The sequence below is a fragment of the Bacteroides salyersiae WAL 10018 = DSM 18765 = JCM 12988 genome, from assembly GCF_000381365.1.
GTDB classification, from domain to species: Bacteria; Bacteroidota; Bacteroidia; order Bacteroidales; family Bacteroidaceae; genus Bacteroides; species Bacteroides salyersiae.
Genome location: NZ_KB905466.1, coordinates 357,758 through 415,428 on the forward strand (window position 1 = coordinate 357,758; position 57,671 = coordinate 415,428).

54 protein-coding genes and 7 pseudogenes (2 of these 61 running past the window's edge) are annotated in these 57,671 nt (G+C 40.0%); 30 read left to right on the plus strand and 31 right to left on the minus strand.

Annotated elements, in window-relative coordinates; translation table 11 throughout:
* The 3 genes in view from HMPREF1532_RS01360 to HMPREF1532_RS01370 are tightly spaced (at most 52 nt apart) and all read left to right on the plus strand, a layout consistent with a single transcriptional unit that may run on beyond the window.
* Window positions 1-1,093, plus strand: partial view of an anaerobic sulfatase-maturation protein gene (locus tag HMPREF1532_RS01360; protein ID WP_005923804.1) — the 3' portion only. 158 nt of this gene lie to the left of the window's left edge; 1,093 of the gene's 1,251 nt are visible here — the last part of the coding sequence; its start codon lies off the left edge, out of view; it ends in the stop codon at window positions 1,091-1,093.
* A 52-nt stretch (window positions 1,094-1,145) separates the two neighbouring features.
* Window positions 1,146-3,311 carry a S46 family peptidase gene (locus tag HMPREF1532_RS01365; protein WP_005923807.1) on the plus strand — a complete coding sequence of 722 codons (2,166 nt, stop codon included), beginning with the start codon at window positions 1,146-1,148 and terminating at the stop codon, window positions 3,309-3,311.
* A 29-nt stretch (window positions 3,312-3,340) separates the two neighbouring features.
* Entirely contained in the window at window positions 3,341-5,503 is a 2,163-nt protein-coding gene (locus HMPREF1532_RS01370) for a S46 family peptidase (protein ID WP_025819164.1), read from the plus strand.
* Window positions 5,504-5,586: 83 nt separating this feature from the next.
* On the opposite strand, the gene HMPREF1532_RS01375 is transcribed toward HMPREF1532_RS01370, so the two are convergent.
* From HMPREF1532_RS01375 to HMPREF1532_RS01385, 3 genes are read right to left on the minus strand one after another with little or no spacing between them, the layout of a single operon-like run.
* Window positions 5,587-5,769, minus strand: a complete 183-nt coding sequence (locus HMPREF1532_RS01375) for a type II toxin-antitoxin system HicB family antitoxin (RefSeq protein WP_005923813.1) — start codon at window positions 5,767-5,769, stop codon at window positions 5,587-5,589.
* Window positions 5,766-6,890 carry a glycosyltransferase family protein gene (locus HMPREF1532_RS01380; protein WP_005923816.1) on the minus strand — a complete coding sequence of 375 codons (1,125 nt, stop codon included), beginning with the start codon at window positions 6,888-6,890 and terminating at the stop codon, window positions 5,766-5,768. Before HMPREF1532_RS01380 ends, HMPREF1532_RS01375 begins: the two co-directional genes overlap by 4 nt.
* Window positions 6,887-7,693 (minus strand): UDP-2,3-diacylglucosamine diphosphatase, encoded by an 807-nt coding sequence (locus HMPREF1532_RS01385; RefSeq protein ID WP_005923819.1) that lies wholly within the window; start codon window positions 7,691-7,693, stop codon window positions 6,887-6,889. Before HMPREF1532_RS01385 ends, HMPREF1532_RS01380 begins: the two co-directional genes overlap by 4 nt.
* 170 nt (window positions 7,694-7,863) lie before the next feature.
* On the opposite strand from HMPREF1532_RS01385, the gene trxA reads away from it, so the two are divergent.
* Both trxA and HMPREF1532_RS01395 read left to right on the plus strand, forming a co-directional pair.
* Window positions 7,864-8,169 (plus strand): thioredoxin, encoded by a 306-nt coding sequence (trxA, locus tag HMPREF1532_RS01390; protein WP_005923822.1) that lies wholly within the window; start codon window positions 7,864-7,866, stop codon window positions 8,167-8,169.
* A 2-nt stretch (window positions 8,170-8,171) separates the two neighbouring features.
* On the plus strand, window positions 8,172-8,642 hold the full coding sequence (locus tag HMPREF1532_RS01395) for a thioredoxin family protein (RefSeq protein ID WP_005923824.1): 471 nt from the start codon (window positions 8,172-8,174) through the stop codon (window positions 8,640-8,642).
* 81 nt (window positions 8,643-8,723) lie between these two features.
* Here HMPREF1532_RS01395 and HMPREF1532_RS01400 read toward each other — a convergent pair whose 3' ends face one another.
* The 3 genes from HMPREF1532_RS01400 to HMPREF1532_RS01410 all read right to left on the minus strand — a co-directional run bounded on the left by HMPREF1532_RS01400 (window position 8,724) and on the right by HMPREF1532_RS01410 (window position 10,496).
* Window positions 8,724-9,359: a SagB/ThcOx family dehydrogenase gene (locus HMPREF1532_RS01400; RefSeq protein ID WP_005923826.1), complete on the minus strand. Its 636-nt coding sequence runs from the start codon at window positions 9,357-9,359 to the stop codon at window positions 8,724-8,726.
* Window positions 9,360-9,496: 137 nt separating this feature from the next.
* On the minus strand, window positions 9,497-10,054 hold the full coding sequence (locus HMPREF1532_RS01405) for an NADH peroxidase (RefSeq protein ID WP_005923828.1): 558 nt from the start codon (window positions 10,052-10,054) through the stop codon (window positions 9,497-9,499).
* A gap of 25 nt (window positions 10,055-10,079) precedes the next feature.
* Window positions 10,080-10,496: a Fur family transcriptional regulator gene (locus HMPREF1532_RS01410; RefSeq protein WP_025819165.1), complete on the minus strand. Its 417-nt coding sequence runs from the start codon at window positions 10,494-10,496 to the stop codon at window positions 10,080-10,082.
* A gap of 354 nt (window positions 10,497-10,850) precedes the next feature.
* Here HMPREF1532_RS01410 and HMPREF1532_RS01415 point away from each other — a divergent pair, with 354 nt between their 5' ends.
* Window positions 10,851-12,779 carry an NAD(+) synthase gene (locus tag HMPREF1532_RS01415; RefSeq protein ID WP_005923833.1) on the plus strand — a complete coding sequence of 643 codons (1,929 nt, stop codon included), beginning with the start codon at window positions 10,851-10,853 and terminating at the stop codon, window positions 12,777-12,779.
* A gap of 211 nt (window positions 12,780-12,990) precedes the next feature.
* On the opposite strand, the gene hisB is transcribed toward HMPREF1532_RS01415, so the two are convergent.
* From hisB to HMPREF1532_RS01455, 8 genes are all read right to left on the minus strand, one after another.
* Window positions 12,991-14,115 carry a bifunctional histidinol-phosphatase/imidazoleglycerol-phosphate dehydratase HisB gene (gene hisB / locus HMPREF1532_RS01420; RefSeq protein WP_005923836.1) on the minus strand — a complete coding sequence of 375 codons (1,125 nt, stop codon included), beginning with the start codon at window positions 14,113-14,115 and terminating at the stop codon, window positions 12,991-12,993.
* 128 nt (window positions 14,116-14,243) lie between these two features.
* Window positions 14,244-15,314 carry a histidinol-phosphate transaminase gene (hisC, locus tag HMPREF1532_RS01425; protein WP_005923838.1) on the minus strand — a complete coding sequence of 357 codons (1,071 nt, stop codon included), beginning with the start codon at window positions 15,312-15,314 and terminating at the stop codon, window positions 14,244-14,246.
* Between the two features lie 8 nt (window positions 15,315-15,322).
* Entirely contained in the window at window positions 15,323-16,615 is a 1,293-nt protein-coding gene (gene hisD, locus HMPREF1532_RS01430) for a histidinol dehydrogenase (protein WP_005923841.1), read from the minus strand.
* A gap of 555 nt (window positions 16,616-17,170) precedes the next feature.
* The gene (hisG, locus tag HMPREF1532_RS01435) at window positions 17,171-18,028 is read right to left on the minus strand and encodes an ATP phosphoribosyltransferase (RefSeq protein WP_005923844.1); all 858 of its coding nucleotides are present in this window, start codon (window positions 18,026-18,028) and stop codon (window positions 17,171-17,173) included.
* A gap of 265 nt (window positions 18,029-18,293) precedes the next feature.
* The gene (locus HMPREF1532_RS01440) at window positions 18,294-18,785 is read right to left on the minus strand and encodes a PaaI family thioesterase (RefSeq protein ID WP_005923846.1); all 492 of its coding nucleotides are present in this window, start codon (window positions 18,783-18,785) and stop codon (window positions 18,294-18,296) included.
* A 71-nt stretch (window positions 18,786-18,856) separates the two neighbouring features.
* Window positions 18,857-19,054 carry a hypothetical protein gene (locus HMPREF1532_RS01445; RefSeq protein ID WP_005923849.1) on the minus strand — a complete coding sequence of 66 codons (198 nt, stop codon included), beginning with the start codon at window positions 19,052-19,054 and terminating at the stop codon, window positions 18,857-18,859.
* Window positions 19,044-19,322 (minus strand): hypothetical protein, encoded by a 279-nt coding sequence (locus tag HMPREF1532_RS01450; RefSeq protein WP_005923852.1) that lies wholly within the window; start codon window positions 19,320-19,322, stop codon window positions 19,044-19,046. Before HMPREF1532_RS01450 ends, HMPREF1532_RS01445 begins: the two co-directional genes overlap by 11 nt.
* A 106-nt stretch (window positions 19,323-19,428) precedes the next feature.
* Window positions 19,429-20,082, minus strand: coding sequence for a DUF2490 domain-containing protein (locus HMPREF1532_RS01455; RefSeq protein WP_005923855.1), 654 nt, complete (start codon window positions 20,080-20,082; stop codon window positions 19,429-19,431).
* Between the two features lie 173 nt (window positions 20,083-20,255).
* On the opposite strand from HMPREF1532_RS01455, the gene HMPREF1532_RS01460 reads away from it, so the two are divergent.
* Window positions 20,256-20,963, plus strand: coding sequence for a pirin family protein (locus tag HMPREF1532_RS01460; protein WP_025819386.1), 708 nt, complete (start codon window positions 20,256-20,258; stop codon window positions 20,961-20,963).
* Window positions 20,964-21,052: 89 nt separating this feature from the next.
* On the opposite strand, the pseudogene HMPREF1532_RS01465 reads toward HMPREF1532_RS01460, so the two are convergent.
* From HMPREF1532_RS01465 to HMPREF1532_RS01470, 3 genes and pseudogenes are all read right to left on the minus strand, one after another.
* Window positions 21,053-22,567: pseudogene (locus tag HMPREF1532_RS01465) on the minus strand (protein-disulfide reductase DsbD family protein); the annotation flags it as partial.
* A 68-nt stretch (window positions 22,568-22,635) separates the two neighbouring features.
* Window positions 22,636-23,089: pseudogene (locus HMPREF1532_RS21990) on the minus strand (protein-disulfide reductase DsbD domain-containing protein); the annotation flags it as partial.
* 49 nt (window positions 23,090-23,138) lie between these two features.
* On the minus strand, window positions 23,139-23,441 hold the full coding sequence (locus HMPREF1532_RS01470) for a Dabb family protein (RefSeq protein WP_005923862.1): 303 nt from the start codon (window positions 23,439-23,441) through the stop codon (window positions 23,139-23,141).
* 102 nt (window positions 23,442-23,543) lie between these two features.
* On the opposite strand from HMPREF1532_RS01470, the gene udk reads away from it, so the two are divergent.
* Window positions 23,544-24,152 carry a uridine kinase gene (gene udk / locus HMPREF1532_RS01475; RefSeq protein ID WP_005923864.1) on the plus strand — a complete coding sequence of 203 codons (609 nt, stop codon included), beginning with the start codon at window positions 23,544-23,546 and terminating at the stop codon, window positions 24,150-24,152.
* 2 nt (window positions 24,153-24,154) lie between these two features.
* Window positions 24,155-25,546, plus strand: coding sequence for an MltF family protein (locus HMPREF1532_RS01480; RefSeq protein WP_005923866.1), 1,392 nt, complete (start codon window positions 24,155-24,157; stop codon window positions 25,544-25,546).
* A gap of 11 nt (window positions 25,547-25,557) precedes the next feature.
* Here the strand turns inward: HMPREF1532_RS01480 and HMPREF1532_RS20665 are convergent.
* The 8 genes and pseudogenes from HMPREF1532_RS20665 to HMPREF1532_RS01515 all read right to left on the minus strand — a co-directional run.
* A pseudogene (locus HMPREF1532_RS20665) lies at window positions 25,558-25,820 on the minus strand (helix-turn-helix domain-containing protein); the annotation flags it as partial.
* Window positions 25,821-25,862: 42 nt separating this feature from the next.
* Window positions 25,863-26,194 (minus strand): annotated as a pseudogene (locus HMPREF1532_RS21660) (TolC family protein); the annotation flags it as partial.
* Window positions 26,195-26,284: 90 nt separating this feature from the next.
* Entirely contained in the window at window positions 26,285-26,878 is a 594-nt protein-coding gene (locus tag HMPREF1532_RS01490; RefSeq protein ID WP_005923868.1) for a nitroreductase family protein, read from the minus strand.
* Window positions 26,879-26,889: 11 nt separating this feature from the next.
* Window positions 26,890-29,655 (minus strand): methionine synthase, encoded by a 2,766-nt coding sequence (gene metH, locus HMPREF1532_RS01495; protein WP_148359700.1) that lies wholly within the window; start codon window positions 29,653-29,655, stop codon window positions 26,890-26,892.
* A gap of 83 nt (window positions 29,656-29,738) precedes the next feature.
* Window positions 29,739-30,191: an SsrA-binding protein gene (gene smpB, locus HMPREF1532_RS01500; RefSeq protein ID WP_005923872.1), complete on the minus strand. Its 453-nt coding sequence runs from the start codon at window positions 30,189-30,191 to the stop codon at window positions 29,739-29,741.
* A gap of 7 nt (window positions 30,192-30,198) precedes the next feature.
* Window positions 30,199-30,744: a Yip1 family protein gene (locus HMPREF1532_RS01505; protein ID WP_025819382.1), complete on the minus strand. Its 546-nt coding sequence runs from the start codon at window positions 30,742-30,744 to the stop codon at window positions 30,199-30,201.
* Window positions 30,745-30,776: 32 nt separating this feature from the next.
* Window positions 30,777-31,589: a hypothetical protein gene (locus HMPREF1532_RS01510; protein WP_005923876.1), complete on the minus strand. Its 813-nt coding sequence runs from the start codon at window positions 31,587-31,589 to the stop codon at window positions 30,777-30,779.
* A gap of 201 nt (window positions 31,590-31,790) precedes the next feature.
* A complete protein-coding gene (locus HMPREF1532_RS01515; protein WP_005923878.1) occupies window positions 31,791-32,291 on the minus strand; it encodes a DMP19 family protein in 501 nt (166 codons plus the stop codon).
* Window positions 32,292-32,695: 404 nt separating this feature from the next.
* On the opposite strand from HMPREF1532_RS01515, the gene HMPREF1532_RS01520 reads away from it, so the two are divergent.
* Complete coding sequence (locus HMPREF1532_RS01520; protein WP_005923880.1) at window positions 32,696-34,426, plus strand: hypothetical protein; 1,731 nt, start codon at window positions 32,696-32,698, stop codon at window positions 34,424-34,426.
* 18 nt (window positions 34,427-34,444) lie between these two features.
* Here HMPREF1532_RS01520 and HMPREF1532_RS01525 read toward each other — a convergent pair whose 3' ends face one another.
* A complete protein-coding gene (locus tag HMPREF1532_RS01525) occupies window positions 34,445-34,846 on the minus strand; it encodes an HsmA family protein (RefSeq protein WP_005923883.1) in 402 nt (133 codons plus the stop codon).
* 222 nt (window positions 34,847-35,068) lie between these two features.
* On the opposite strand from HMPREF1532_RS01525, the gene HMPREF1532_RS01530 reads away from it, so the two are divergent.
* The 16 genes and pseudogenes from HMPREF1532_RS01530 to HMPREF1532_RS20685 all read left to right on the plus strand — a co-directional run.
* Entirely contained in the window at window positions 35,069-35,770 is a 702-nt protein-coding gene (locus tag HMPREF1532_RS01530) for an iron-sulfur cluster assembly scaffold protein (RefSeq protein WP_002561828.1), read from the plus strand.
* A 20-nt stretch (window positions 35,771-35,790) separates the two neighbouring features.
* Window positions 35,791-36,801, plus strand: coding sequence for a GGGtGRT protein (locus tag HMPREF1532_RS01535; protein ID WP_005923886.1), 1,011 nt, complete (start codon window positions 35,791-35,793; stop codon window positions 36,799-36,801).
* 344 nt (window positions 36,802-37,145) lie between these two features.
* Complete coding sequence (locus tag HMPREF1532_RS01540; protein ID WP_004310792.1) at window positions 37,146-38,363, plus strand: site-specific integrase; 1,218 nt, start codon at window positions 37,146-37,148, stop codon at window positions 38,361-38,363.
* 80 nt (window positions 38,364-38,443) lie between these two features.
* The gene (locus HMPREF1532_RS01545) at window positions 38,444-39,286 is read left to right on the plus strand and encodes a hypothetical protein (RefSeq protein WP_004310791.1); all 843 of its coding nucleotides are present in this window, start codon (window positions 38,444-38,446) and stop codon (window positions 39,284-39,286) included.
* A 283-nt stretch (window positions 39,287-39,569) separates the two neighbouring features.
* Entirely contained in the window at window positions 39,570-40,637 is a 1,068-nt protein-coding gene (locus tag HMPREF1532_RS01550) for a hypothetical protein (protein WP_004310790.1), read from the plus strand.
* 400 nt (window positions 40,638-41,037) lie between these two features.
* Window positions 41,038-41,223, plus strand: a complete 186-nt coding sequence (locus HMPREF1532_RS21665) for a hypothetical protein (protein WP_004310789.1) — start codon at window positions 41,038-41,040, stop codon at window positions 41,221-41,223.
* Window positions 41,183-41,839, plus strand: a complete 657-nt coding sequence (locus HMPREF1532_RS01555; RefSeq protein ID WP_005923893.1) for a hypothetical protein — start codon at window positions 41,183-41,185, stop codon at window positions 41,837-41,839. The genes HMPREF1532_RS21665 and HMPREF1532_RS01555 overlap by 41 nt, the downstream gene beginning before the upstream one ends.
* 468 nt (window positions 41,840-42,307) lie before the next feature.
* Window positions 42,308-43,327 carry a DUF3871 family protein gene (locus HMPREF1532_RS01560; RefSeq protein WP_004310787.1) on the plus strand — a complete coding sequence of 340 codons (1,020 nt, stop codon included), beginning with the start codon at window positions 42,308-42,310 and terminating at the stop codon, window positions 43,325-43,327.
* A gap of 85 nt (window positions 43,328-43,412) precedes the next feature.
* On the plus strand, window positions 43,413-43,859 hold the full coding sequence (locus tag HMPREF1532_RS01565) for a JAB domain-containing protein (protein WP_004310786.1): 447 nt from the start codon (window positions 43,413-43,415) through the stop codon (window positions 43,857-43,859).
* A 150-nt stretch (window positions 43,860-44,009) separates the two neighbouring features.
* The gene (locus HMPREF1532_RS01570) at window positions 44,010-44,597 is read left to right on the plus strand and encodes a tyrosine-type recombinase/integrase (protein WP_004310785.1); all 588 of its coding nucleotides are present in this window, start codon (window positions 44,010-44,012) and stop codon (window positions 44,595-44,597) included.
* Window positions 44,598-45,468: 871 nt separating this feature from the next.
* Entirely contained in the window at window positions 45,469-45,717 is a 249-nt protein-coding gene (locus HMPREF1532_RS01575) for a hypothetical protein (RefSeq protein WP_004310784.1), read from the plus strand.
* A 1-nt stretch (window position 45,718) separates the two neighbouring features.
* The gene (locus tag HMPREF1532_RS01580; protein WP_004310783.1) at window positions 45,719-46,129 is read left to right on the plus strand and encodes a hypothetical protein; all 411 of its coding nucleotides are present in this window, start codon (window positions 45,719-45,721) and stop codon (window positions 46,127-46,129) included.
* Between the two features lie 6 nt (window positions 46,130-46,135).
* Entirely contained in the window at window positions 46,136-46,774 is a 639-nt protein-coding gene (locus HMPREF1532_RS01585) for a hypothetical protein (protein WP_004310782.1), read from the plus strand.
* Window positions 46,775-46,825: 51 nt separating this feature from the next.
* The gene (locus tag HMPREF1532_RS01590; protein ID WP_005923901.1) at window positions 46,826-47,281 is read left to right on the plus strand and encodes a lipocalin-like domain-containing protein; all 456 of its coding nucleotides are present in this window, start codon (window positions 46,826-46,828) and stop codon (window positions 47,279-47,281) included.
* Window positions 47,282-47,474: 193 nt separating this feature from the next.
* On the plus strand, window positions 47,475-48,065 hold the full coding sequence (locus HMPREF1532_RS01595; protein WP_005832800.1) for a putative polyvalent protein kinase domain-containing protein: 591 nt from the start codon (window positions 47,475-47,477) through the stop codon (window positions 48,063-48,065).
* 166 nt (window positions 48,066-48,231) lie between these two features.
* Window positions 48,232-48,408 (plus strand): annotated as a pseudogene (locus HMPREF1532_RS20685) (GGGtGRT protein); the annotation flags it as partial.
* Window positions 48,409-48,771: 363 nt separating this feature from the next.
* On the opposite strand, the gene HMPREF1532_RS01600 reads toward HMPREF1532_RS20685, so the two are convergent.
* The 5 genes from HMPREF1532_RS01600 to HMPREF1532_RS21455 form a co-directional block, all read right to left on the minus strand.
* On the minus strand, window positions 48,772-49,083 hold the full coding sequence (locus HMPREF1532_RS01600) for a hypothetical protein (RefSeq protein ID WP_005923904.1): 312 nt from the start codon (window positions 49,081-49,083) through the stop codon (window positions 48,772-48,774).
* A 136-nt stretch (window positions 49,084-49,219) separates the two neighbouring features.
* Entirely contained in the window at window positions 49,220-49,576 is a 357-nt protein-coding gene (locus HMPREF1532_RS01605) for a lipocalin family protein (RefSeq protein ID WP_005923906.1), read from the minus strand.
* 578 nt (window positions 49,577-50,154) lie between these two features.
* Window positions 50,155-50,790, minus strand: coding sequence for a recombinase family protein (locus HMPREF1532_RS01610; RefSeq protein ID WP_005923908.1), 636 nt, complete (start codon window positions 50,788-50,790; stop codon window positions 50,155-50,157).
* 142 nt (window positions 50,791-50,932) lie between these two features.
* Window positions 50,933-51,412: a DUF3871 family protein gene (locus HMPREF1532_RS01615; RefSeq protein WP_044094474.1), complete on the minus strand. Its 480-nt coding sequence runs from the start codon at window positions 51,410-51,412 to the stop codon at window positions 50,933-50,935.
* A gap of 37 nt (window positions 51,413-51,449) precedes the next feature.
* Window positions 51,450-51,596 (minus strand): hypothetical protein, encoded by a 147-nt coding sequence (locus HMPREF1532_RS21455; RefSeq protein ID WP_005923914.1) that lies wholly within the window; start codon window positions 51,594-51,596, stop codon window positions 51,450-51,452.
* A gap of 455 nt (window positions 51,597-52,051) precedes the next feature.
* Here HMPREF1532_RS21455 and HMPREF1532_RS01620 point away from each other — a divergent pair.
* From HMPREF1532_RS01620 to HMPREF1532_RS01635, 4 genes and pseudogenes are all read left to right on the plus strand, one after another.
* A pseudogene (locus HMPREF1532_RS01620) lies at window positions 52,052-52,648 on the plus strand (putative polyvalent protein kinase domain-containing protein).
* A gap of 180 nt (window positions 52,649-52,828) precedes the next feature.
* A pseudogene (locus tag HMPREF1532_RS01625) lies at window positions 52,829-53,005 on the plus strand (GGGtGRT protein); the annotation flags it as partial.
* Window positions 53,006-53,371: 366 nt separating this feature from the next.
* Entirely contained in the window at window positions 53,372-55,120 is a 1,749-nt protein-coding gene (locus HMPREF1532_RS01630) for a glycosyltransferase family 39 protein (RefSeq protein ID WP_005923923.1), read from the plus strand.
* A 116-nt stretch (window positions 55,121-55,236) separates the two neighbouring features.
* On the plus strand, window positions 55,237-57,671 hold the 5' end (the start) of the coding sequence (locus tag HMPREF1532_RS01635) for an alpha-2-macroglobulin family protein (RefSeq protein WP_005923926.1). 3,175 nt of this gene lie beyond the right edge of the window; only the first 2,435 of its 5,610 coding nucleotides appear in the window; the start codon lies at window positions 55,237-55,239; the stop codon falls past the right edge of the window.

Genomic DNA, 57,671 nt, shown 5'->3' on the forward strand with positions numbered 1-57,671 from the left:
ATTCATAGAGCAATACATTAACTCGCAAACAATGCCACAAATACTCTTCACATGGCATGGTGGAGAGACATTGATGCGCCCGCTTTCTTTCTATAAAAAAGCGATGGAACTGCAAAAGAAATACAGCCGGGGACGCACTATTGACAATTGCATACAAACCAACGGCACAATGCTGACGGATGAATGGTGTGAATTCTTTCGCGAAAACAATTGGCTGGTAGGCGTGTCTATCGACGGGCCACAAGAATTTCATGACGAATACCGGAAGAATAAACAAGGAAAACCTTCTTTCGTAAAAGTAATGCAGGGTATCAATCTACTCAAGAAACATGATGTACAATGGAATGCAATGGCGGTAGTCAACGATTATAATGCCGATTATCCATTAGATTTTTATCATTTTTTCAAAGAACTCGATTGTCACTATATACAATTTGCCCCTATCGTAGAACGTATTTTCGAACATGCCGACGGACGTCAACTGGCTTCACTTGCCGAACAGGAAGAAGGAAAGCTCGCTGATTTCTCAGTCACTCCGGAACAATGGGGAAACTTTCTTTGTACTTTGTTTGACGAATGGGTGAAAGAAGATGTAGGCAATTACTACATACAGTTATTCGACTCTACACTCGCCAACTGGGTCGGTGAGCAGCCGGGAGTGTGCTCTATGGCTAAAAACTGTGGTCATGCCGGTGTCATGGAGTTTAACGGGGATGTATATTCCTGTGATCATTTTGTATTTCCGGAATATAAATTAGGCAACATCTACAATAAAACTCTGGTAGAAATGATGTATAGCGAAAAACAAAATGCTTTCGGACAAATGAAACAAAATTCTCTGCCAACACAATGTAAAGAGTGCGAATTCTTATTTGCATGTAATGGAGAATGTCCTAAAAACCGCTTTATCCGAACTTCCAACGGAGAATCCGGATTGAATTACTTATGCAAAGGTTATTATCAATTCTTTAAGCACGTAGCCCCTTATATGGACTTCATGAAAAAAGAACTGATGAACCAACGCCCGCCGGCAAATATAATGGAGGCACTGAAAAAGGGAGAGGGGAAAATGGAGAAGGGAGAATTATTATAAATCATAAGTCGTAAATAGATTGTAAATCAATTATAAATCATAAATTAAAAAGATGAATAAACTAAAACTTTGGGGACTGGCGCTTATGACGCTGGTTGTTGGTTCCGCTAAAGCGGATGAAGGAATGTGGTTGTTACAATTAATGCAACAACAAAATTCCATCGACATGATGAAAAAACAAGGATTGAAACTGGAAGCAAACGACCTTTACAATCCAAACGGGATATCCCTAAAAGATGCAGTAGGTATCTTTGGCGGAGGCTGTACAGGAGAGATTATCTCTCCGGAAGGCCTTATTCTGACAAATCATCATTGCGGATATGCCTCTATCCAACAACATAGCTCGGTAGAACATGATTACCTGACAGATGGCTTTTGGGCTACTTCAAGAGACAAAGAATTACCTACTCCGGGCTTAAAATTCACATTTATCGAACGGATCGAGGACATTACCGATCTGGTAAATCAAAAAATAGAATCGAAAGAAATCACAGAAGCTCAATCATTTACAACAGCTTTCCTCAATAAGTTGGCAAAAGAGCTTTGTGAAAAAAGCGATCTGAACGGCAAACCGGGAATCGTGCCTCAAGCTCTGCCTTTCTATGCAGGCAATAAATTCTACATGTTTTACAAGAAAGTGTATCCGGACGTACGCATGGTAGCTGCTCCTCCCTCATCTGTCGGTAAATTCGGTGGTGAAACGGATAACTGGATGTGGCCACGCCACACCGGCGATTTCTCCATGTTCCGCATTTATGCCGATGCAAATGGTGAACCGGCCGAGTATAGCGCAAGTAATGTACCGTTAAAAACCAAAAAACATCTTGCCATCTCTCTCAAAGGGCTGAAAGAAGGAGACTATGCCATGATTATGGGGTTCCCGGGAAGTACCAGCCGTTACCTTACCGTATCGGAAGTAAAAGAACGAATGAACTCAACCAACGAACCGCGCATACGGATACGTACAGCCCGTCTCAACGTGTTGAAAGAAGTAATGAACGCCAGCGACAAAACACGTATCCAATACGCCAACAAATACGCAGGCTCCTCCAACTACTGGAAGAACTCTATCGGCATGAACAAAGCCATCATCGACAATGATGTATTGGGAACAAAAGAAGCGCAGGAAGAACGTTTCGCTAAGTTTGCCAAAGAGAAAAACAATCCGGCTTACATGAATGTAGTAAAAGAGATAGATGATGCGGTAGCCATCACTGCTCCTCTTGTATATCAGGCCACTTGCCTGACAGAATCATTCTTCTCCGCCATTGAGTTCGGCAGTCCTTACCAAATCATGGAGAAACTGGAAAAAGCATTGGAAGAGAAGAATGATTCGGCAGTCAATGCCAACATCAAAGTATTGGAAAACGTTTTTGCCAGTATACACAATAAGGATTATGACCATGAAGTAGACCGTAAAGTAGCCAAAGTTCTGTTCCCGCTTTATGCTGAAATGATTCCTGCAGAACAGCGTCCGGCTTTCTACAGTACGATTGAAAAAGAATATAAAGGAGATTACAATAAGTTCATCGACGCAATGTACGATTCGTCTATCATGGCTAATCAGGCCAATTTTGATAAATTCATCAAAAAACCGACTGTAAAAGCCATCAAAAAAGACTTGGCTACTCAATATTCGCGTGCAAAATATGAAAGTCTGATGTCACTCAGTTCTGCACTCAAAGCGGAAAACGAAAAATTGGCTTCTTTGCATAAAACCTATATCCGTGGTTTGGAGGAGATGAAACTTCCTGTTCCCTCTTATCCCGATGCAAACTTTACCATCCGTCTGACATACGGGAATGTAAAACCATACAGCCCGAGAGACGGTGTGTTCTATAAATTCTATACGACAACGGACGGTATCATTGAAAAAGAAGACCCCGAAAACCGGGAATTCAACGTACCTGCCAAATTAAAAGAATTAATCGAGAAAAAGGACTTCGGAAGATATGCCATGCCTAACGGTGACATGCCGGTTTGCTTCCTGTCCACTAATGACATTACCGGAGGTAATTCAGGAAGCCCGGTATTGAACGAAAACGGTGAGCTGATCGGTTGTGCATTTGATGGCAACTGGGAGTCGTTGAGTGGAGATATCAATTTCGATAATGACCTGCAGCGTTGTATCAACCTGGATATTCGTTATGTGCTCTTCATCCTCGAGAAACTGGGTGGTTGCGGACATTTGATTAACGAAATGACCATTGTAGAATAATTATTCAATATGTGAAACCGTTATTATTGATGAAAAAACAATTATTAATAGCCGTCCTTTCTCTTGCAGTCTTCACAGCCCGTGCCGATGAAGGTATGTGGATGTTGACCGATTTACAGGCACAGAATGCCGCCGTCATGAGAGAATTAGGACTGGAAATACCGATTGAAGAAGTATATAGCCCCAACGGAATTGCCCTCAAGGATGCAGTTGTACACTTTGGCGGCGGTTGTACCGGTGAAGTTATTTCGGCAGAAGGTCTGGTATTGACTAATCATCATTGCGGCTATGGAGCTATCCAGCAACACAGCAGTGTAGAGCATGATTACCTGACAAATGGATTCTGGGCAATGAACAGGAATGAAGAATTGCCGTGCAAAGGATTGACTGTCACCTTTATCGACCGTATTTTAGACGTTACCCCTTATGTAAATGAACAGTTAAAAACAGATGAAGATCCGGATGGGACCAATTATCTCTCTCCCAAATATCTGGAGAAAGTAGCCAAACGTTTTGCCAAAGCAGAAAACATTGAAGTAACCCCGGCAACCAAATTAGAGTTAAAGGCTTTCTATGGCGGCAATCGCTATTATCTTTTCGTAAAAACAGTGTATAGCGATATCCGTATGGTAGGAGCACCTCCTTCTTCAATAGGCAAATTCGGTGCTGATACAGACAACTGGATGTGGCCTCGTCATACAGGAGATTTTTCTCTGTTCCGTATCTATGCCGATAAAGACGGTAACCCTTCAGAGTATTCGAAAGAGAACATCCCCTTGAAAGTAAAAAAACACCTGACAATCAGTCTTGCAGGTATACAGGAAGGTGACTTTACCTTTGTTATGGGATTCCCGGGACGTAACTGGCGCTATATGATTTCCGATGAAGTGGAAGAACGTATGCAGACCACCAACTTCATGCGTCATCATGTTCGCGGCGCACGTCAAGAGGTATTAATGGAACAAATGCTGAAAGATCCGGCCGTACGTATTCACTATGCCAGCAAATATGCCTCTTCCGCCAATTACTGGAAAAATGCAATCGGTATGAATGAAGGTTTGGTCCGTCTGAAAGTGTTGGATACCAAGCGTGCCCAACAAGAGCAACTTTTGGCACGCGGGCGTGAAAAAGGAGATGACTCTTACCAAAAAGCATTCGATGAAATACGCTCTATCGTAGCCCACCGCAGAGATGCAATGTACCACCAGCAAGCTATCAACGAAGCACTGGTTACTGCGTTGGATTTCATGAAAATACCATCTACTACGGCATTGACTGCGGCACTGGAGAAAAAAGACAAGGAAAAAATCCAAAAGGCCCTTGATGACTTAAAAGAAAAGGGTGAGAAGTATTTTGCTTCCGTGCCCTTCCCGGAAGTGGAAAAGTTGGTAGGAAAACAGATGCTGAAAACTTACATGGGTTATATACCGAAAGATCAGCGCATTGGCATATTCAAAGTGATAGACACCCGCTTCAAAGGAAACAGCGATGCGTTTATAGATGCCTGTTTCAAATATTCTATTTTTGGAAATAAAGAGAATTTCGAGAAATTCCTTAAAAAGCCAAGCTTGAATAAGATGGATAAGGATTGGATGATTCTCTTTAAATATTCCATCACAGACGGATTGATGCAAACAGCATTAGCCATGCATGACGCCAATAAAAACTATGATGCCGCCCATAAGATTTGGGTGAAAGGAATGATGGACATGCGTAAAGAAGCCGGTATCCCGATTTATCCGGATGCAAACTCCACACTGAGATTAACCTATGGCAAAGTGGCCTCATACGAACCGGCCGATGGAGCCGTATACCAATACTACACGACCTTGAAAGGTGCCATGGAGAAAGAAGACCCCGACAACTGGGAATTTGTCGTACCTGCCAAACTGAAACAGCTATACGAAGCAAAAGACTACGGCCGCTATGCCATGAAAAATGGCGAAATGCCGGTTTGCTTTATTGTAGATACAGATAATACAGGAGGAAATTCCGGTAGTCCGGTATTCAATGGAAAAGGACAATTGATAGGTACCGGTTTCGACCGTAACTATGAAGGTCTTACCGGTGATATCGCCTTCCGCCCTTCTTCTCAACGTGCAGCCTGTGTAGACATTCGCTATACACTCTTTATCATCGAAAAATATGCAGGAGCTTCACATATCATAAAAGAAATGGATATCAGTGATTAGCGGTTCAGCGATTGGTGATTAGTGACTGCGCTATATGCCGTATGACACTAATCACCAATCACTAACCACTAAACCGTTAATCACTAAATAAACTCTTCTACCAAATACATTTCATCCAGAAATTCCTCCATTGTCTGCTGCAAATTTTCCACAGCTTCCTCAGGAGAGTCTCCATACGCATTACATTGTATATTCACGACAAGCCAAGCATAATAACCTCCGTCAGAGGTACGTTCTAATATATAGTCCGTTCTTTTTAATTTCATATCGGCAAATAATTTGTTAATGTAGGTATATTTACTATTGATTGATGATCTGCTAACTTTTCCAATTCATCAATGATGTGGCGTTCGCTACTACGCGCCCAGTAGATAAATTCCCGATTAGGGCAATAGGTTTCCGAAAACCGGAGTAACGATTCCAATTCGAACGAGTCGCTCATAATTCCCGCACCGGAGCGAACTGCGTCATGTGCATTGCAGTCCTGTTCGATATGGGCAGGCACCATCAATACCGGCTTACCTAAGTACATGGCTTCACAGATAGACTCAAAACCGGCCGTACTGGCATAGGCACTACACCCTGCCATGTAATTAAGAAACTTCACATCATCGATCCGATGAAAACTCAGTGTTTCATCTACATGCATCTCCTCTTCAACATCAGCTTTATCCCAAAAGAAATGCAAGGATATTTCAGGATGAGTTGTATGAAAAGCCTCCACGCTGTCCGAAAATCCGGAATTCACCATATAGCCATGGATATAATGTCCCGTTTCCGGACGGATAGCCGCCACTTCCTGCCTGAGTAAAGGAGGAACGACCACAATATTATTCACCGGATCTTGGGCCATCTTACGAAAAGACAAGGCCAACCGTTTTTCTGCTTTCAAACTTGTCATCCGGGTAAAAAAGCGAAGCAAAAACAATTGTACCGGGCTCTTTTTCGGAAATTCAAACTCACGATGCAAAAACAAATATTGATGGCCGATACATATATACGGAACGGAGGGACGGAAGAATGCATAGGTAAGGCCGGTTAAAAGTTCGTAGAAGTTGATCACAACTTCCGCCCCTGTCTCCCTGATCCGTTGGTTTATATAACACATACTCCGGAAATATTCCGGTAAATGTATGAGATTATAGACAAAACTCTTTTTTAAATCAGCCCGTTTGTTATCTGGTGCAGGCATGAAGTTCGGACTAAGAAAACGCTTCACCGGCGCTTGTATATTACGGTTAAAGAATCCCGGCAAAGTACGCGACGAACTCTTGCCAACGAGTACCTCCACCACTTCGTGCCCATTACGCCGTAATATCTCTTCAAGCGTCAGCGCTTGGGTCAAATGCCCTCTCCCTTCCCCCTGGACAATAAATAAATATTTCATGAGGCTATTGTTATTTGTTCGGTTTCTTTTTCTTTCAACTCTCTGTCAGGCATCGACATACTATCAAAATAACGCACGCTCCAGTTTCCATCCTCGTCTTCCGTCAAAGCCGAAAGCGTCTCTACCCAATCACCGGAATTCAGATAATGAATATCATCATAATATGTATTGGCAGGATGATGAATGTGCCCGCAAATGACTCCATCACATTTTCTGGCCCTTGCCAACGTCACCAACTCCTTTTCAAAATCAGAAACATAAGAAACGGCCGATTTCACTTTATTCTTGATAGACTGGGAAAGCGAATAATAGGGTTTCCCCTGCTTCATTCTCCGGGCATTGTATACCTTGTTGAGCCAAAGCAAAAACGTGTATCCGGTATCCCCCAACTTTGCAAGCCACTTCATACGGGTAGTCACTGTATCAAAAATATCTCCGTGCGTCACATAGTAGCGCCTGCCATGACTTTCATAAATGCAGTCTTTAACAATCTGTATATTATAAAAGTTCAACGGTGCCAGATTATCAAGAAAATCGTCATGATTACCACGGACATAGATAACCTGCGTACCGAAATTTTCCATCATCTTCATTATCACTTTGAAGAAATCCGTATGCTTCGCTTTCCACTTGCTTAAACCACTTTTTTGTAAATGCCATCCGTCAATGATATCTCCATTCAATATCAAACGGTCGCAATTGATTGATTTAAGAAAACGGGTTACCTCCTCAGTTTTGGAGTGCTGGGTCCCCAGATGAATATCCGAGAGGACAACGGTGGGATAATACGTGCGTAAATACATAATCTTTGAATTTTTCGATATACAAAAGTCAGTATTCGGCATTACAACCAGATGTCTGCAAGATTACTATTTTATGAACAAAAACCGCATTCCGGCGTTATATATTTAAAAATAGTAATTATATTCGCAGCCTGAAAAGGCTGGTAATTCATTTTAAGAAAGGAAAAATCATGGAAAAATTTGATGAATTAATACAGTCACCGGTTCCCGTATTGGTAGATTTCTTCGCAGAATGGTGCGGTCCTTGTAAGGCAATGAAGCCTATACTCGAAGAAGTAAAATCTAAAGTAGGAGATACAGCACGCATTGTTAAAATTGACGTAGACCAGCACGAACAACTGGCAGCCAGATTTAAGATACAAGCCGTACCTACATTTATATTATTCAGTAACGGAGAATCGGTATGGCGTCACTCCGGAATGATACATGCCAGCGAACTGACAGGAGTAATAGAACAGTATTCACATAAAAATTAAGAATGAAGAAAGTATTAGCTATGGTAGCTTTCGTCATGATTGGCGTCATCGTTTACGCTTTCAATGACGAAAACAGAATAAATGTAGATCAACAAAGTAAAAAAGAGGTAAAAAGTGGTGAAGTCATTGTGATGAATAAAGAAATGTTCATCAAAGATGTATTCGACTACGAAAAAAGTGAAGAATGGAAATACAAAGGTGACAAACCTGCCATTATCGACCTCTACGCCGACTGGTGCGGTCCTTGCCGCATGACAGCTCCCATCATGAAGTCGTTGGCCAAAGAATACAACGGAAAAATTGTAATTTATAAAGTAAATGTAGATAAAGAAAAAGAATTGGCGGCTTTGTTCAATGCAACAAGCATCCCTCTTTTCGTATTTATCCCCATGAACGGAGAGCCTCAGCTTTTCCGTGGTGCGGCAGATAAAGCCACCTACCAAAAAGCGATAGACGAATTTCTATTAAAATAGCAGTAAAATAGTGGGTTAATGATAAGTGATTAGCAAGTTGCGCTGTAATCCGCAAGGCACTAATCACTTATCATTAATCCATTATTTATAATATCCCACCGGATGATTCATCAACGCCAATTGGCTCTCTTTCAATTTCAGTACACTTTTCAGTTTTGCAGTATCCATCGAAGCACGCGGTACAGTCGCCAGATTAGCTGCGGCACAGAAAATAGAAATATTCTGTGAAACGATACCGGCATCCACCGCCCCCATCAATTGAGTATGGGTATTCTTTGCATCGCCCAGACGTGACAAATCACTGACCAGTAACAGAGACACCGGTGCTGTTTTTACAAAAGCCTGCCCACCTGCTACGGCATCACGATGATCACCCTCGGCAACCAAGTTCAACTGATGCGCTTTGGCATCATACAAATAAGTACCCTGCGGCAACACGACGTAAACATCTACATCCTGCTTGTTCATCGCCGACGGTGCCGTACGTTTCCCATCCGCCGGGCGATTTACACCATTGGCAGCCCATAACAAATCCGATAAATCGGCAGAAGTCAATGCTTTGGCAGCATATTCACGAGTAGAATGACGTTCAGACAATGCATTCATCACCGATCCCGAACGGTTCATGTTGGGTTTGGGCAGTTTGATTACTTTCTCAGCAGCAAAAGCAGCTACCGAAACCAATAGACACAATAATAACAATTGTACTTTTCTCATAATCTGTGAAATTAAAATTGATGCACAAATATAACCGTATCTTATTGATTCCTTGCATCCTATAAGAAAGTTTAATAAAAAAAGGCCTGTACCTTTCTGAAGATACAAGCCTTTCATCCATTTACGAATTATACTGATTATTTCTTTCCGAAATAACGGTTGTAAAGTCCCTCGAAACCTTTACCGTGACGGGCTTCGTCCTTACACATTTCATGAACCGTATCATGAATAGCATCCAGGTTCAATGCTTTAGCACGTGTAGCGATACGTTTTTTGTCTTCGCAAGCACCGGCTTCAGCATTCATTCTCTTTTCAAGGTTAGTTTTGGTATCCCATACGCAGTCACCCAGCAATTCTGCAAATTTAGAAGCGTGCTCTGCTTCTTCCCAAGCATAACGCTTGAAAGCTTCAGCTACTTCCGGATATCCTTCGCGATCAGCCTGACGGCTCATTGCCAAGTACATACCAACTTCTGTACACTCACCCATGAAATGGTTATTCAAATCCTTGATCATCTCTTCGTCACAACCTTTGGCAACACCGATTACATGTTCGTCAACAAAAGTAAGAGCACCACCTTCAGATTCAACAACTTCTACGAACTTGCTTGCAGGAGCTTTACACAAAGGACATTTCTCAGGAGCTGCGTCACCTTCATAAACGTAACCGCAGACAGTACATCTAAATTTTTTCATTTTGTCTTTAATTTTAATTAATTAGTCAATACGTATCTTTTCTTAAACAATTCTTACAAATACCCTTATAATAATAATGTATTTCTTTCACTTCGTGCCCATCTATTTGAGTTTCTTCCACCTCTCTCACCTCTCCCGGAAAAGCCAGATCATAAATTTTCCCACACTCTTTACACAAGAAATGTGCATGTTGTGAAGTATCTGCATCGAAGTTGGCATTCCGATCGTCAATCGTAAGCATCAAAGCAGCACCTTGCTCTGAAAACAATTTCAGTGTATTATAAACGGTTGTTTTCGAGAGTGTTGGCATCGAAGGAGATAATGCCGTATATATTTCATCGGCCGATGGATGCGTACGATGCTCCATCAAATACTCCATAATAGCAATACGCTGCATAGAAGGTTTTATACTGTATTTTAATAACCGATCATATGATTTCATCATTTCTCCTTTCCAAAATTGTAATCAGTACAATTTTAAATCTGATGCAAAGATAAAGATTTCTTTTATTACCGCAAACAATTCAAAGATAAATTTCACAAAAAACATGCGACAAATTATCCGGATCATCAGAATATGGCAGTAAACAGGCAGAATCTGGCAGTTAATCTTATTAAAGATATACATTCATATATATAAGAAAGCTATTTAGTATTTATCGCACGATTTTCTCAAAACTATTTCCTACTTTTGCAACAAAATAAAATTATTATCATCGTTCATATGTCAAAAGAAGCATGCTATACATGGTAAAGAGCCCCATTGGCATATCGATAAATTAAAGAATTACTCATTATGAACTACGGATTTGTAAAAGTAGCGGCAGCAGTACCCCGGGTGAAAATAGCAGACTGTAAATACAACGCCGGACAATTGGAAAGCTTAATTGCCATTGCAGACGGTAAAGGAGTACAGATTATCACATTCCCTGAAATGTGTATCACAGCCTATACTTGCGGTGATTTGTTCGGGCAGCAACTTTTATTGGAAGAGGCCGAAATGGGGCTGATGCAAATACTGAATAATACCCGCCAACTGGACATTATCTCTATCTTGGGAATGCCGATAGCGGTAAATTCTACCGTTATCAATGCAGCCGTAGTCATTCAGAAAGGGAAAATCTTGGGAGTAGTCCCCAAAACTTATCTTCCGAACTATAAAGAATTTTATGAACAACGCTGGTTTACTTCCGCCCTACAAGTGGTAGAAGACAACGTACGCCTGTGCGGACAGATAGTACCGATGGGAACTAATCTGCTCTTTGAAACTTCCGATACCACTTTCGGCATTGAAATCTGCGAAGATCTGTGGTCTACCATTCCTCCCAGCTCAACGTTAGCGCTCCAAGGTGCGGAAATCCTGTTCAACCTTTCTGCCGATAACGAAGGTATCGGTAAACATAGTTATCTCCGCTCGCTCATCAGCCAGCAGTCGGCACGGTGCATTGCAGGGTATGTCTTCTCTTCCTGCGGATTCGGAGAATCGACCACTGATGTCGTTTTTGCCGGGAACGGTCTTATCTACGAGAATGGCAGCGAGTTGGCTCATAATAAGCGTTTTAGTCTCGAAGAGCAATTGGTAATCAGCGAAATAGATGTAGAACGTTTACGTGCTGAACGTCGTATCAATACGACATTTGCCGCAAGTAAAGGCACTGTCCCTTCCGACAAGAAGCCACTGCGTATCACAACGGAATTCGTAAACAGCAAAGAATTGAATCTGACACGTACTTTCGATATGCACCCGTTTGTCCCGCAGGGAGAAACGTTGAACGAACGTTGTGAAGAGGTGTTTTCCATACAGGTAGCCGGACTGGCACAACGCCTGGTTCACACAGGAGCCAAGACTGCCGTGATCGGTATTTCGGGAGGATTGGATTCTACGCTTGCCTTGCTTGTCTGCGTGAGAACTTTCGATAAATTGGAACTGCCCCGCAAAAACATTATCGGAGTCACTATGCCAGGATTCGGTACCACCGACCGGACTTATCATAATGCGCTTTCGTTAATGAAATCCTTAGGAATTACGATTCGGGAGATCAGTATCAAGGAAGCATGTATACAGCACTTCAAAGATATAAATCACAATATAAACATACATGATGTAACTTATGAAAACTCCCAGGCACGTGAACGCACGCAAATATTAATGGATATAGCCAACCAAACATGGGGAATGGTAATCGGAACCGGTGATTTGTCGGAACTGGCATTAGGATGGGCTACCTACAATGGCGACCACATGTCAATGTACGGTGTCAATGGCAGTGTCCCAAAAACATTAGTGAAATATCTGGTAAAATGGGTGGCGGAGAATGACATAGATGAAGAGTCACGTATCACCTTGCTCGATATCGTAGAGACACCTATCAGTCCGGAACTGATCCCTGCAGATGAAAATGGAGAGATACAACAAAAAACAGAGGATCTGGTAGGTCCTTATGAATTGCACGATTTCTTCCTCTACTATTTTATGCGCTTCGGATTCCGGCCATCCAAGATATATTATTTGGCAAATATAGCATTCAAAGATATTTATGACGAAGAAACAATCAAGAAGTGGCTTTCCACTTTCTTCCGTCGTTTCTTCAATCAGCAATTCAAACGTTCCTGCCTGCCCGACGGCCCCAAAGTGGGCAGTATCTCTATCAGCCCGCGAGGTGACTGGAGGATGCCCAGTGATGCAAGTTCCGCTACATGGCTTAAAGAAATAGAGAACCTATAAGCAGGAAGAATATCTTCAATACTTACAATGACTACTTATATAGGAATAACAACGGGAAAAGACAACTGATTTAGGTTATAAAAAGAATTCATCCTATTGAAACGATTGGTTTCAATAGGATGAAACTCATGGTTCCATATAATGGAAACGGGTAGTTCCAATAGGATGAAACAAACTGTTTCAATCCGATGAAACAAGTCCGATAACAGAATCAAAGCACCCCTTTGCTGGATGGTAATTCAAAGTGATAGATATCCCGCTTCAGCGCCATCTTCCATGCACGGGCTAATGCTTTGAAGATGCCTTCAATTTTATGATGCTCATTCTGTCCTTCCGCTTTTATATTCAAATTCATTTTTGCGGCATCGCTCAACGATTTGAAAAAGTGCAAAAACATTTCCGTAGGCATCTCTCCTATTTTCTCACGTTTGAATTCTGCATCCCATACTAACCAGGGACGCCCACCGAAGTCAAGGCACACCTGACAAAGACAATCATCCATAGGGAGAGCGTAACCGTATCGCTCAATCCCCCGCTTACTCCCCAAAGCCTGATAAATGCATTCGCCTAAAGCAATAGCAGTATCTTCAATGGTATGATGTTCGTCCACTTCAAGATCGCCTTTCACTTTGATAGTCAGATCCATTCCGGAATGCTTTCCTATCTGTTCGAGCATATGATCAAAAAAGCCAAGCCCTGTAGAAATATCACAGACCCCATTGCCATCGAGATTTAAAGCAACAAAAATATCGGTTTCTTTCGTTGTACGTTTCACTTCCGCTTTACGTTCACCGGCAAAAAGATATTCGGCAATCTTATCCCAATCGGTAGTAGCTAAAGCACAAACCGATTCAAGACCTTTTTCTTCCAACAGTTCGGTAGAGTCTTGCAGATAGATGGCCCGGCAACCTAAATTTTTAGCCAGTTCTACATCCGTAGGACGATCACCGATAACAAAACTACCCGCCAGATCATAGTCCGGGTGATCGATATATTTCGTCAACATTCCGGTACGGGGTTTACGGGTCGGTGCATTATCTTCGGGAAAGCTGCGGTCTATCAGGATCTCATCGAATGTTATTCCTTCACCGGCCAACGTCTTTAACATAAGATTATGTGCCGGCCAGAAAGTTTCCTCTGGAAAAGAATCTGTTCCCAATCCGTCCTGATTAGTGACCATTACAAACTCGAAGTCAAGCTTACTACGGATAAAACCTAAATTACGAAACACCTTCGGATAGAACTCCAATTTTTCCAATGAATCGAGTTGGTAATCCACAGGTGGTTCTATAACCAAAGTGCCATCCCGGTCGATAAACAATATTTTCTTCTTCATGATTAATAATTATTTAGAAATGGGGGCCTCTCCCCAACCCTCTCCGTAGGAGAGGGAGTACAAATACTCCTGTTTATAATTAGATACAAAACCAACACTCTTGTTTATTAATTAGTTACAAAACTAACTTAGCTCCCTCTCCTACGGAGAGGGCTGGGGAGAGGCCCCATTCTTTTCAACGCTTCCAACAATTTGTCGTTCTCCATACGCGTACCAACAGTTACACGAAGGCAATTACAGCAAAGCGAGATATTATGGCGATTACGGACAATGATTCCCTCGCCTACCAGATAATTGTAAATTTTTACAGCATCCGTCACGCGTGCCAAGAAAAAGTTGGCATCCGAAGGAAACACTTTTAAGACACAAGGCAAGCCGGTAAAAGCGTCTTCCAAATACTCCCGTTCCTCCTTCAACATTTTCACCCAACGTTCTATCTCATCGTGTTTATGCAACATCTGCATCCCCTGTTTCTGGGTCAAGTCATTCACGTTATACGGATACTTGATTTTATTCAGGATATTAATAATATCGACGGAAGCAAAAGCCATCCCCAAACGGATAGCTGCACATCCCCATGCTTTGGAGAAAGTCTGGAGCACCACCAAGTTAGGATATTCCTTCAGATTGGCAAGGAAAGAAGGAGCCTCAGAGAAATCATTATAAGCCTCGTCAAGAACTACCAACCCTTCAAAGTGGTTCAAAACCTTTTCGATCTCCGTACGCAGCAAATCATTGCCTGTCGGATTATTAGGAGAACAGAGAAAAATCAATTTGGTATGTTCATCGGTTGCTGCCAGCAATTTATCGGCAGAGAATTGAAAATCCTCATCAAGCAGAACTTTCCGGTACTCCACATTATTCACATCTGCACAAACCTGATACATGCCATAAGTGGGATCGATAGCTACCACATTGTCTTCACCCGGTTCACAGAAAGCACGAAAAACAAGATCGATAGCCTCATCACTGCCATTTCCCAAAAAGATATGTTCGGAATCGACTTTTTTGATCCTGGCCAGCTCTTTTTTCAAATCACACTGCAACGGATCGGGATACCGGTTGTGTGGAAGATTATACGGATTCTCATTAGCGTCCAGAAATACGGAAGCAGCAGCCCCCTTATATTCATCCCGTGCCGAAGAATAAGGCTTCAGCTTCCAAATATTGGTGCGGGTTAGTTCTTGCAAGGTTTTCATGTGAATGTTTATGATTTATGATTAATATTTCTCAGACGGACGGTTACGGCATTCTTATGAGCATCCAACTGCTCATTGGCAGCCATCGTTTCGATAGCCGGACCGATAGCTTTCATACCATCAGAACAAATTTCCTGAAAAGTGATCTTACGGATAAAACTATCCAGACTTACACCGCTATATGCCTTTGCATAACCATTAGTAGGCAGCGTGTGATTGGTTCCTGATGCATAATCCCCTGCGCTCTCCGGAGAGAACGATCCTAAAAAGACAGAACCGGCATTCACTACGCGTTCCGCCACTTCCATATAGTCTGATGTCTCTACGATTAAATGCTCCGGAGCATATTCATTGGTCAGCTCTACCGCTTCATCCATGTCATTGACCAGAATCAATTTACTGTTAGCAAGTGACTTCTCTGCGATTTCACGACGAGGCAATTCGGCCAATTGCCTTTCCACTTCCTCCACTACGGCAGCCTGCAGTCGCTCAGAAGTCGTAATCAATATTGCCTGGCTATCAACTCCATGTTCTGCCTGCGAAAGTAGATCCGCAGCCACAAATACCGGATTTGCCGAATCATCAGCCAGCACCTCTACTTCCGAAGGCCCGGCAGGCATATCGATAGCGACATCACGCAGGCTGACCAACTGTTTGGCAGCAGTCACATACTGATTTCCCGGTCCGAAAATCTTATAAACTTTCGGTATACTTTCCGTTCCATAGGCCATAGCTGCAATAGCCTGCACACCACCGGCTTTGAATATTCTATCCACTCCCGCCAACCGTGCAGCAAAAAGGATAGCCGGATGTATTTTTCCTTTGCTATCGGGAGGTGTACAAAGAATAATGTCTTTGCAACCGGCAATCTTAGCCGGAACTGCCAGCATCAATACGGTAGAAAACAAAGGAGCCGTTCCTCCCGGAATATACAATCCCACTTTCTCAATACCTACCGCCTTTTGCCAACAAGTCACGCCCGGCATTGTCTCTACTTTCTTACCTACGAACTTTTGTGCCGCATGAAAACGTTCAATATTCTGCTTTGCCAAAGAGATGGCGGCTTTCAATTCTTCACTAACCAAAGCCACCCCTTCTTCCAATTCTTCATTCGTCACCGCAAGTGATGTCAACTCCGCCTTATCGAAAGTGGCTTCATACTCTATCACCGCCTTATCGCCCTCTGTCCGCACGCGGTCGATAATGCCACGTACAGTATCAAACAGACTTTCCGTATTGAGCGCGGGACGTCTCAACATCTCCGCCCACTTCTCTTTTGAAGGATATTTTATTACTTTCATCTTATTATTATATTATTCTTTCTTTTGTCTTGATACAAAAGAAAGAACCAAAGAAAAAATCAAGGCTGCATTTCCTACGCTACTGCACTGCGGTAAAAAGCTAAAGGGGCTCGAACTCGCTACGCTCAGACAATCGCCCCTTCTTACGCTTTTTACCTACGTTCCGTTTGACGCTACGGAAATGAGGCCGGGGGAACCATTCGGATGGAAATAGGATGTATATGCATATCTTACAAAGACATTTCGAAATACTATTCATATTCCTACTAATCCATACTCTGATTAATTCACACATTTTCTCAACTCATTCCTATTTTTCCATAATCAAGAATACTTTTCCATTCTTCCGACCATAGTTCGGGAATTTCCGTAGGGGCCTCATTTTCTCTCCGTCAAGCGAACGCCCGCAGTGGAGCGTCAGAAAGGGGCGATTGTCTGAGCGAAGCGAGTTCGAGCCCCTTTAGCGAAACGGAGGAAGTGAGTAGGAGAGAAAATGCAGCCTTGATTTTTTCTTTTGGTATCTTTTCTTTTGTATCAAGACAAAAGAAAAGTACATCACAATATCATTTTCTCTATCGGCAACACCAATATCCCCTCAGCCCCCAGTGCCTTCAGTTTTCCGATGATCTCCCAAAAACGTTTCTCGTCGAGCACCGTATGTACCGAGCACCAACCTTCTTGTGCCAACGGCATTACTGTCGGACTTTTCATTCCCGGAAGCACCGCCACGATCTCCTCCAATTTATCTTTCGGGGCATTCATCAATACATATTTCTTATCTTCCGCCGTTTTCACAGCATTCATACGGAACAACAGCTCGTTCAGAATTTCCTTTTTCTCATCGCACATATTCTTATTACCGATCAACAGCGCTTCCGACTTCATCACCACTTCCACCTCTTTCAAGCGATTGCTGACCAAAGTAGAACCGGAACTGACAATATCAAAAATAGCATCAGCCAACCCGATACCCGGAGCCACCTCTACCGAACCGGTAATGACATGTACTTCCGCATTCACCCCTTTCGTTTTCATGTAATTCTCCAGAATCACAGGATAAGAGGTTGCAATCTTCTTGCCATTAAACCATTCCACACCGGGATAATCGACATCCTTCGGCATTGCCAGCGACAAACGGCATTTACTGAATCCGAGACGTTTGATGACTTCTGCGTCTTCCCCTTTTTCAACAAACTCATTCTCTCCCACAATTCCCAAATCAGCCACACCGGTAGCTACCGACTGAGGAATATCGTCATCCCTCAAGAACAACACTTCTACGGGAAAATTAGACGACTGTACCAACAACGTACGTTTAGTCGTACTCAATTTAATGTCTGATTCTTCCAAAAGTGCCATCGTTTCTTCAAACAAACGCCCTTTGGCCTGTACTGCGATTCTTAATAAACACATAATTTCATTTACTATTTAACGATTACTATTCACGATTGAAAAGAACTTCTATTTACGATAATAAAAAAAGGCTTACCTCACCGGCAAGCCTCGTTTTCTATATCATATATACACAATATCATACACGCCCACCGAGTTATTCGATCGAAAAATGATGATGATGATGTGTAGTTGTATATTTCATATTTTCATTCTTTACAGCGACAAAAGTATAGCATTCCATTCAAACCACCAAACATTTATCACAAAAAGTTCGATTTTAATTTCAAATTAAAGGAAGAATCTCTTCCGGTTCTACATCGCACGCCAAAAAGTGCATCTCGTTTTTCGACTTCTCCTGAGAGAACGTGAAATACGTACAAAGCGCTTCCGTACAAAGCTCACCGGCTTCATTGTAAAGTTTTGCATCTACCAAAACAATGTTGCGCTTTATCTCACGAATAGAGGCCCGCAATACCACATGGGAGTCTTTTGTACTGATCGACTTGCGATAGCGTGTCTCCATTTTAGAAGTCACCCCGGTAGTTTGCAGTTTCCGAAGAATCACCCAAGCGCAAATCTCATCCAATAATACCGACTGGATACCTCCATGCAGCGTATCTATCCAGCCCTGATATTCCGGACGTGGCTTCCAAATACTTACTACCTCATCTCCATCTTCATAAAATTCCATCTTAACACCTGCTTCATTGTTAGGAGCACAACCGAAGCAATTATAACCTTCCAAACCCTTCCACGGGTTGATAATCTTTTTCATATCCCTGTTTTTTTATTTATAATATACATATTCACGTTCTTCATACAGCACCGGAACGTCGTTTATGAACTTCACCCTTGTCTTCCAATTGCCATATTCATCATTATAATTGTATCTTTCAGAACGATATTCCGGTCAGCATCCAATACCGTCTTACCATCTACCCGTCCCTGTTCGTCATAACTGTACCGATAAATCCGCTTAATTCCTTGTTGTTTTACCGAAGCGGTCATCTCTTCTCTTATCCGGTTGTTTTTATCATAATACATAGATCAGTTTTGTTTTGGCACTACCGTCCGGATTTAATAAATTCTCCACCGATATTCGTCCTTGTTTATCGTATCGGGCAAAGTAAATCTGATCGACAATAACACCGGGAGTCCATGCCGTATCTTTCCGGACCGCTTTATGCACAAAGGTACGGGTAGATTTAAAAAGAGGTACTTCTTGTTGCACTTGTGCAAAAGAAGGCATCCCCAAAAGTAGAAGAAACAAGAGGAGAAAGGCCCTCTTACATGAGCATATTTGATTTTTCATATTGCATCATTTATATAAAGTCCGCCACTCAAAACGGCATTGAAGAGTCACAAATATAAACGATTATCTTGAAAACAGTACTATCGTCCGTATTAAAAGTATATTATCAGAATGTAAAACTACACTCCACGCCTACAATATGCTTCTTTTTATCCGGCTCATACTGATAGCAATAAAACACATCCAGTGACCATCTGTCAGTAATATCAATCTCCACACCGGGCCTATAGCGCATGCGTGCCACATCCCAAAAGGCAGCATCCCCAATTGCCTGATACAGTTCGATAGAAAAATAAGGAGAAACGATCCCTCTTTGCGGACTATAGCCTGCTTTCAGCCTTGAGCGCAAACGACTTTCAACGTTCCCATTGGAAAAAGTCTGTTGAAAACGCTCGCGAAGTGAAAAATTGAAATGTTGCCATTTTACACTTCCTGTTGCTCCTACACGATATCGATGTCTGAATTTCCATCCTTCATTTCCTCTGTCCCGATGATGAATTTCATAACCGGCTTCTGCTTTCAAAAAAGAGAATATCTGATAGTTAGCTTCCGCAGCAAATCCCCAACGGTCAAATGACTTCATAGAATCTTTTGTACGCAATTCGAACTTTCCGGCTACCGTAAGTCCGGACACAGGGCGATGAGCGATTTTCAGACTCGTCCAGGTAGTAAAATCATCTTGTGCATGCAATTCTCCGAAGATACAACACAATAGAAATATGATCCAACTTCCTTTTTTTGCTATTTTCTTATTCACCATCTTAATTTATCTTCATAATTATGCAAAGATATGGCAATAATTTTGAAATCATTCTGAAATACATGCGATTAGTTGTCTGTCTTCTCCAAAAGAGAAATCATCAGTTTACTTGTAAAAACTTTATCCTTACTTTATTTGTTATTAGTATAAACTATTTAAAGAAAGGAATTAATATGAAAAAAGTAATAGATAAAGCTGCTTCAAGAGGTTATTTCAACCACGGTTGGTTAAAAACCCACCATACATTCAGTTTCGCTAATTATTATAATCCCGAAAGAATACATTTTGGTGCTTTACGAGTGTTAAATGACGACAGTGTCGATCCGTCTATGGGATTCGATACTCATCCGCACAAAAATATGGAGGTAATATCCATCCCTCTAAAGGGTTATCTAAGACATGGTGACAGCGTGCAAAACACTAAAACGATCACCCCGGGAGATATTCAGGTTATGAGTACCGGAAGCGGTATTTTTCATAGTGAATACAACGGAAGCGATAAAGAACAATTGGAGTTTTTGCAAATCTGGGTATTTCCAAGAGTGGAAAACACCAAACCCGAGTATAATAATTTCGATATACGCCCGCTACTGAAGAAAAACAAATTGGCAGTGATCATTTCTCCCAACGGTGAAACTCCGGCATCTATCAAACAAGACGCCTGGTTTTCAATGGGTAGCTTCGATGCCGGACAAACGATTGATTACAAAATGCATCAAGAAGGAAACGGAGTATATATGTTTGTCATTGAAGGTGAAATAGAAGTAGACGGCGATCACCTGTCAAAACGTGACGGTATCGGAATTTGGGACACCAAAGAATTCCAGATAAAGATTACTAAAGAGACTACTCTTTTATTGATGGAAGTGCCAATGAGATAAATAATGATAGGATAATATGCCAATGTGCCAATTGATGCGTAAAACATAGCGCAACAATTGACACATTAACGTATTGGGGTATCGGTCGGTTATTTACGATAATTTTCCAAACCGGTTCTCAAGAATTCGATATATTTAGGAATATCCTCGTTATAGGCATAAGACTTATTCAGAGGTTTTCCTTCGTTATCCAGAAGAACATAAAACGGCTGGGCATTGGCACCGAACTTGACACGTTGCAGATAACTCCACTTATCACCTACCGTACGTAAAGTACGCTCAGTTCCATTTTCCACAATCTTTACCGGTTTGGTAAGAGGGGTTTTATTATCAACATACAGGGTAATCAGCACATAGTCGTCATTGATTATTTTGCTAACCGTAGGATCCGTCCATACGGCAAGTTCCATCTTACGGCAATTTACGCATCCATAACCGGTAAAATCGAGCATGACAGGTTTATTATGCAATCTTGCATATTCCATTCCCAAATCATAATCATCAAACTTGGCATGTACCTCATTGGTGTATAGATTAAAATCCTGTGTCTTCATAGGCGGCGCAAATGCACTGACAGCTTTCAATGGCGCTCCCCACAAGCCGGGAACCATATAAACCGCAAATGCAAGCGAAACCAATGCCATGAAGAAACGCGTCACACCTATCTTATTACTATCATCATCATGAGGAAACTTGATTTTCCCTAACAGATAGAAACCGAGCAGTGCAAAGATCACAATCCATAAAGCTAAAAACGTTTCACGATCAAGAATTCTCCAACCATAAGCAAGATCGGCAACCGACAAGAATTTCAAAGCGAAGGCCAGTTCAAGGAAACCGAGAGTAACCTTAATCACATTCATCCATCCTCCTGACTTCGGCATAGACTTCAACCAAGACGGGAACAAAGCAAACAAAGTAAACGGCAACGCCAAAGCAATGGCAAACCCCAACATACCGATGGCAGGAGCAACAACACTACCCGTGGTAGAAACCTGTACCAACAGGAAACCGATAATCGGACCGGTACAAGAAAAAGAGACCAAAGAGAGCGTAAATGCCATCAGGAAGATGCTTATCAAACCACCGGTCGACTCCGCTTTACTATCCACCGCATTGCTCCATTTGGAGGGTAAAGTTATCTCGAAAGCACCAAAGAAAGAAGCTGCAAAAACAATCAACATCAGACAGAAAAGGATGTTGAACACAGCATTGGTAGACAAGGCATTCAATGCACTCGCTCCAAAAATAGCTGTAATGGCCAATCCCAAAGTCACATAAATAACAACAATGGAGGCCCCATATGTCCATGCATCACGGATGCCTTTTTTCTTGTCTTTACTGCGTTTCAAAAAGAAACTCACAGTCATGGGAATAATAGGCCATACACAAGGAGTGAACAAAGCAAGCAATCCCCCTAAAAATCCGGTAATAAAAATATAAATCCAGGACATATCATCTTGGGAATGCTCTTCACCTAAATTCTGTAGCTCGTTGATTACCGGTTTCCAAAGGTCGATTTCTCCATCGGAAACATTTATTCCGGTTGTTCCGTCCGCCCCACCGATGGTTGCAACAGAAGCAGTATCCGTAACGGTTTTCACAGTAGCTTGTTGCGGTGCAGGCTGAGTCCCGGACTGTGGAGCGGCTACAGCTTCTTTAGAAAAATCACCTTCGGCCTTACCGGAAAAGTGAAATGGAACCTGAGTAGGCGGAAGGCAACTTTCATCGTCACAAGCTCCATACTCCAGATATCCGTCCATATCGTAAGTACCGGCGGTAAACTTTATCTTTTGAACAAATTGCGCGGTATTTTCAAAATAACGGACTTTCATTTCAAAGAGCTTATCGAATGTCGAAACTTCCTTCCCCACAGGTTTCAACTTGCCTACAATCTCTGCACCGGTCATCTTATCCACATTAAATGTAGCAGAAATAGGGCCACCATCTCCTAAATCAGTGGAATAGACATGCCATCCCCTATCGATAGTACCGGTAAAAATAATCTCTCCCTCCGTATCAGACAGGGTTTTCAGTTCTGTCTTAAACTTTACGGGATCTTGGATCTGCGCATGAGCCGCCAAAACGACGAACATCAGCAACAAAAAAGAACATACTTTTCTCATTCTCTATTCGTTTTTCTTATTATAACAGTCGGAAAAGCGATCCGGTTCATTAAACTATTTCATAGTCTACGCACGAACGGCTTTCCTTTGCTTCGGCAATAATCTTACCGGCAGCCACATGATCGGGATGAGTGGCATAGAATTTTACATCATCCAGGTTGTCAAATTCACTATACAATGCAATATGCCAAGATTCTCCCGGGTTCATATTCAGTCCCACTTCAATCTTACGAATAACGGATATTTTTGCAGGCAGAGCCTCTATCGCTTCTTTAAATTTATTCATTACAACAAGTTTATCAGTTTCCGGAACTTCATCCTTTAACTTAAATAATACAATGTGTTTTACCATAACGTTGCTATTTTAATTTATTGTTTATATATTTGTCAGCCGAAGCTGCATTTATTTCAATGCAAAATTACTCTATTTGTTTCAAATATACACTATCAACAGATGTTAATAATAGGAATAGCAGGCGGAACGGGCTCAGGAAAGACCACCGTCGTACGGAAAATAATTGAAAGTCTCCCTGCCGGTGAAGTAGTACTGCTCCCCCAGGATTCGTATTATAAAGATAGTAGTCATGTACCTGTGGAAGAGCGCCAAAATATCAATTTCGACCATCCGGACGCTTTTGAATGGAGCCTGCTCTCGAAGCATGTCTCGATGCTGAAAGAAGGCAAGAGCATCGAGCAACCGACCTATTCATACCTCACTTGTACCCGTCAGCCGGAAACAATCCATATCGAACCGCGTGAAGTAGTTATCATCGAAGGAATTCTTGCCCTTTGCGATAAAAAACTACGCAATATGATGGACCTCAAAATATTTGTAGATGCCGATCCGGATGAACGCCTGATACGCGTCATTCAACGGGATGTGGTGGAACGCGGACGGACGGCTGAAGCCGTGATGGAACGTTATACACGTGTATTGAAACCGATGCATCAGCAATTCATCGAACCTTGTAAAAGATATGCCGACCTCATCGTACCCGAAGGAGGCAACAATGAAGTGGCAATCGATATCCTGACCATGTACATCAAGAAACACTTAGGATAGACATGACGGCCCGGCGCTCTATATTGCCCGTTTTTTTCATTATTCTTTTCTCCGTATTGGCCTGTAAACACAGACATCATCCGGCAGAAGAGACAGGAGCCTATGATTTGACCCAGATTAAAGACAGTGGAGAGCTGGTGGTACTAACGTTATACAGTTCGACTACTTATTTTATTTACCGTGGACAGGAAATGGGATTCCAATATGAATTAAGCGAGCAATTTGCCAAAAGCTTAGGAGTTAAACTGCGTGTTGAAGTAGCACGGAACGTGTCTGAACTGATCCAAAAACTATTATCCGGTGAAGGAGATCTGATTGCCTATAACCTGCCCATCACCAAAGAATGGAAAGACAGCCTCATTTATTGTGGAGAGGAAGTGATTACACATCAGGTAATCGTACAACGGAACAATGGCAAAACAAAACCGATAACAGACGTCACAGAACTCATCGGCAAAGAAGTATATGTAAAGCCCGGTAAATATTACGACCGGCTTGTCAATCTGAACAATGAATTGGGAGGCGGCATACAAATACACAAAGTGACGGGCGACAGCATCACGGCGGAGGATCTGATCACACAAGTAGCACAAGGGAAAATACCTTATACGGTAGCTGATAACGACCTGGCCAGGCTGAACACCACTTACTATCCCAATCTCAATATCAAGCTTTCCATCAGCTTCGACCAGCGAGCATCATGGGCTGTACGCAAAGATTGCCCGCAACTGGCGGCAGCAGCAGATAAATGGCACGAAGAGAATATGACCTCACCGGCTTATACGGCGAGCACGAAACGATACTTTGAAATCAGCAAATCGGTTCCCCACTCCCCCATCCTCTCGCTCCGTGAAGGAAAAATTTCCCATTACGACAATTTATTTAAGAAGTATTCCAAAGAGATTGACTGGGACTGGCGTTTACTGGCCTCATTAGCCTATACGGAATCGAATTTCGATACGACAGCCGTATCTTGGGCAGGAGCCAGAGGATTGATGCAGTTAATGCCGCAAACAGCACGGGCTATGGGAGTGCCACCCGGTAAAGAACAAAATCCGGAAGAGAGCATCAAAGCAGCAGTAAAATACATCAAACTAACAGACAGAAGCCTCAGCGCGATTCCCGATAAAGAAGAACGTATCAAATTTATCCTGGCGTCCTATAACGCCGGTTTAGGGCATATCTACGATGCCATTGCCTTGGCCGACAAGTACGGAAAAGACAAAAACACCTGGAACAACAACGTCGAAAACTACATCCTGCTGAAAAGCAATGAAGAATATTTCACCGACCCGGTCTGTAAAAACGGATATTTCCGTGGAATAGAAACATACAATTTCGTAAGAGATATCATATCAAGATACGAATCGTATAAAAAGAAAATAAAAGAATAATCGCTCAAAAACTATCCCTTGCGGTATTGCTGTGGTGACTGTCCTGTCTGTTTTTTGAAAAATGTGCCAAAATAAGAAGCATTCGGAAAGTTAAAAAAATCAGAAATTTCCTGAATGCTTTTTTGAGTGTTTTTAAGTAGCGAAATGCTTTTTCGGATATCAGTTGAATCAGCCTGATAAATATCTCATACTTATGTCCGACAGAGGTTTTCAGATTCATCAGTTTTCGGTTGTAGACGGAGCATATCCGATATGTTAATCCAAGAAGCTGCAGTAACTTGACCCAGATAATACATTTTACAAATTTGCAGGATGAAGTAATATAAAGAGTCTGGTTATAAAGTGACATCTGCAACTGTAACCCTACATTGGACCATACCGCAAAGTATGGGTTACGTTGTAAGGCGTACCGTAAGCAGAACCGTCGGTTACGGATACGGAGGGATCGATATTGTCATTGTAATTGGCAAAACCGTTAATTTGTGGAAGTAGCTTAGCGCAGTTTTCAGAAATGCCATATCTGCCTTTCTGTATCTCATTGCGCTTACTCTATAAAGACGGATTATTTTCTATACCCATCTCAAGACAGTTCTCAAGTGTCAGTGTTTCTTGTGCGCTGACACTCGTAACCGACAGGTAGAAAAACATAAGTAAAATATCTATTCGTATTTCCAAAATGGAAAATGTTCTTAAGGTCAGCAAACAGCCACCTGTTTATATCTTTCCTTTAGGTGGAATTTATTGATAGTGTATTTTCTTTTCATCATACTTTTGTTTCGGTTGCTGCTGCACCGCAGGATATCCGAAAGGAATGACACAAAGCGGAAGAATATTCTCGGGAAGAGCAATATACTTGCGCACTACCTCCATACGGTCTTCATAAGGATATGCCGCAGTCCACACAGCACCCAACCCCAAACTTTCAGCAGCTAAAAGAATATTCTGCGCGGCAGCCGAACAATCCAGATACCAATAAGAAGAACGGGTGGAATCACCGCAAACCACAATGGCATAACGGGCCTCAGTAAGCATCTTAGCATAGGGCAAAGCCGCAGCCATAGAATCGAGAGAAGCACGTTCGGTTATAACGTAGAACTCCCAAGGACGCAGATCTTTACCAGAAGGGGCAGCCATACCGGCGCGGAGCATCAAGTCGATCTTCTCCTTTTCAACTCCTTTATTCAAATAAGTACGCACACTCTTACGCGCAAAAATATTATCCAAAGCAGCGTTAGCAGAAGCAGGCTCCGAGTTTTGCGGAGCAGAAGAACAAGAGATGACACTTGCCAACAGAACCGCCACCGGCAATAATAAGAAACAGATCTTTTTCATACTTATATCAATTAAAACAGATTCAGTTTATTCTTTTGCGCTTCCTCGAGCGACACTGTTTCACGACGCATCATTCCACTCTTATCACGCAATTCTTCATATTCTTTCGTCAGTTCTATCGCCAACTCTTCCTTTGTTTTCGGATTAAGCAGACGCGCCGCTACACCGGCATTTTGAGAAGCGTCTTTCAAATGAACGACCGGAGCATGATAAACAGGAGCAATCTTCAAAGCGGTATGCATCTTTGAAGTCGTAGCACCACCTATTAACAAAGGAATATCCAAACCGGCCTTTTCCAATTCCATAGCCACGTGAACCATTTCTTCCAAAGAGGGAGTGATCAACCCACTCAGGCCAATCATATCTACTTTTTCCTCAATAGCATGCTGTACAATGGTTTCGGCGGGCACCATTACTCCTAAATCTACAATATCATAACCGTTACAAGCCATCACCACAGATACTATGTTCTTACCGATGTCGTGCACGTCTCCTTTTACAGTAGCCAGCAACACCTTACCGGCAGAGGAAGCTCCTTCCTGTTTCTCCGATTCAATAATCGGCTGTAAAATAGCCACTGCTTTTTTCATCGTACGCGCCGTTTTCACAACCTGAGGTAAAAACATTTTCCCCGCTCCGAACAACTCGCCTACATGATTCATCCCATCCATTAAAGGGCCCTCTATCACATCGACCGCCTTTTCATACAACGGTAATGCTTCCGCAAGATCCTCTTCCAGAAAATCACCTATCCCTTTGATCAATGCATGTTGCAAGCGTTCTTGTACTGTTCCGTCGCGCCAAGCCTGATGAACGGACAATTGAGAGTTGGAAGTCGACAACTGTGCGTCCGTGCCCTTACCGGCCTTCAATGCTTCGGCAAGTTCGATCAAACGCTCGGCAGCATCCGGACGACGGTTAAGAACGACATCCTCTATCTTTTCAAGCACATCAGCAGGAATATCCGTATACAGAACAGAAGTAGCCGGATTGACAATTCCCATATCCATTCCCTGCTGGATAGCATGATAAAGGAACACGGCGTGCATTGCTTCACGAATATAATTATTCCCTCGGAAAGAGAACGAGAGATTACTAACACCGCCACTCACATGCGCACCGGGGAGATTCTTCCGTATCCAGCCCGTCGCATTGATAAAATCGACTGCATAATTATTATGCTCTTCGATACCGGTAGCTACAGCCAAAACATTCGGATCAAAAATAATATCCTGCGGATTAAAACCGACTTTATCCACCAATAGCCGATAAGCCCGTTCGCAGACCTCTATCTTACGGGCAGCAGTATCTGCCTGACCTTTTTCATCAAATGCCATCACTACGGCAGCAGCACCATATTGCCTGATAATACGGGCATGTTCCAGAAATTTCTCCTCACCTTCTTTCAAAGAGATAGAGTTTACCACCGATTTGCCTTGAAGGCATTTCAAACCGGCTTCAATAACTTCCCATTTAGAAGAGTCGATCATCACAGGAACACGGGCTATCTCCGGTTCGGAAGCTATCAGATTGAGGAAAGTAGTCATTTCCTGACGAGCATCCAGCAAACCGTCATCCATATTCACATCGATAATCAGCGCACCGTCTTCCACTTGCTGACGGGCAATGGAAAGTGCTTCGTCATACTTCTTCTCATTAATCAGACGCAGAAATTTACGCGAACCGGCCACATTACAACGTTCGCCGATATTCACAAAATTTATCTCGGGCTTTACTTCCAGAAGTTCAAGCCCGGAAAGCCAAAGACAATCCGGTTTCCGAACCGGCACATGTGGGCGGGCCCCTTCTATTAAAGCCGGATATTCGGCAATGTATGCATCGGTAGTGCCACAACAGCCACCAATGATATTAATCAAACCTTCATGGATATATTCTTTGACTTCATGGGCCATATCAGCCGGGCTCTGGTCATACTGCCCCAAACTATTGGGAAGTCCGGCATTCGGATAAGCACTGATATAATAAGGAGCACGGGCAGCCAGTTGTTCAAGGAAAGGTTTCAACTGCCTCGCACCAAACGAACAATTTAATCCGACAGAGAAAATATTGGCATGTTGCACAGAAGCTAAAAAAGCATCCAGCGTCTGACCGGAAAGCGTACGTCCACCTGTATCGGAAACAGTAACAGAAAGCATTATGGGTACTTCGACCCCTGTTATCTTTATAGCTTGTTCGGCTGCATAAACAGCCGCTTTAGCATTCAACGTGTCGAAAATCGTTTCAATCAGAATCGCATCCACTCCACCTTCGAGCATAGCTTCCATCTGTTGCTGGTAGGCATCGGCCAATTCATCGTAACTCAAAGCGCGGAAAGCCGGATTATTCACATCCGGGCTCATAGAACAAGTCTTATTGGTAGGTCCCACAGAACCAGCTACAAAACGAGGCTTTTGCGGATTTTTAGCCGTATACTCATCAGCCACCTCACGGGCCAGTTTTACAGCTGCCAAATTTATTTCACGTACATACTGCTCTACATGATAATCGGCCATAGAGACTGTGGTCGAACTGAAAGTATTTGTTTCAATAATATCGGCCCCGGCTTCAAGATATTTACGATGAATATCCTGAATCACATCCGGACGAGTAAGACAAAGCAAATCATTATTCCCTTTCAACTGTCCGGGAATATGCGCGAAACGCTCGCCACGAAAATCTTCTTCTTTTAAGTTGTATTGCTGAATCATGGTACCCATCGCCCCATCCAATATAAGGATACGCCGGGATACCAATTGCGGAATAGTTATTTTATCCATCTCCATTTATCACCTGTCTACTTTATCACTCACCGTCTATCGCTAATCACCATCACTAATCACTTACCACTAAATCACAATCTTCACCTTTTGAACATTCTGTCCATATCGCGACGGTCATCTTTTTCTTTCAGAGATTCACGTTTATCATACTGCTTTTTACCTTTTGCCAAAGCTACCACAACTTTAGCCAATCCTTTTTCATTGACGAACATACGAACCGGTACAATAGTAAAGCCGGTTTCCTTGGTGCCACGTTCGAGTTTCTTCAACTCTTTTTTATTAAGTAACAGCTTCCTGTCTCTACGAGCTGTATGATTATTGTACGAACCATAGAAATACTCGGCGATGTGCATATTCTTCACCCACAACTCACCTTTGGCAAAGTAGCAAAACGTATCTACCAGACTTGCCTTTCCCATACGGATGGATTTGATTTCCGTTCCGGTAAGCACAATACCTGCCGTATAAGTATCGATCAGTTCATAGTCGAATGTAGCACGTTTATTCTTTATATTTACAGGAGCCAGTTTCATTTGTTTCTTAATTTAATATTGCTGTTAGCTTATTGAACACGAATTGAATCACCGCCGGACACAGTATTAACAACAGGGATGATAAAATGGTGAATCGTAACCGATTCTTTTCTTCAACTTGCATCACAATCGGCGCACCTTCCCACACCACATAGACGATATAAAACTGCAATAACCAACCGATAATACTGAAATCCGGCAACAAACCGGTAATTATTTTAAGCAGGAAAGTGACTACCAATGCATATCCGGCAAATTGTTGGGTCAAAGGAACATCGTCGGACATCCCGAACATTTGTACCCGTAATTGATTGATGGCATATGCAGCCAGAAAATAACCGCCGAACAATGCCACTGCCACTGCACAACACTGCGTCATAGCTATCTGAAAGCTTTGCGGACCACCCCAACCGTTGACCAACAGAGAACCTATAAATACGGCAAGACCACATAAACCAATCATAGGATAGACAAAAGCTCCGAAAACCTTTCGCCTATCCTCTTCCAAACGAATTTCCTCCCAGGCCTTGGCCGGAGAGGAAATCAATAACATCGATATCTTAAATAATTCTTTGTAATTCAATATTATTCCTCTACTTTATAAGTAAGAGAATACTCTCTCTTCTTAGTTCTTTCATCATCCAACTTGTTATTGACAGTGTTCTCATCAACCTCAACAATAATCTTCACTTCTTTTCCCGGCAAAGTAGGCAAATAATTCGCAAGATCAAAGCTCTTGTAATATAAATACGGATAAGTACCTGCCACATTTGCAGAAATCAAAGTAACACCATCTTTTTCAGGTGTTCCACCATGACGCAAATAAAACTTAATAACGCCATCCTCAACCTCCTCATTAGGATAGTTTACCAATGTAAACGAATGCTGCTTTTCCTGAACATAATATGATATTCCAGCAAAAAGATAACGATTATCCAAAATATAGAAATTTTCTTCACTCGTGGAAGAAGAGCTCATCACGTTGGTAACACGTATGATAGGAGCTGTAGCAACAGAATCATTGGAGGCTCCTTTTTCTGCTACACTCTCCACCGTACCATCTAACGATACAGCATAATTTAAAGTTACATTTTTCAACGTATTGGTTGCTCCCGAATTTCCACTCGCTTCATCATTGGAATAAGTGCAAGCAATATAGGCCATCTTGGTGGAAGAAGGATCAAATTTATAAGTTTCCTCGACAGCCACTAATGAAGTAGTAGTAGGTTGTATTTTAAGTTCACCTATTTTAAAATAAGTGCCTCCGTAAACAGAAGAAATAACCTCCACCGGTCCTTGCCATATAGGAGTATAATTATCATCTGAATTCATACAAGAAGTAAAACCAATACCCATTAAAACAATCAGGGTCAATACCAAAACTTTCACTTGTTTCATAAATCTATTTTTTAGAGTTTGCAAAGATATAAATTCTAATTCACAATTAGTAAATGCAGAGACTTAAAAAATACTGCACCGGTTATTTAATTATTTCTCCAAACTCACTTTCTTGTATAAATCGGATGGACTAAATAGCATATCTTTATTTTTAACACCTAAATTATGATTATACGAAGAAATAAAGAACAGCCTTTTACATCACTTTATTATCTCTCCAAACAGTTCTAAATGTTCATCTACATAACTTGCAATGATTACCGTCACCTGTTCCTCCATTTCAAAATACTCTTCTTCCAGCTCATCAAAAGCTTCATACTGTTCATACATTGCCATGAATTCATCTTCGGTACGCTCTTTTTCAAGATCTTCACGATGGGCATCATAAATTTTCTTTGCCCGATAGACAAGCTTAGAAAACTCTTCCGCCCCCCATAAACGCATTACTTTAGCAAAGGGATTATCAAAAATATAACCACCATATCCATTCTGAATCAATTGACAGAAACCGCCTACCATAATCTCATCACGGAACATCTGATAAGCCAATAACGAATGTTGCTCACCCGTAAGCAAAGCCATTGTTCCGGCAGTCAGCTCACCTCCTATCGCTTCTTTATATTTATCGGTAAACACTTGGATAAACTCATCCATTCCCTCACCTGCCGCTTTTTGCAAGACCGCATCTGACAATTTTATCATAACTCTATTTGCTATTTATATTAATGTTGCAAAGTTACGAACTTTATTAAAGAAACCTCTTTTTGACAACTACTATTTTCAAGTATATATAAATGTATGGTTTGAGAACATATATATTATGTTTGTTTGTGTGTGTAATAGGTAGGTGGTACCACCTACCTATTACACACACAAACAAATTAAATTATATACTTAAGAAACACCTAAAAAAAAGATATAATAGTAATGTAAAATCAACTATCAATAGATGACATACCTATTAACAATATATGTAACAGCACATTACATATATTGATATATTCTATTCATAAAAGCCAATAGTTACACATAGAAAAATAATTTATCCACATACCTAAAGAAGATAATCCCGAACTTTGCCTAAAAATAAAATAGATAAGTAGTTTATGAAACGAATCATTACTTTATTTTCGATACTAATCATAGTAGCAGCGTTAATCAGCGATCTTCATGCCCAGACAACTCCAGCTTTCCCGGGTGCAGAAGGCTTTGCTCGTTATACCACCACCGGAGGGCGTGGCGGTAGTGTATATCATGTCACGAATCTAAACGACAGCGGTTCCGGCTCGCTTCGCGAAGGATTGAAAAGCGGTAACCGTATTATCGTATTCGATGTATCCGGAACTATTGCATTAAAAAGTACACTTGAAATAAAAAACGGAAACATAACAATTGCCGGCCAAACAGCTCCAGGAGATGGCATCTGCATCAAAAACTACTCAGTTGTAATTAAAGCGAGCAATGTTATTATCCGATTTATCCGTTGCCGGATGGGAGACGAAGAGCAAACAGAAGACGATGCTATGTGGGGACGCAATCAAAGTAATGTAATCATTGACCATTGTACGATGAGTTGGAGTACAGATGAATGCTCTTCTTTTTACGGAAATAAAAATTTCACAATGCAATGGTGTATCCTGAGTGAAAGTCTAACCAATTCCGTACATGGAAAAGGTAGCCACGGATATGGCGGCATCTGGGGAGGTGAAGGTGCTACTTTTCATCACAATTTATTAGCACATCATAAAAGTCGTACCCCCAGACTTTGCGGAAGCCGTTATACAGGAAGACCCGATGATGAAATGGTCGATTTGCGCAATAATGTATTTTATAATTGGGGACCGACTAATGGCGGATATGCCGGAGAAGGAGGTAATTATAATTTTATCAACAACTATTATAAACCAGGACCTTCAACTGCAACTAAAGAAGGTATCACCTATCGCATTTTTTCACCAAACGCAGATGATGGGAAATACGTAAACGAAGCTGGTGTTTGGGGAAAATTCTATGTATCAGGAAATTATTTTGATGACACTTGTTCTAAGCTGAGTAGCAAATCTAAAGCCAATATCGCTAAAACAAATGCAGACAATTGGGTTGGAATCCATCCGGATACCGATAATGCCCCATTACCCGGAGGGAGTATTGAAAACATCAAAAGTGTAACAGAATTTGAAGCTGCCCCTACTACTACCCATACAGCAATAGAAACATACGAAAAAGTGTTAACCTATGTCGGAGCAAGCTTGAAACGCGACGTGATAGACACTCGTATCATGTCTGATGTACGCAGTGGCGGTTACACTTTTGAAGGTTCCAATAAAAGCACTAACGGACTCATCGACTCTCAGACCAATTGTGAAGGTTATATCACCTATAACTCAGAAAGCAAACCTACAGACAGTAACAATGACGGAATTCCCGATGAATGGGCCAATAAATATCTGCCTCAAGGTAAAACATACAAAGATATTGATGAAGAAACCGGATATTGTTATCTTGAACTATATATCAACAGCTTGGTAGACGAACTGATGAAAGCCGGATATGAAAACGCAGAGTTTTCTCCGAGCAAAGACGATTTCGGTTTAAAAGGATCACCTACAGGTATCGGAGAAACGAGCACTTCTTCAAATCTGTCTCTACATAAAGAAGGTAATAAGGTTGTTATTTTAGGATTAGAGGGTAAAAGCATTATTGAAGTTTATGATTTGATGGGGCGACTGCTGAGTTCGCAAACAAACTACAACCCCAAACAGGAAATCACCCTCCTGCAACCTGTGATTATCAGAGTAACCGACACTCAACAAACAAAAAGTTTCAAAGTCCTTTAACAAAAGGACTTTTCTTTTTTAATGATGGGACATCCCTAAATACATCCCAATAAAATAAGGTATAAGCCAAATACACCACACAAAAATACTGAAACGATTAAAATGTGCTTTTGCAGTAGAAGAACCTTTCGTATAAGTCCAAATAGCCCACATCGCATGTACCAGCATCAGTAAAATGGCAATCACACCGGTCACCGTATGTATTTCATCATGAAGATGGGTCATATGCGCGATACTCTTCATTAATCCCGTTCCTACTGCATCACACACCAATCCGGAAAGAAAAAAGAGAATGTGCCAGAATTTCAATTTTCCCTGCACATGCTCTCCCCATACTCCAATAGTATAAAATATCAAAGCACCCGTTATCACACAAATGGCTGCTATCAAATAATGCATATCTACTTGGTCGAACTCCATAATCATAAATTTTATCAAAGAACAAACTGTCCGGTGAATAGTTCAATCCCAAAATGTAATCTCCACATTACAATAAGCGAACTCCCTCCCTCCTATTTTATTCTTTTCATAAAAAAGTAATAAAAGCCGATTTGCAAAAACCAATAAAACGAGTACCTTTGCGTGCAATTTGAGAATAGTGACTACGTATTTTTAATTATATTACTTAAAAAAGAGCTAATTATGACTTATTCACACGAAGTGGAACACATGTGTGTTGTAAAGAAGGGTCCTAACCACGGACCGGCTCCCATACCCGAAGAAGGAAAATGGGTAAAATCAAAAGAAATCGTTGATATTTCAGGTCTGACACATGGTGTTGGTTGGTGTGCTCCTCAGCAGGGTGCTTGTAAACTTACTCTGAACGTAAAAGAAGGTGTCATCCAGGAAGCTCTGGTTGAAACTATCGGATGTTCGGGTATGACTCACTCGGCTGCTATGGCTGCAGAAATTCTTCCGGGTAAAACAATCCTCGAAGCATTGAATACCGACCTTGTTTGCGACGCTATCAACACTGCTATGCGCGAACTTTTCTTACAGATTGTTTACGGACGTACTCAGTCGGCTTTCTCAGAAGGCGGTCTGATCATCGGTGCCGGTCTGGAAGATTTAGGTAAAGGTCTGCGTAGCCAAGTAGGTACACTGTACGGTACTTTAGCTAAAGGTCCTCGTTATCTTGAAATGGCAGAAGGCTATATCAAGAACATCTTCTTGGACAAAAACGATGAGATCTGCGGATACGAATTCGTACACATGGGTAAGTTCATGGACGAAATCAAAAAAGGAACCGATGCTAACGAAGCTTTGAAAAAAGTAACCGGCACATACGGACGCGTAACAGCAGAACAGGGAGCAGTTAAACATATTGATCCACGTCACGAATAATATAAGGAGGAAAAGAAACTATGATTAGAGAAGTAAAATTTGAAAGTCAAGACCGTCGTATCAAAGGTATCATCGAAGCTTTGAACGCTAACGGCATCAAAGACATCGAAGAAGCTAACGCAATCTGCGAAGCTGCCGGACTTGATCCTTATAAGACGTGTGAAGAAACTCAGCCTATCTGTTTTGAAAACGCAAAGTGGGCTTACGTAGTAGGTGTTGCTATTGCTCTCAAAAAAGGCTGTAAGAATGCTGCTGATGCTGCCGAAGCTATCGGTATCGGTCTTCAGGCATTCTGTATTCCGGGTTCAGTAGCCGACGACCGTAAGGTTGGTATCGGTCATGGCAACCTGGCTGCAATGTTGCTGCGTGAAGAAACTAAATGTTTCGCATTCTTAGCCGGTCACGAATCATTCGCTGCTGCCGAAGGTGCAATCAAAATCGCTGCTAAAGCAGACAAAGTACGTAAAGAGCCCTTGCGTTGTATCTTGAACGGTCTTGGAAAAGACGCTGCTCAGATCATCTCACGCATCAATGGCTTTACTTATGTTCAGACTCAATTCGATTATTACACAAGTGAACTGAAAGTAGTTCGCGAAATCGCTTACTCTGACGGTGAACGTGCAAAAGTAAAATGCTATGGTGCTGATGACGTTCGCGAAGGTGTAGCTATCATGTGGAAAGAAGGCGTAGATGTTTCCATTACCGGTAACTCTACTAACCCGACACGTTTCCAACACCCGGTTGCCGGTACATACAAGAAAGAACGCGTATTAGCTGGTAAGCCCTATTTCTCAGTAGCTTCCGGTGGTGGTACAGGTCGTACTCTTCACCCGGATAACATGGCTGCCGGACCTGCTTCATATGGTATGACCGACACTATGGGCCGTATGCACTCAGACGCTCAGTTCGCTGGTTCTTCATCAGTTCCTGCTCACGTGGAAATGATGGGATTCCTCGGCATCGGTAACAACCCGATGGTAGGATGTACAGTGGCTTGTGCTGTAGACGTGGCTACTGCTTTGAGCAAGTAATTTAAGTTACTTAATACAGATAAACTCCTGTAATCCTTATGGTTGCAGGAGTTTTTTATTTGTGGTAACTTGACTTAGATAACAGATTGAAGCACCTTGCATCACTCATTATTTGGAGTGAATGAATGGTGAATCAGTAAGGAGATAACAAGATAAATCCTGCTTTATTTAAGTCCAAACAACTCATGTAAAGAGTAGCCAATTACCCCTCAAATCAAGCCATAAACAGGTTACTTTTGCAGCCGATTTGCAGCCGAATTTGCCATTCTTAAAAAACGGCTGCAAGAATTGGCATAATCAACTATAATACAATGCGATACACTCCATATAACATTTAATTTAAAATGGAGAAACATTGTACAATGGTTTACTTTTCATTAAGAGAAAGTAAGCAAAACAAAAAAGGTCTATCACCTATTGAGGTTTCAATCACCACTAACGGAAAGAGAATCTACTTTAGTACAGGTAAACACGTACCTGCTGCTGACTGGAACAAAGAGAAGCAAGCTGTAAAAGGCAAGAGTGAAGAAGCGCAGCTAATCAACGGTTATCTGATTCAACTACGGAATAAGATATATCAAAAAGAAATTGAGCTACTCCAAAAGGGGTATCTTATCACTGCTGAACTATTAAAAGAAGCTATCACAGATAAGGTGGAAGCTCTGAACGAGAAGACTTTATTGGATGTTCTGAACGAACATAATACAGAGCGCAAAGCAATGGTAGGTAAAACTGTTGCCCCTGCCACTTATTGGGTGTTTGAATATACAGGCAGATTATTCAAAGAGTTTATTCAGAAGAAATATGAGCGTAAGGACTTATATTTAAGAGAGATAAACTTGGGCTTCATTCAAGGATTCCATGCTTTCCTTTTAGGAGAGAAGAAGATGGGACAAAACTCCTGCACCAAACATTTAAAGTTCTTAAAGAAGTTGCTAAATTTAGCTGTCGCCAACTCTTATATATCCTACAATCCTGTAAATGCTTATAAAGTAGAACGCGAACCCGTAGAAGTGGATTTCTTGGATGAAGAAGAATTGAGGAAGATTATCAACTTTGATACTCCCCTACCAAGATTGGAACGAGCTAAAGATATGTTTCTCTTTGGGTGCTTCACAGGGCTTAGCTACATTGACATTAAGACCTTGACACCAGAACACTTTGAGAAAGATAACACTGGCAGAATATGGATTAAGAAACGTAGGGTTAAGACAGGGGTTCTATCACGCATTCCCCTACTCCCCATCGCCAAACTGATATTGGATAAGTACAAAGGTGGAGAGAAATTACTCCCTATTCAAGACCCTGCGGACATCAACAAATATCTAAAGGATATAGCTATACTTTGTGGAATTAATAAACGAATTTGCTTCCACACAAGTAGGCACACCTTTGCAAGTACAATTACTTTAGCCAATAACATATCGCTGGAAGTTGTTTCTAAGATGTTAGGACATACCAATACACGAATGACTGCCCACTATGCAAAGCTGATAGACAAGTGCATAGGTGAGCAGATGGATAAACTCATGGATACGTTTACAGGAGCTTCTGATTACTAAAGCATATCCTATCCACAAATTCCTCACTTGTAGCAATGCAGGTGGGGATTATTTTTTAATTTTGCCTTAAACTAATAATTATGGAGAAGCTAAAGGAAGATTACATAAGCATTGATACTCGTTTGGAATACATGGAAGCCATAGCCGTTAAATATGTTCCAGACGTAGATATAGACCCAGCCACAGGAGAAAGATACGTCTGCGGCACTACCGCCTTACCCCTATTCATAAGAAGATACAATCAGAATGAACTATATGGTAATTTCACATACGAAGATTATATAGCCAATGAGGACATACAGAATACATTGAAAGGTTTGGGAGTTGATATAGATAAGTTCTGGTTTCTACTTCTGTTCATCTTTGACTATACTTGTGGAACGTGCTTGGACGGAATGAAAGCTACAGGCATTGGAATAGAACAACTCATCAAATTCGCCAAAGCCATAGCTGACAACCATAAGGAGATTAACCAATTTGGAGTAAGTTTTAAAAAGCCTATTACCGTCTCTGTAAAGATTGAAGGCAAGCATCAGATAGTAATTGACAATGCCAATGCAATAGGTTACTTGGCTACTATCATTGCCAACAACCTAAAAGAGATAGAGGAACATCCTTGGATGCAGAACCAACAAGTCAGCATAAGCACCCATGCAGAAGAAAAGGAATCCGTTCAGATATGGCTGTTCTATAAGATGTTCAATGACTTCTTCAATTTAGAGCCATATAATAAGCTGTTTAATGTCAGACAGAAGAAAGGAAGCACCATATCACTTAGTAAGACATTGCTCATATCAAGGCTTATCTACTTCACTAAGCTATCTAAACATAGTAAATTCTCAGATGATGAAGATGTCCTAAAAGGTTACATCAAGCAATATAAAGACAAGAGAATTGATACTGCGAACAGCATATACTTCTAATAAACTTCTGATAATTAATACAGTCCTGCTCCGTACCATTAAGAGGGTACATAAGAGCAGGACTTTTTTTCTCTCTTTTAATCCTGCCATTATATCCCATCTTTGCAGCGTCAAAACGATAGCGGACGAGCTGACAATTAAGAGGGGAAGTAAAACCACCCATTAATTTCTCTCTTTTAATCAGCCCAGAAGCAAGTAGTTTTGCAGCGTAATCAGAAAGCCAAGTGCGCATAGGTTGGACGGTTACAAAGAACTTAATTTGATAATTAAAAACAAGATGACAATGAAAACAATGACTAAGACAGCAGGAAAGACTGCAACCAGCAAATCAGTAGCTAATGCTAAAGCAGGAAAGGCAGTGCGCACTCTCAGCTTACAACAACAGTTGATTAAAGCTGAAAGAGATTTGAAGAACATAGTTAACAGACAGTTGGGAGAAACCGTTCTACACGCCCAAGAGTTAATTGTGAAACAATTAAAGCAGGCTATTGAAGAGAAGAATAGTAAAGCCCTCACACTTAAAGACGAACCTATTACATTCCAATTAACTAAAACTGAGGAGAAGGTCTCTAAGAAGATTGCCTTTGTAAAACATAACAGAAGCATTGATTCAAAGAAAGTAGATACGTTCATTGCTATTATTGACAATGGCAAATATGAAGAAGCCTATCCCATCATCGTGATAGAAGCTTCAAAACTAATAAAGGCAGGATATGTCGTAACAGATGTAAACGGTAGAGTTCTGACAGAAGAAGAGGCAGAAGGCTACTTTGTAATCTTGGACGGTCAACACAGAAGCACAGCATTTGCCAAACTAAACTCTGTCAAAGGTAATATGACTATCCCCAATGTCTTTGTTAAGGATATTAAGGATATAGGAACTTATTTGGAAGAAATCAACAGAGTTGGTAATTGGGATATGAAAGCCAAGATAGGGGTTGCTGCCTTGACATCCAAAGATGAACTCTTTGAGAATATGGCTGAACTAATCCAACAGGGATTCAATCCTACGACAGCAGGTCTGATTTATACCAAGAAGAACATTCCAGAGAAGATATTGAACAAGGTTTTAAGAAGAGAAGAATACAATCTACCAAAAGATGCCATAGTTGACATCAAGAGAGGTAACGATTTTATAACTCTATGCAAAGCTGCCAAAATCAGCGTCACATTTCTCACTAAACGTTACTTCATTAAAGGATTTAACAGTTATGCTAAAGTACATGGCGAAGAACAAGCATTCAAGGCTTTGGATAAGCTAAAACAATTAGAACTTAATGATGACAAACTAAAGAAAATAAAGGAAGATGATGATTTTCAAGCAATGCTACAAAATGCTTTAGAAGCATAATACATACTACGGAGCAAAGCCCATGTGACAGGTGGGCTTGTTCTCCCCAAGTTCTTAGAAATTCTGAATAGTCTAAAGTCTGATTACTAAATGTGTGGTCTTATCATTAGTTTCTCACTTATGGAGTTACTATCTTTACAGTACTACAAGCAGATAATCCCACCACATAGATTGACGGACTTACAAACTATTCAGAATATCTAAAATGGAAGAATTTACTTATGAGCAGATAAGAGTTAAGGCTCTTAAACAGGGAGTAAAAGATAACAAGGTTCACATTGGATTGTGGGCTAATCTTAATAACTATCTAAAGACAAGGAGAAAGAAGAATGGAAAGGTTGCTACCTATTATATCTCATTGCAGAAGTTGGCTTATTAATTCACTGATATTTAAACTGATATGATAATTCATCTGCCAACAGGAAAGAAGTTTCACAACAGAAAGGAAGCCAAGATATACTTTGGAACTGCCTACTATTACAGGATGGAACGAGAGAAGAAAGATTTAATGTTTACCAATACTATTCAATCAGCTACTAATGAATATGAAGATACCTCAAAGATACCTGCAAAACAGGACAAGTAACATTAGGCAGGATTATGCTACCATTAACAAGTCTATTGTAGATAAACTCAATCCACCCAATTTGTACAGGTTCTTCTGTCTGTCCTTATATAGAAACGACTATTATAAGGTCAGATGGAGAATCAAAGACTTAGCCAAACGAACTGGAGAGAAAGAGGACGCATTAAAGAACTTCAATAAGGATATAGAGGCAGTGCTGATTAGAAAGAGATATAGGGAAGCTATCAACCATCCTCTTATAGAATTTGTAATGAGGAGCATTTACTGCATTCCACCCATTGAACATCCCAACTTCATAACACTGTCCTACCTCTTTATGACAGTGGATTTGAATATTAAAGTGAAAGGATATTATATCAAGCTCCTATTAATAGCAGAGAACAACAAGATACTGCTTACTCCTAATAAGTTGGCTGACAAATTGGGAATGGGTAAGAAGAATGTAGAGAGTTACAATCTGGAATTATATAGTGCAGGTTTGTTAAGATATATACCCAAAGGGATAGAGCTTACTCCCAATGAACTATTATTAGACAACAACATAGCCAAACAGCGCAAGGAGTGGAATCCAACCAACTCAAAAAACGTGGTTAAGATAGCTTTCAAGTCCAAATAACAGGCAAGTAGGATTTTTCGTACTGTTTATTAATATATTAAGAGATAGTACGAATAATCCCCACTCTGTCTTATTCTGACTTTAGAAGCATCTAAAGTTGAATTTCTACGATAAGGGTAAGCAGCCCTTATGAATGCTACTTCGTAATGACAATTTTAAACCATCAGAGTAATGCACAAGACACCCCTACCCACATAAACACCCCCTCATAGCTCTTAAATAAAAAGAATGCTTTAGAAATGCAGTCTGATAGTTGGCAGGAATAAGCATTCTTATTAATCCAAGAGCAGGCACGATGCACTATTGCCATAGCTAACCAATAATTTACTAATGCTCCTCATTTCCTTTGAAAGAATCTTTAGGGAAAGACATAGGACAGCCTAAGATACAAGCGAAGAAATTCACTTGTGTTTTAGGTTTGTTCCTATTAAATCCATTCAATCAATAACCATTTAATTCAATTTCATTATGAGAGATTTAGTAATTATGCCAGCTATGGCACAGCGTAGAGAATCATTAAACATGGGTGAGTTTGCAGAAGAAGCAATCATTGTGGAAGAAGTAGCAGCACCCAAGAGAGTAAACCATTTCATTGAAGCCAACACGCAGGAAGTAACCTTACAGCACTTACAGCAAGACTGCATCATTCCAAGTTTTGCATCAATGGAGGAAACCATAAGCCACCAATCCTTTATAGGTGCAGTAGTAGATGCAGCTAAGGATTACTTTCATGGAGAACAGTTTGATATGCCAGAGATTAGAATCTCACACCCTATCAATGGCAGAATACCAAGTGCATTAGGTAAGAAAGCATCTGAATTGACAGACGAAGAGAAAACTTTGTTCTATCAGAGAATGTGTTTCTGTTTTGAAATTCCATCCATTGTACATGATGAATACGGTAATCGTTTAGCGTTATCCATTGGTGGAGTGAGAGCATATAACGAGATTAACCTATACAGTAAGAAGTCTGTTGAGAGATTTAAAATCTTCATAGGCTTTCGTAATCGTGTGTGCTCAAATTTAATGCTTACTACTGACGGCTTGCAGGATAAGATAGAAGTCCTAAGCGTACAGGAACTATATGCAGCAGCATTGAATCTGTTCCATGCTTACAACCCATCCAAAGACCTGCATCTGTTAAGGACACTTGGGCAGATGTCAATCTCAACGAGTGAGTTCTGCCAGATAATAGGCAGGATGAGATTATATCAAGCTCTTACACCCAACCAACAGAAACGCTTACCTCGTCTATTGTTGGGAGACAGTCAAATTAATGCAGCTTGTAGAGCATTCGTTTCTGATGTGAATTTCAAGAGTACTGGGGACAGCATTACAGGCTGGCAGCTCTTAAACCTGCTCAATGGTTCTGTAAAGTCAAGTTACATTGATAACTTCTTGGAGAGGAATCTTAACTGTACAGAGTTTGTACAAGGCATTCAACGTGCCAAATTAGGAGATAGTGAATACGCTTGGTTCTTGGGCTGAGTGGATTGTTGATTGAGAGAGGAAGGGACATCATTAAGTTGGTGTCCTTTCTTTATTTCTACCAACTTATTAAACATTGTACATTATGGATATAGATTATACTGTGGGTGAAGTGGAACTGTCCTACAAACCAAAATTTAAAAGTCTGCATCAAGTAACTTGTTCAGAGGATGCTTATAAATACTTGCTTCCTACCTATAAGGAGGGTACAATCTGTTACAAAGAATACTTCAAAGTACTGTTTCTTAACCAAGCCAAGCAAGTTTTAGGTTACACTCTTATATCAGAGGGTGGAATTACTGAAACTTGTGCTGATGTAAGAGTAATTCTACAAGCTGCATTGCTCACCAATTCAGTAGCCATTATCCTTGCACATAATCATCCAAGCGGTAATCTGAAACCAAGCAGGCAGGATATGGAGATTACTAAGCAGGTCAAGAATGCAGCCCAACTTATGAGGATTACAGTTTTAGACCACCTCATATTAACAGATGCAGGATATTACAGCTTCTCTGACGAGGGAGAATTATAATAAGGTAAATGGCACTCAATTTTTAAGTTGGGTGTCCTTATCATATTCACTTTGATAATTAGTGAATGTTCCTTTAGTAATCAGTGAGTTAGTAAATCCAACTCAGAATTAATATTCACTTCTATTCATTTCATTATAAAACAGAACATTATGTCACTTAAATATTCAAGCACAACGGCAGACTATCTTGTTTGGTCTGATGCAATGAACCTCATAAGGAAGTTAGCCAAAGACGAGAATTATAAAATCTCACTCCTTATAGCTTTAGGATGCTTCACAGGATTAAGAATATCTGATATTCTATCTCTAAGATGGAAGCAGATATTAGATACTGACGAGTTTACAGTAATTGAACAAAAGACAGGCAAGGTAAGGACTATCAGACTAAACCCACAATTACAACATCATATTAAAGAGTGCTACGAGCATATAAATCCAGTTGGAATCAATGCGCCAATCCTTATCAGTCAGAAAGGCACTATCTTCACAATTCAGAGAATCAATATCATTCTTAAAGAGGTGAAGAAGAAGTACAGGCTAAAGATTAAGAACTTTAGCTGCCATTCTCTTAGAAAGACTTTTGGTAGACAGGTCTATAACATGAACAGTGATAATGCTGAACTTGCTTTAGTAAAGCTGATGGAACTGTTCAACCATAGTTCTGTTGCCATTACTAAAAGATACTTGGGATTAAGGCAGGAAGAAATCTTACAGACTTATGACTGTTTGAGCTTCTAATTGATTGGGACAGGATTATTAAGATACATCTTTATAGTGGTCTGAATGGTTCTGTCCCAAATCAATGAAATATTGAGCTTAGATACATCTAAAGCCCAATCTTGACAGTTTGGCATTTCAGCCTTATAGAAGTAATGCAATTCCATTAGTTTACAGAGTTTATAACTATCTCAACTCTTATTAATCATGTTACAGGTAGCACTTCTTGAATATCCAACAATATGCTGACCTAAAGATAATAATTCAAGGTAGGTAAGAATATTCAGAATTTAGTCCTTATATGGGGAGAAGTGAATTTGATACCCACATGGATTTAGAGAGTTCAGATGCAATTCTGCTTAAATATCTTATTCAGACTATGTTTGAGGGCATAGAATTTACTATTAATCCACACTTCATGCCTATTAATTTAGAACCTTTCATTATCTTTGCATCAATTCCAATGAACTAATGCGTTAGGGAGTTGGAAGGACATAGTTAACGAAAGGTGTTATTGAAATTATCTTCTACTGACAAATTCTCGCAAAATTTGAAATGGAGTGAAGATGATAGCAGTAGCACCCACACTTGGATATATACCTACCTCATAGTTGCGAGGTTTCTATATGCCCTTTGGTGTGGGTCGCTATTGTTTTATCTACTCCAAAGGCAATGCGAGAAGCCCGTCAGTAAGATAAAGCAAATAGTGTTCCCACATCTTTTTTATTTATGCTCATCTTTGGGAACAGATGAGCGCAAATATCCTAATTATGACTAAAATGCAATATAATGGGGAAGACCCCAAATTATCAGAATTCTTTGTTATCCTTATAGTTCTGGTAGTAATTGGAATAGCAGCATGGCTGTTCTCTTAATAATTGAAAGGCATACTATGAATAATATATTTGCCAGACTATTCTGTTCTAAGAATCATTCAACAAGTGATGAAGCATACAATATTGTTGAGAGCATGGCTAAAGCAAAACCGCTATACAAAGAGCTTATCAAACAAGCTCACCCAGACAAACACCCCAACAATAAAGATGTAGCAGAGGAACTAACAGCAATGATTAATAACAACAGATTCAATTACAGAGAACTCTTAAAGATTAAGGATTTAGTAAATGATAAATTAGTGTAATATGAATATTGTCGATTTCTTTAAAAACTTACTCAATTCTTTAGTAGGTACTTCATTGGAGCGAATGAAGTTGATAAATACGATGAATCAAACTTTCAAAGACAGCTATTGTTCTGGTGCGTTAGATAGATTCTGCAAAGTCTCTATAACAGTTGGAGATACAAACTATGCGCATGAAATGAGTGCATTCTTTTTAAGAAGTGGGTTTAAAATCTCCATAGAGAACGATAATAATATAAAGGATTCTGAATTTAGAGATATATCTCAATACATATTATCAAACAAACCTTTCATAAGACAACTGATGACTTTAGGATTTGATACTCTTATCGTAACAGGTAAAACTTCAAGAAAGGGAATGCAATATTGTTTAAAAAGTTATACGCAATTAGGAGGTTTCTCATTAGAATAAATCATCATGTGGCATTCAGTTATAGACATTTACTCAATACATATCAGCAGACTATATGGCAGTTTGCATAATAAAGAACTTATTCAAGGATTAATAGCACAAACATTTACTATTGAGAGAAAAGATATTAGTAAATGGTACTCACCTCATAACAATATGCAGGAAACTCAAAGATTACACCTTGAACATAAGTTGCTTTTTACTAATGGAAAGATTGCGAGTTGTGACACAATAAGCTATCTAAATGGATTTCAATCAAGACTTTACACAAGAACATTTGAAGGCAGCAAAGTACATATTAAAGAATATATGCTTAAAGGATATATGAATCCACAGCCAGCTCCAACTCATGAAGGTTCTACTATTGAGAATATAACTCGTTATATTAAAGACACAGAAAAGGAAGGACAGTTAGCAGGCAGAACAATAGTATCTGATTGGGATGATAACGGTGTAAAGAAACAAGCTATCGTTAAATATAATCATTTAGGACATATAATCTTATATGACTCTTGGTGGAATGGCAAGAGAATAAAGAAAGAGTTTGAATATCAATACGACAATCATAATAATTGGGTAGAATGTAAAGAATATCATGATGGCAACTACGTGAACTTACATTTATGTCAATATAAGTACAAATGAGAGCGATTGAGAGAAAAGTTTACATATTACTAACTAAAGAACAATTTAATAATGAAAACTTTAAGATTAATTGGAATGACCTTGTTAATGGTCATGTTGGCTGTAAACTTTACAGCTTGTAGCGATGATGAAGAAGAACAGACAATCATTGACCAAGCCAACCTTATAGGTAAATGGCAGTCCACTTGGGAGAAGGTTCACAAAGTGGAGAATGGCAAGGAAGTTGTCACCTCTGATGAAGCCTACACCAATGGCTTATGGGAGTTCAAAGCTGACGGTACTTGCACAGAAGGCTATGCGGACGGTGGATATACAGAAACAAGTCGCTGGTCTTTGAAAGGCAATAAGCTGACTATCTCTTACGATGACGGTTATTCGGATGTCCTTACTATCAATGAGCTTACAGCTAATAAATTGGTTCTCGCCTTTGAGGATTGGGATAATACGGATGACGGTGGTTTAGAGTTAGACGATATTACTACGACCACCTACAAGAAGATTAACTAATTGCCAAACTAATTTAAGGCAGGGCAGCATTTGAGGGAACTCTTATGCTGCTTCTCTTTTATAGAATGTTCCACAACACCCCATTCGCAAGAATATAACAACCAAAGCATTGCTATTAAAAGAGGAATGATTACCTTTGTCTTAAACTCATAATCAAACAAATTATGGAATACATCAACGAATTTCACAAAGAATGGATAGAACGCACTCGTCAATCAATAGCCTCTTGGAGCAAGCGACCTGCATCGCCAGAAGAAGTAAGGAAGCAGCAGGAGAAACTGAATCAACAGAGGGCTATAAGAGAAGACAAACAGAAGAACTGATAAAGTTTGCCAATGACAATGGTCTATGGATTGACTTATCACACCTCAATATTACTTATATGGATAGAGGTGGTGAGAATGAAGTGTTCCATGATGGTAATGTGTCTGTTGTAAAATTAAATAACTTTGAGTACGCAGGGGATGATTTAGAGAACTTCTTCATCCGCATTGCTGCACATAACAAGTTCTTTGGCAATGTGCCTTATCAAATGATAGGCTTCGCTTATAACAGTCAGCAAGAATTTTGCGCAGTTCTCGTACAACCTTATATATTAGCTGAACGAGAAGCTACGGAAGACGAGATAGCTGCTTATATGCAAGCATTAGGCTTTGAAATGGACTATTACGACGAATACCATAATTCGGATTATGAAGTGTTTGATGCAGTTCCCAATAATGTACTTTATGGCATAGACGGAGATTTATACTTCATTGACACGCAAATTAGATTACGGTCTTAACTCCATTTGGAGTACTCTCATCTAAAGGGTAACGCATAGGCATTTGCCCATGATGCAGCCCTTTTTGATAATTCGTTCTTTTATTTACTAACAAGGAGTTTACCCATTGCTATTATAGCATTGATTAATAACAGCTTGCAAATACTTACAGGGATGCTGTGTCGCTGCTTCTTATGGTATGACCGACACGATGGGACGTATGCACTCAGATGCTCAGTTCGCCGGTTCTTCATCCGTTCCCGCTCACGTAGAAATGATGGGATTCCTGGGAATTGGTAACAATCCTATGGTAGGTTGTACAGTGGCTTGTGCGGTTGACGTTGCTCAGGCTTTGAGCAAGTAATTATCTGATATACAGATTATATATGAAGAGCTTTCTTTTTCGGAAGGCTCTTCTTTTTTATATAACTATACTCTATCCTGTTCCCTATTTATTTGTACCTACTCTCCTATTCTATCATCGTCCAACCAACTGTGACGGTATCGTATGTTATACTCTATAAGTTCTCTGTAAATCGCCACATTCTTGGTAATTCTATGACGTATCTGTGACGGACTTTTTATACCGTCACAAGAAATCAATAGTCTATAAACTACTAATTATCAACGCTGTTTTCAATTAGCCACTCATCATATTCACACCTCCTATTATTTTTCTGTGACCGTTTTTAATTTCATATACCTCCCTCCTTGAAGTAACTATAATTTAGTTCTTACTTGTATAAAAAGTATCTTTTGTGCAAACATACTTTCCCTCCTTGGTTTCTTTATATTGAATCCAAAGTTTCTTAACAATGTCACTACAGGGGTCTACAACTTCAAACCAAACATTATACTTCACATCAACGGAAACCGAAGTTGTATAATTTACAATTTTATACCTCTTTTTCTGAATCGTTCCATTGACATAACAAGCAACTTCTTTCTGTTTAACTCTTTCTAATGCAAGGTTAATAACTTGCTGTGGAACTTTAGGAGTAAAATCTAAAACCGTTTTCTTTTGTGAAGATTGTGCCATTACCTCACTAACCGTAAAAGAAAAAAGGCAAATCAATAAATAATATTTTTCATCATATCTTATTTGTTATTATCATCTTAGAATATTGTAAGCATAATGCCAATCTATAAGACTAGCACTATGCTTTTAAATTCTATTATTGTTTAGTAAAGGTTTCTGTATGCCCTCCTTCTTCGATTAACTTCAAACTGTTATCAGAAATTTCAACTGTATAAGTTTCAGGGTCATCATCTCCCCAATCAAGAACCAACTTAGTACTACCGTCAAATGTATAAGAAAATGATTCTGTATTAGACTCATCATCATACACATCATAAGATTCCCAAGTTCCTTTACCGTCTGATTTAAAAGTAACAATTTCTTTGTTTCCACCTCCCCACGTATAAGACCAAACACCTACTAACGGATTTTCATCATCGTCGTCACTACAAGAAGTAAAACCTGCACATAAAGCAATAACCAATAAAGTCGCAAAAAATCTAAATGTTTTCATATTCTGTAAATAATCTTTTTCGTTAATAATTTAATTTGTAGTATAAGCTGCTCAAAAAATGAGTTGGCTACTTAAAAGATAGTAGCAAAAGTTGTTTCTTAATGTCTGATTCGTAGTCCTATATCGTTTTATGTATCCTGTTCCCTTTGGATATATTATACAATGAAAAAAGCGTGGGAACTTGAATATCACAGTTCAGAGGTATCGCCAAACACCCACAACTCAATGATAAACAAGCCCACGCCAAACGATATATAGACTATCTTAACAAGATAGGTATATAACATTGACGTGAGCGTTCTTGCCTATCACCTTGAGTTGTTCATTAAATTGGCGATTTTCTGAACAAGGTAATATCTTAAACGCTCTTCGTTAACTAATATGTCCTTTCAGTCCCAACACATTAGGTATCTGAAATTGCCACAAAGTTACGAAAAGCGTTTGTAATAGCAAGAACTATTGTTTATTAAAAGTTGAGAGCAATCTCTGCTTTGTAAATCTATGGTAGTGGAAAAATTCAAGACTGCCCATATAAAAACTATATTTCTGAAATTTTCCACCCCACCGATATTTTATGCTTATGGCTTTATAAACTGATTTTTTATCCGTTGAACGGTGGAAATACCAATACTTTGTAGCTTAGCTATATTTCTGATTGAATAACCTTTTCTTAGTAAAGTTATGACTTCTTTATATTCTTCTTTCTTCTTATCATCCGTTTTGGTTGAACCTGCCTTTCTGCCAAGTTTTCCACCTTTAGCAATATAATTCGCTCTACCACTATTCAAACGATATTGGATGTTGCTTCTTTCGATATTTGCCATTTCTGCAAGTACTGTCACCATGATAGAAGCTATTGTATTAACTTCCCCATTTGGTTGCAAAGTATATAAGCCCAAGTACTGTATGTAAACCGATACTTTCGATTCATGCAATATATCTAAAGAGCGAAGAAGCTGTAATGTGCTTCTTCCTAGTCTTGACAATTCAGACAAAAGTAGAATATTCACAGATTCACGTTTACAGTATTCCAGACATTCTCCTAAAATCTGTCTTTTCTCTATCTTCTTTGCACCTGAAATATGCTCTTGGAATATATTCACAATTTCTATATCCTGTGAGATAGCATATTTCTTTAAATCCTCTATTTGTCTGCTCGTGTCCTGTCTGTCATTACTTGACGAAACACGAGCATATATTACGGCTGTTTTCATTTTATTCTTTAATTAAATTGATAACACGAAAAGATGTATTCAAAACAGTCTATCAGATTAATTTGAACACATCCTTGATTTGAACACAAAAAGAGGATACCACCTTTTCTCAGTGATACCCTCTTCGGTGTATATCTTTTTCTTATGGTAGTTTTTTTTGTTCTGACAGTGGTAATACTTGATAAAGTCTTAGCCGACCTATTAATTGACAATACTGTTGAATTGTTAATCTAGTGCGTCCTATATTCTCTAAAAGTCTTAGATTTACTTCTGATTCAAAAGACGTGAATAGTTTTATTGCCGATTGGTATATATCCAAATCAGACATAGCTTCCAGTTTCTCTTTTAATCCATCACAAGTTAGCATGAGATTTGAACAAACCTTTAATCGGTAGCCGATGAATATTTTAAATTTCTCCGGACTTTTCCTTGAATAAAGATTTTCTTCGTGATAACTGCGTACACCGCCTATACAAAGATATACTTCTTCTCCATTGAGTGTTTTACTTATGGATTTAATCTCAAAGCAAAATGCCATTCTTTGATAAAACAAAGTCTTTTCATCTTCTCTGAGTTCGCTTGCTTTTTTATGGAGAGCAGTCGGAATTCTGCCAATAACCAGATCAGACCAGTTTCAATCTTCTCAAATTTGGTCATAATTATTCTTCTGTTTTAAATCCTACGGGATTTGGTTTCTGTTGAGTTCTCCTTTTAATAAAGGATTCTATGTAATCAAACGCTTCCAAAAGATGCGCTATGATTCCTATAAACTTTACTACTTCAATAATCAATTTTAATTTTTTCATTTCTATTTTCCCCTTATTTTTTAATTGTTAATAATTTATTGTTTCTATTTATTTCATTAATAAGGCGATCAGAGGAGTATGGGAGGTGAGGTAAACAGGTGAGCAGTGAGAAGAAAAAAAATAAAGAGAGCCTTTAGCTCCCTGATTGAGAAAGAATATAAATACGAGAAAATCCCCACTTCCAGTGATTATATCTAATGTATAATCTAACTAAAAACAGGGATTTGGTCTCTCGGTAGCTGATTCGGAAACTACCGTTTTATTTAATCTTATTTTTATCTATTATTCTTCATATATAAGGATTTGGAGGCTTTGTAGGAGTGTTTTTTGAGTAAAGTTCATAATATGTATCAACTTATCAATAAAATAGTTGTTTAATATTCACATATTAACTACATTTGCATAAACTCATACTCATAACAAAAGATGGAATACATCAACAAATTTCATAAAGAATGGATAGAGCGTACCCGCCAATCAATAGCCTCTTGGAGCAAGCAGCCTCTATCATTAGAAGAAAAAAGGAAGCAGCAGGAACGCTTGAACCAACAGAAAGTTATAAGAGAGGGCAAATCGAAGAACTGATTTCATTTGCCAATTCTAATAACTTATGGATTTCTCTCTCTGAACTGAACATAGAATTCTTAAGTAAGGGAGGAGAAAATGAAGTTTATACAGGGGACAAAGACAATATTGTTGTCAAGCTAAACAATTTTGAATACGCAGGCGATGATTTAGGAAATTTCTTCATTCGTATTTCTGCACATAATAAGTTCTTCAGTAATGTTCCCTATCACATGATTGGCTTTGCCTATAACAGTCAACATGAATTTTGTGCAGTTCTTATACAGCCCTATATCTTAGCTGAACGTGAAGCTACAGAAAGTGAAATTGCTTAATACATGGAAGCACTTGGTTTCGAGATGGACTACATAGATGAATTCCATAATGAACAATACGAAATCTTTGATGCTGTTCCTAACAATGTACTCTATGGGATTGATAATGATTTATATTTTATTGATACACAAATAAGAAGGAAAGAAAAATAAAACCACTATCTTTACACAGTGATAAAGGGTATAAATAAGTTCTTTATGACTTATTCACGACCAATTATTCAAAATACAGAGATTTGTAATCTGGAGCGTTCTTTTAAGTACTTAAATATTTATCTGTAAAATAAGCATTTAGAATAATGTTTGATTGTTTTACGGGGATACAGTGTCGCTGCTTCATATGGTATGACGGACACGATGGGACGTATGCACTCAGATGCTCAGTTCGCCGGTTCTTCATCCGTTCCCGCTCACGTAGAAATGATGGGATTCTTGGGAATTGGTAACAATCCTATGGTAGGTTGTACAGTGGCTTGTGCGGTTGACATAGCTCAGGCTTTAGCTAAGTAATTTAACTATTACAATATAATAAATCCCTGTAACTGATAATGTTATGGGGATTTTCATTATATATACTGCATGAACAGATAGTATTTCTTCATAACTTCTCGCTTACTATTCTCTCATAATCGGCCGTGATTAAATGACGAAATTGGAATGAATCATAGCACAAATTGAAATTGTTTATCTAAGGTTAAGCGTGACTTATTGTGATCATTCCACCAAATCTTAATAAGAACACTTATTCAACAGATCTGTAATGTCAAAAAATTAAAAGAAGAAAAAGAATCGTACACCAATAATTGACTATATTTGCATGTTTTTTAAAAGAAGCTTATACAAGTCAATAACATAAAAGAATTTATAAATATCTTAATGAACGCATTATCTAATCTTTACCATACTATAGAAGCAAAGCCGAAAACAGCTTTTGGCATTACATTTTTATTCCTTATCGCCTATCAACTAATTTCTGCTTTTATCGGATTCGAGTTATGTGACTCCGGGTTTTATATGGTTTTTTACGATAACATATTTCAAAATCCGGAATGCGTGGAATACAACTTTATGTATTACTTGAGCGGGGTCATTGGTGGTGCTTTTATGACACTGTTTCCTGATGCAGGGATATTCGATATGCGCATATTGGGAATAGTCAATAATATGATAATCATCTATCTATTATATAAACTATTTAGAAAACAGATTCCAATGTCGGCTATAATCATAGGTTGTGTCTTGGTCACGATATCTTATATAGCCATGCCAATGACTTTTTACAATGATCTTATAACCAGTCTCTTGTATACGACAGCTATCTTTTATATATTTAAAGGGCTAAACAGAAATAAATATCTATATTTCATCATAAGTGGTATCATAATAGGAATCAACTCTTTCTCACGCATTCCCAATATATTAGATTACGGAATCATATTATTGGTCATATTGCATGCTCTTTATTATAGAGAAACAGTTTGTCTCTGCATCAACAGATGCCTGGTATTTACAGTTTCGTTTATTATAGGAATAATGGGTATCATCAGTCTAATGAAAGTCTGGGGACATTATGAACCTTTCGTCAATAACATGCGTGAGTTGCTCTTTATAGCAGAAGATGATAGTGGTACGAGTTCCCATACCCTATCCAATATGATATTTGCACAAGTACGAATCTATTATTTAGTTCTCAAATTAGGAATAAAGATTGTTTTACTTTATATTATATTTTGGGGATCTGCTAAATATATAAAAAAGGAGGTGGTATTATTGCCTGTCCGGATCATCGTTTTCTCTTTACTTGCCATTCTCTTTTATAAAGAGAACGTAGTATTCACTTTGTGTGCTTTCAGTATGGTCGGGATATTGGGAAATATCGTTCTGAACAAAGATAAAGAGATAAAAATGCTATCATGGGCCGGACTCTCGATGATCATGATCATACCTCTCGGCAGTGATGGAGGCATGGTCAATAACGGAAGCATCATCTATTGGTTAGGGATGCCTATGGCAATCTCATTCTATCTATCGATTCAAAATATTCATATTCCAGCCATACCGCAATGGGCTGTCAGACAAACATTGCTGCTTACATTGGGGGTATATATCCTTGCATGTGGAGCAAAGGCCATATGTGACGGAGTATACTTTGATGGTGGTCCGCTTTTCGAAAAGCGATATTCTATTCAAAACGACAGAGTTAAACATATTTATACGAGCCGGGAAAGGGCACAGATTCTCAATGACTTGTTAATAGGAATAAAACCTTATATCAAACAAGGCGATCACCTATTTGCTTATGGCAGTATTCCAGCTATAAATTATATGACACGCACCAAACCTTTTATCGGATGCTCCTGGCCGGAATTATTAGGAGAACCTCTGTTTAGACACAAATTAAATAATTACAGTGGTCCGCTTCCTGCTATATTGCGACAAAAATTCAACAGTATAGGCAAAGAGTTCGGAGAACCAAGCGAAAACTACCTGATTGACTGTGGTATTGAGACAGGCCCTTTCAGAAGTAATAAAAAGCATAGGGTAATAACCGAATTTATAGAAAAAAATAAATATAAGACTGTATTCGAAAACCAATATTTTGTGCTATATCTGCCCGAAAAATAAGATGATAAAAGAAAAAATCTTATTTCAAATACCGAAATTGTTTTTTCATTGAAATACATCCATAGAATATAGACTTTTCATTATCTTTGTTCATTGAACGATAAATTCTTTGAACTATGAAACGGACAGTCATTATCCCGGTTCTTCTTTCTTGCCTTTCGATTATCATCATTGGCCTGAACTCATGTGCAGGCAGTCAGAAAGAAATCATTCCTTCTTCGGAATTTGCTCCGTACATCGATGCCTACACAGGCGGAGTTATCTCACAATCGTCTCCCATACGGATAGAATTGACCCAAGATCAGCCTGTAGTAGACTTAAATAATGAACTGAAAGAGAACCCGTTCCGTTTCTCACCTTCACTGAAAGGAAAAGCGTATTGGGTAAGCAACAATACGATTGAATTTCTTCCGGAAGAAGGAGCTCTGAAACAAGGAACAATGTACGAAGGCTCATTCCAATTGGGAGAATTCGTCACTGTGGATAAACGATTGAAAGAATTCAACTTCTCCTTCCGCGTGCAGGAGAAGAATTTCTCATTGGCAATGGAACCGTTGGATATAACTGCTACAGCTCCCGATTATGCTTCGGTAAAAGGAGAGATTCGTTTCAGCGACAAAATAGACAACGCACAGGTAGAAAAAATCCTATCAGCCAGTGGTAACGGGACTTCTTCCTATAACATTTCAATAGAGGGGACCGGGAATCCGACACGATATACTTTCAACATCGGCCGTATTCCGAGAGCAGAAAAAGATTATGAACTGGAAATTAAGCTGGATGGAAAAGCGGCCGGCATCGACCGGAAAATGGTAGAAAAGATCACAATACCTGCCAAAAACATCTTTCGCTTCATGTCTGCCCAACGAATCGAACAGCCCGAAAACGGAATACAGATCTCTTTCTCGGATCCGGTATCGGACACTCAGGACTTGAAAGGGCTGATCGAAATTCCGGAACTCTCTTCGTATACATTCCAAGTGATAAACGATAAGGTAAATGTGTACTTTGAACCTAACCGGGCCAACAAGTTGACATTAAGAATATACGAAGGAGTGAAAAATATGGAAGGGAAAAAGTTAGGTACCTCCCACTCTATCTCTTTCAGCCAGCCCAGCCTGAAACCACAAGTGGAACTGCGTACGGAAGCAGCGATCCTACCCGACTCAAAGAATCTGATAGTACCTTTCCGGGCAGTCAGCCTGCATGCTGTAGATCTGAATGTTATCCGCATCTACGAAAGTAATGTACTGATGTTCATGCAGAGTAATTCTTTGGCATCTTCCAACGAATTGAAACGCTCGGGGCGATTGGTTTATAAACAGACTTTGCATCTGGACAGAGACCCTTCGAAAGACATTCGCAAATGGGAAGATTATTCGATCGACCTTTCCGGATTGATAAACCAGGAGCCGGGTGCTATTTATCGCATCATACTTTCATTCAAACAGGCATATTCCGCCTATCCATGCGGAGAAGAGGATAAGGAACTACAAATTTCCGAGGGTCCGGAAAGATTGACTAAAGTTTCTTCGGACCAGCTGTCGGAAGAAGATGAAGCAGAATGGGATACCCCGCAGGCCTACTATTATTATAACGGTTCGGAAAAGATGGACTGGCGGAAATACCGTTGGGAAGAACGGGACAATCCTTGCCATATTTCTTATTATATGGGTTCGGACCGCACGGCATCCTGTAATGTACTCGCCTCCAACTTAGGCATGATTGTAAAACGGAACTCTGTTAACAAATTATGGGTAACAGTCAACAATATACTCGACACAGCTCCGGTAGAGAAAGCCAAAGTAACCGCTTATAGCTTTCAATTGCAACCGGTAGGTGAAGCAGAAACCGACAAAAACGGGTTTGCCGTTATTGACACGAAAGGAGTGCCTTTCATCGTAGTAGCGGAAGCCGGAAAACAAAAGGCCTATGTAAGAGTAGCCGATGGTGAAGAACAATCCGTAAGTCGTTTCGATGTCGGTGGCAAGGATATACAGAAAGGGTTGAAAGGCTTTATATATGGCGAAAGAGGGGTATGGCGCCCCGGAGATACCCTGCATATCTCGTTCATGCTCGAAAACCGTAACAAACGAATACCCGACAAGCATCCCGTAGCATTGGAAATTTACAACCCGAGAGGGCAATTCTACAATAAACTCATTTCTACAAACGGAATGAACGGACTCTATACATTTGCCGTACCGACAAAAACGGAAGACCCTACCGGATTATGGAATGCTTATGTAAAAGTGGGAGGAACCGCTTTCCATAAATCACTGCGGATAGAGACCGTAAAACCTAACCGATTGAAAATAAACCTGCAATTGCCGGGGAATATACTGAAAGCCACAGACGGAGAAGTACGAGCCACCTTGTCATCGGCATGGCTGACAGGTGCCAAAGCTTCACGGCTGAAAACCAAAGTAGAGATGTCGTTATCCAAAGTCAACACGCAATTCAAGAATTATGGACAGTATATCTTCAACAATCCGGCTACGGAATTTACCTCTTCACGGACAGATGTATTCAGTGGAATGCTGGATACAGA

Bases quoted from the DNA above. Each gene is read 5' to 3' on its own strand.
- HMPREF1532_RS01365 (WP_005923807.1), top strand. From the start codon at position 1,146: ATGAATAAACTAAAACTTTGGGGACTGGCGCTTATGACGCTGGTTGTT.
- HMPREF1532_RS01370 (WP_025819164.1), top strand. From the start codon at position 3,341: ATGAAAAAACAATTATTAATAGCCGTCCTTTCTCTTGCAGTCTTCACA.
- HMPREF1532_RS01375 (WP_005923813.1), bottom strand. From the start codon at position 5,769: ATGAAATTAAAAAGAACGGACTATATATTAGAACGTACCTCTGACGGA.
- HMPREF1532_RS01380 (WP_005923816.1), bottom strand. From the start codon at position 6,890: ATGAAATATTTATTTATTGTCCAGGGGGAAGGGAGAGGGCATTTGACC.
- HMPREF1532_RS01385 (WP_005923819.1), bottom strand. From the start codon at position 7,693: ATGTATTTACGCACGTATTATCCCACCGTTGTCCTCTCGGATATTCAT.
- trxA (WP_005923822.1), top strand. From the start codon at position 7,864: ATGGAAAAATTTGATGAATTAATACAGTCACCGGTTCCCGTATTGGTA.
- HMPREF1532_RS01395 (WP_005923824.1), top strand. From the start codon at position 8,172: ATGAAGAAAGTATTAGCTATGGTAGCTTTCGTCATGATTGGCGTCATC.
- HMPREF1532_RS01400 (WP_005923826.1), bottom strand. From the start codon at position 9,359: ATGAGAAAAGTACAATTGTTATTATTGTGTCTATTGGTTTCGGTAGCT.
- HMPREF1532_RS01405 (WP_005923828.1), bottom strand. From the start codon at position 10,054: ATGAAAAAATTTAGATGTACTGTCTGCGGTTACGTTTATGAAGGTGAC.
- HMPREF1532_RS01410 (WP_025819165.1), bottom strand. From the start codon at position 10,496: ATGAAATCATATGATCGGTTATTAAAATACAGTATAAAACCTTCTATG.
- HMPREF1532_RS01415 (WP_005923833.1), top strand. From the start codon at position 10,851: ATGAACTACGGATTTGTAAAAGTAGCGGCAGCAGTACCCCGGGTGAAA.
- hisB (WP_005923836.1), bottom strand. From the start codon at position 14,115: ATGAAGAAGAAAATATTGTTTATCGACCGGGATGGCACTTTGGTTATA.
- hisC (WP_005923838.1), bottom strand. From the start codon at position 15,314: ATGAAAACCTTGCAAGAACTAACCCGCACCAATATTTGGAAGCTGAAG.
- hisD (WP_005923841.1), bottom strand. From the start codon at position 16,615: ATGAAAGTAATAAAATATCCTTCAAAAGAGAAGTGGGCGGAGATGTTG.
- hisG (WP_005923844.1), bottom strand. From the start codon at position 18,028: ATGTGTTTATTAAGAATCGCAGTACAGGCCAAAGGGCGTTTGTTTGAA.
- HMPREF1532_RS01440 (WP_005923846.1), bottom strand. From the start codon at position 18,785: ATGAAAAAGATTATCAACCCGTGGAAGGGTTTGGAAGGTTATAATTGC.
- HMPREF1532_RS01445 (WP_005923849.1), bottom strand. From the start codon at position 19,054: ATGTATTATGATAAAAACAACCGGATAAGAGAAGAGATGACCGCTTCG.
- HMPREF1532_RS01450 (WP_005923852.1), bottom strand. From the start codon at position 19,322: ATGAAAAATCAAATATGCTCATGTAAGAGGGCCTTTCTCCTCTTGTTT.
- HMPREF1532_RS01455 (WP_005923855.1), bottom strand. From the start codon at position 20,082: ATGGTGAATAAGAAAATAGCAAAAAAAGGAAGTTGGATCATATTTCTA.
- HMPREF1532_RS01460 (WP_025819386.1), top strand. From the start codon at position 20,256: ATGAAAAAAGTAATAGATAAAGCTGCTTCAAGAGGTTATTTCAACCAC.
- HMPREF1532_RS01470 (WP_005923862.1), bottom strand. From the start codon at position 23,441: ATGGTAAAACACATTGTATTATTTAAGTTAAAGGATGAAGTTCCGGAA.
- udk (WP_005923864.1), top strand. From the start codon at position 23,544: ATGTTAATAATAGGAATAGCAGGCGGAACGGGCTCAGGAAAGACCACC.
- HMPREF1532_RS01480 (WP_005923866.1), top strand. From the start codon at position 24,155: ATGACGGCCCGGCGCTCTATATTGCCCGTTTTTTTCATTATTCTTTTC.
- HMPREF1532_RS01490 (WP_005923868.1), bottom strand. From the start codon at position 26,878: ATGAAAAAGATCTGTTTCTTATTATTGCCGGTGGCGGTTCTGTTGGCA.
- metH (WP_148359700.1), bottom strand. From the start codon at position 29,655: ATGGATAAAATAACTATTCCGCAATTGGTATCCCGGCGTATCCTTATA.
- smpB (WP_005923872.1), bottom strand. From the start codon at position 30,191: ATGAAACTGGCTCCTGTAAATATAAAGAATAAACGTGCTACATTCGAC.
- HMPREF1532_RS01505 (WP_025819382.1), bottom strand. From the start codon at position 30,744: ATGTTATTGATTTCCTCTCCGGCCAAGGCCTGGGAGGAAATTCGTTTG.
- HMPREF1532_RS01510 (WP_005923876.1), bottom strand. From the start codon at position 31,589: ATGAAACAAGTGAAAGTTTTGGTATTGACCCTGATTGTTTTAATGGGT.
- HMPREF1532_RS01515 (WP_005923878.1), bottom strand. From the start codon at position 32,291: ATGATAAAATTGTCAGATGCGGTCTTGCAAAAAGCGGCAGGTGAGGGA.
- HMPREF1532_RS01520 (WP_005923880.1), top strand. From the start codon at position 32,696: ATGAAACGAATCATTACTTTATTTTCGATACTAATCATAGTAGCAGCG.
- HMPREF1532_RS01525 (WP_005923883.1), bottom strand. From the start codon at position 34,846: ATGGAGTTCGACCAAGTAGATATGCATTATTTGATAGCAGCCATTTGT.
- HMPREF1532_RS01530 (WP_002561828.1), top strand. From the start codon at position 35,069: ATGACTTATTCACACGAAGTGGAACACATGTGTGTTGTAAAGAAGGGT.
- HMPREF1532_RS01535 (WP_005923886.1), top strand. From the start codon at position 35,791: ATGATTAGAGAAGTAAAATTTGAAAGTCAAGACCGTCGTATCAAAGGT.
- HMPREF1532_RS01540 (WP_004310792.1), top strand. From the start codon at position 37,146: ATGGAGAAACATTGTACAATGGTTTACTTTTCATTAAGAGAAAGTAAG.
- HMPREF1532_RS01545 (WP_004310791.1), top strand. From the start codon at position 38,444: ATGGAGAAGCTAAAGGAAGATTACATAAGCATTGATACTCGTTTGGAA.
- HMPREF1532_RS01550 (WP_004310790.1), top strand. From the start codon at position 39,570: ATGAAAACAATGACTAAGACAGCAGGAAAGACTGCAACCAGCAAATCA.
- HMPREF1532_RS21665 (WP_004310789.1), top strand. From the start codon at position 41,038: ATGATAATTCATCTGCCAACAGGAAAGAAGTTTCACAACAGAAAGGAA.
- HMPREF1532_RS01555 (WP_005923893.1), top strand. From the start codon at position 41,183: ATGAAGATACCTCAAAGATACCTGCAAAACAGGACAAGTAACATTAGG.
- HMPREF1532_RS01560 (WP_004310787.1), top strand. From the start codon at position 42,308: ATGAGAGATTTAGTAATTATGCCAGCTATGGCACAGCGTAGAGAATCA.
- HMPREF1532_RS01565 (WP_004310786.1), top strand. From the start codon at position 43,413: ATGGATATAGATTATACTGTGGGTGAAGTGGAACTGTCCTACAAACCA.
- HMPREF1532_RS01570 (WP_004310785.1), top strand. From the start codon at position 44,010: ATGTCACTTAAATATTCAAGCACAACGGCAGACTATCTTGTTTGGTCT.
- HMPREF1532_RS01575 (WP_004310784.1), top strand. From the start codon at position 45,469: ATGAATAATATATTTGCCAGACTATTCTGTTCTAAGAATCATTCAACA.
- HMPREF1532_RS01580 (WP_004310783.1), top strand. From the start codon at position 45,719: ATGAATATTGTCGATTTCTTTAAAAACTTACTCAATTCTTTAGTAGGT.
- HMPREF1532_RS01585 (WP_004310782.1), top strand. From the start codon at position 46,136: ATGTGGCATTCAGTTATAGACATTTACTCAATACATATCAGCAGACTA.
- HMPREF1532_RS01590 (WP_005923901.1), top strand. From the start codon at position 46,826: ATGAAAACTTTAAGATTAATTGGAATGACCTTGTTAATGGTCATGTTG.
- HMPREF1532_RS01595 (WP_005832800.1), top strand. From the start codon at position 47,475: ATGGATAGAACGCACTCGTCAATCAATAGCCTCTTGGAGCAAGCGACC.
- HMPREF1532_RS01600 (WP_005923904.1), bottom strand. From the start codon at position 49,083: ATGGCACAATCTTCACAAAAGAAAACGGTTTTAGATTTTACTCCTAAA.
- HMPREF1532_RS01605 (WP_005923906.1), bottom strand. From the start codon at position 49,576: ATGAAAACATTTAGATTTTTTGCGACTTTATTGGTTATTGCTTTATGT.
- HMPREF1532_RS01610 (WP_005923908.1), bottom strand. From the start codon at position 50,790: ATGAAAACAGCCGTAATATATGCTCGTGTTTCGTCAAGTAATGACAGA.
- HMPREF1532_RS21455 (WP_005923914.1), bottom strand. From the start codon at position 51,596: ATGAAAAAATTAAAATTGATTATTGAAGTAGTAAAGTTTATAGGAATC.
- HMPREF1532_RS01630 (WP_005923923.1), top strand. From the start codon at position 53,372: ATGAACGCATTATCTAATCTTTACCATACTATAGAAGCAAAGCCGAAA.